This window comes from Streptomyces sp. NPDC003720 (genome assembly GCF_042875075.1).
In the GTDB taxonomy this organism is placed as follows: domain Bacteria; phylum Actinomycetota; class Actinomycetes; order Streptomycetales; family Streptomycetaceae; genus Streptomyces.
On sequence record NZ_JBIANZ010000020.1, the window covers coordinates 1 to 50,887 of the forward strand.

The following is a 50,887-nucleotide window of genomic DNA, read 5'->3' on the forward strand; positions in this document are numbered from 1 at the left end:
CATCCGGCCGGCACTCCCCCAGCCTTCGGCCGGGGGACCCCCAGAGCACGCACCGGACGCCGCGACGCCCGCCCTGCGGGCGAACGACGCGACTTTGCGGACACGACCTAGCGCAGCCGGGCCACGCGCCACACGGCGAGGACGGCCACCAGGGCCACCAGGAGCACGTAGGCGAGGACGACCCGCCAGTCGGGGCGGCGCCCGGAGCCGCGCGCCGGCAGCCCCGGCCAGGTGTGGCCCACCCGGCGGGCGGCCATCATGCCCCAGCCCGCGGCGCAGGAGCAGATCAGCAGGCCCAGCATGGCGATGACCGCGCCGCTGTCGCCGAAGTCGAAGGCGAGCGGGAAGGCGAACATCAGGGAGCCGCCGGCGGCCAGGGCCACGATCGGCGCGAGCTGCCAGATGCGCAGCCGCCGCTGCGGACGCAGCTCGACCTCGACCTCCGGGCCGCTCGCGTACATCTCCTCGGGCGCGGGGCCGTCGGCGGTCACGCCGCCCTCGGTGTCGTCCGGGCCGTCGTCGGCGAGATGCCCCGCGTCGTCGGTCAGCCGGTCCTCGCCCTGTTCCGGTTCGGCGGGGTCGGTCGTGATCTGCTCGGCACTTCGTGCGGTGTCGCGAGGGCCGGCCTCCATCGCCACGCGCCCTCCCAACTAGGACTCCACTTGGTCGATCGAAGCTCGATGATGGCACGGCACCGGAGGCCGCGTTGACCGGCGGCGCATCCCGATGCCATCACGTGATCAGGCTGTGACCGGTCGTTCGACCACGGCCAGAGCCAGCCGCGGGAGTTCCTCCCGGTCCGCCGCCGCACCGCTCAGCCAGTGCACCCGCGGATCGCGCCGGAACCAGGAGTCCTGACGGCGCGCGAAGCGTTTGGTGGCGCGCACGGTCTCGGCCCGCGCCTCCGCTTCGGTGCACTCCCCGGCGAGCGCGGCGAGCACCTGCTGGTAGCCCAGCGCGCGCGAGGCCGTCCGGCCTTCCCGCAGCCCCAGCGCCTCCAGCGCGCGCACCTCGTCCACCAGCCCCGCCTCCCACATCCGGTCGACGCGCAGCGCGATGCGCTCGTCGAGCTCGGGGCGGGCGACGTCCACACCGATCTGCACGGTGTCGTAGACGGAGTCGTGGCCGGGGAGGTTGGCGGTGAAGGGCTGCCCGGTGAGCTCGATCACCTCCAGGGCGCGGACGATGCGGCGGCCGTTGCCGGGCAGGATGGCGCGGGCGGCGTCGGGGTCGGCCGCGGCCAGGCGGGCGTGCAGCGCGCCGGAGCCGCGCAGCGCCAGCTCCTCCTCCAGACGGGCCCGGATCACGGGGTCGGTGCCGGGGAACTCGAGGTTGTCCACGGCTCCGCGTACGTACAGCCCGGAGCCGCCGACCAGGATCGGCCAGCGGCCCTCGGCGAGCAGCGCGTCGATCCGCGCGCGGGCGAGTTTCTGGTACTCGGCGACCGAGGCGGCGGCCGTCACCTCCCAGATGTCCAGCAGGTGGTGCGGGACACCCGCCCGCTCCTCGGGCGTCAGTTTGGCGGTGCCGATGTCCATCCCTCGGTACAGCTGCATGGAGTCGGCGTTGACGACCTCCCCGCCGAGTCGCTGGGCCAGGAACACGCCGAGATCGGACTTTCCGGCCGCTGTGGGGCCGACGACGGCGATGACGCGGGGGGCGGGGGCTGCGCTGCTCACCGCACCAGTCTCGCAAACCTCCCGGCCGCGCCTCGAACGAGTTACGTGACGGCGCGCATCCCGGTTCGTTGCACCGGGGTACCGCCCGCTCGGTCTTTGGAGGCGGTGGCCCGGGTGGCGCGGACGGACGCACCGCTTGACGCGGGATTTCACCCGCACGAGTAACGTATGGAGTGGTTATGGGCGTTTTTGCACGGCTTCTCGGCAGGTCGAAGGCGAAGCAGGAGGCGTCGGCCGCCGAAGGGCCGGCCGGCGACGCGCCGGAGGAGACCGCGGCGCCCGAGACGGTCGAGGGCGCGGAGACGGCTGGGGCGACGGCCGTGTCCGAGGAGACGCACGAGGAAGAGAGGGCCGCCGCGGACGCCCCGGAGTCCCGCGCGGCCGACGACGCCGACGCTGCCGAGGGCCCGGAGATCCCCAAGCAGCAGTCCGCGGACGAGGCCGCCGACAGCGAGGCCGGTGAGGGCGCCCGCAGGTGACCGTCCCCGTCAGGGAAGGTGGAGCATGGGTCTCTTCGAGAACATGAAGGCCAGGCTGGGTCCGGCCAGGGACAAGGTGTCGGATCTGGCGAACAGGCACGGGGACAAGGTGCAGCACGGCATCGACAAGGCCGCGCGGGCCGTGGACGAGCGGACCAAGGGCAAGTACACCGACAAGATCCACGCCGGTACGGGCAAGGCGAAGGACGCGATGGACCGCCTCGCGCACAAGGACGAGCCGCACGTCGGCGGTGCGAATCCGCCGGCCCGGCCGGAAGGGCCGCCGCCCACCTCCTGAACGGCACACGGCACACGGCTCGTCGGACGGTCGCGGGGCACCACGCCTCCCGGCCGTCCGCCGTTTCGTGCCCGTGGCCCGCGGGCGTCCTCCGCGCGGCCTACGACCAGGTGGCGACGAGGTATCCGACGCCGTAGGGCGCGTCGTCGTACAGCAGCGCGCCTTCGAGGCCCGCGCCCTCCGCGGCGCCCGCCAGGACCTGCCAGGGGGCGCGTCCGGAGGCCTTCAGCTCGTACGCGAGGCCGGGGTCCAGGGACTGGAGGGCCGCGACGTCCGCCGTGCCCAGGGCGCGTGCCACCGCGGCGTCGAACGGGGCCGCCCGCTCGTCGAGGTAGCCCGGCGCCTTCAGGGTGCGGCAGGCGCTGGCGTCCCCCATCACCAGCAGCGCTACCCGCCCGGCCCGGGCACCCAGCTCCCTGCCGGTCTCCACGCACCGCTCGGGTTCGAGCGGTTCCCCGACCCCGAGCCCCTCGATCGGGGCGTCCGCCCACCCGGTGCGCTCCAGCAGCCACGCCGCGACGGCCAGCGACGGCGGCAGCTCGCGCTCGGCGGCGGCGCCCGTGGCGGGGCCGAGCCGCACGGCCACGTCGACACCGAATCCCCGGAAGGACCCGGGAGCGCCCTGCGGGTGCCGGCCGCGCCCGTCGCGCTCGGCCGGCCCGACCACCACGAGGATGTCGGGCCGGGCGGCGGCGAGCACACCGAGCGCGTCGGCGCAGGCCGCGCGCGCGGGGTCCAGTTCCGGTGCGGCGCCCGCGGCCACCTCGGGCACGAGCAGCGGCGGGCAGGGGCAGACGGCGGCGGCGACAAGCATGACCGGCAGGGTAACGCCGTCCGGAGACGGAGCGTTACCCCAGGCCGAGCGCCACACCGAGCCCCGGACCGGTCACCGGGCCGGAGCCCTGGGCGGTGCGCACGCCGGCCGGCTTCCGTGCCGCTCAGTCGCAGCCGCAGCCGCTCGCCACGGCGGGCAGTGGCGCGGGTACGCCGACCTTCGGCAGACCGAGCAGCACGCCCGCCGGCTTGGCGGCCTCGGCGGCGTTGCGCTTCTCCCAGGCGTCGCCCGCGCGCGTGCGGCGCACGTCGAGGACGGGGCCCTCGGCGAGGAGGTGGTGCGGGGCGGCGTAGGTGATCTCGACGGTGACGACGTCACCGGGGCGCACCTCCTGCTCCGGCTTGGTGAAGTGGACCAGGCGGTTGTCCGGGGCCCGGCCGGACAGCCGGTGGGTGGCGCCGTCCTTGCGGCCCTCGCCCTCGGCCACCATCAGCTCCAGCGTGCGGCCGACCTGCTTCTTGTTCTCCTCCCAGGAGATCTCCTCCTGGAGTGCGACCAGACGCTCGTAGCGGGCCTGGACGACCTCCTTGGGGATCTGGTGCTCCATGGTCGCGGCCGGGGTGCCGGGCCGCTTGGAGTACTGGAAGGTGAACGCCTGCGCGAAGCGGGCCTCGCGCACGACGTGCAGGGTCTGCTCGAAGTCCTCCTCGGTCTCGCCGGGGAAGCCCACGATGATGTCGGTGGTGATCGCCGCGTGCGGGATGGCGGCGCGCACCTTCTCGATGATCCCGAGGTAGCGCTCCTGCCGGTACGAGCGGCGCATCGCCTTCAGGACCGTGTCCGAGCCGGACTGCAGCGGCATGTGCAACTGCGGCATGACGTTCGGCGTCTCGGCCATGGCGGCGATGACGTCGTCGGTGAAGTCGCGCGGGTGCGGGGAGGTGAACCGCACGCGCTCCAGGCCCTCGATGTTCCCGCAGGCGCGCAGCAGCTTGCTGAAGGCCTCGCGGTCGCCGATGTCCGAGCCGTAGGCGTTGACGTTCTGGCCCAGCAGCGTGATCTCGGAGACGCCCTCGCCGACCAGGGCCTCGATCTCGGCGAGGATGTCGCCGGTGCGGCGGTCCTTCTCCTTGCCGCGCAGCGCCGGGACGATGCAGAAGGTGCAGGTGTTGTTGCAACCGACGGAGATCGACACCCAGGCCGCGTACGCGCTCTCGCGCCGCGTGGGCAGCGTGGAGGGGAAGGCCTCGAGGGACTCGGCGATCTCGACCTGCGCCTCCTCCTGGACGCGGGCGCGCTCCAGCAGGACGGGCAGCTTGCCGATGTTGTGCGTACCGAAGACGACGTCCACCCAGGGCGCCTTCTTCACGATGGTGTCCTGGTCCTTCTGCGCCAGGCAGCCGCCGACCGCGATCTGCATGCCGGGCCGCGAGGCCTTCTTCGGCGCCAGCCGGCCGAGGTTGCCGTACAGCCGGTTGTCGGCGTTCTCCCGCACCGCGCACGTGTTGAACACGACGACGTCGGCGTCGCCGTCCGATCCCTCGGGGGCGCGCACGTAGCCGGCCTCCTCGAGCAGCCCGGACAACCGCTCGGAGTCGTGGACGTTCATCTGGCACCCGTAGGTGCGCACTTCATAGGTCTTCGGTCCCTGGACGTCCACTGCGAGGCTCCGGTCGCTGCTGCTGGTCATGGGTCAAGGGTAGGTGCTCGCCGAAGGGCCCCTTCACTCGTCCGCCACACGCACGACGGCCAGCGTGATGTTGTCCGGGCCGCCCGCCGCGACGGCGGCCTTCCACAGTTCGAACGCCGCCCGGCCGTCGTCGTGCTCCCGCATCACCTCGTCGAGCACGTCGTCGGGCAGCGGATCGGTCAGGCCGTCGGTGCACAGCAGGCAGCGCTCGCCGGGCGTCAGGGGCCGCTCGGTCACATGGGCGCGCACGGCGCGGTACGCGCGGCTGCCGCCCAGGCACTGGGTGACGAGGTGGCTGGCGCCCCACGCGGAATCCGGCGGGGGACGGTCGTCGACGCTGAGCAGCCGCAGTCCGTCCCGGCCGGCCGCGTACACCCGGCTGTCGCCCACGTTGAACACCAGCAGCGAGCCGGGCCGCAGCACGACGCCGGCCACGGTCGTGCCCATGGTCGCGAACTCACCCCCCGAGTCGCCGCCGGCGGCCGCCTGGACGGCGCGGTTGCAGTCGTCCACGGCGTCACGGACCGCCTGCTCGCCGTCCAGTCCGGGAGCGACGGCCGCGATCCGGCGGGCCACCAGGGCGCTGGCCACATGGCCGCCGGGATGTCCGCCGAGCCCGTCGGCCACGGCGACGACGAGAGGTGTGCCGAGCGGGAAGACCAGGGTCTGCGGGTTCTCGGTGACCGTCGCGCACAGGGTCCACGGCCCGGCGACGAGGCTGTCCTCGTTGCGTTCGCGGACCAGCCCGGGATGGCTCAGCGCACTCACCACCGCGTACGGCATGGCAGGTCACCGCCTTCGCACAGGGGACCGGTCCCCCGCCCGTACGCCGGCTCGCCGGCGGGACCGGGCGCGGCAGATCCTCGCTCCCAAGCCTAGGCGTTCCCCCCGGCCACCGACCGTCCCGGCGGGCTGGGGGGCGGTGGAGCGGCGAGCGGCGTGGCGGCCGGCTCAGGCGGCGGGTGTCAGGCCGCGCCGTCCGCTCTCCAGCCCTGGCGGCGCAGCACGGCGGACACGTCCGGCGCCCGGTAGTGCTCCCCCTTGAGGACCTTGCCGTCGGCGCGCCGGGCGACCTGGCCGTCGGGGCCCAGCTTGCTCATGTTGGCGCGGTGGATCTCGGCGATCACCTCGTCGAGGTCGATGCCGTGGACCAGCGCGGTGCCGTACGCCACGTACACCACGTCGGCCAGCTCGTGCGCGAGCCGGTCCAGCGGGCCCTCGACCGACACCTCGGCGACTTCCGCGGCCTCCTCGGCGAGCAGTTCCCCGCGATGCGCGGCCAGCGCGGGAGCCACTTCGGTGGGGGTGCTGTGCGCGTCGAGGCCGAAGGCGAGGTGGAATTCGCGGACGAGACGGGCGGGCGAAGTGCTCATGCGGCGACTGTAACGGCCGCCACCGACAGCCCGGCCGCGCCGCCGTCGCGGCCCGCGGTGACCCCGGCCCTGGTCAGCCCCGCGGGCGGCTGGCAGGATCGCCCGCATGTCCAAGGTGTTCCCCCGTGTCAGCCGGCGCCGGGCGCTGCAGAGCGCGGCCGTCGGTGCCGTGGCCCTCGGGCTGCTGCTGTGGTGGCTGCTGCCCCTGGGCGAGAAGCCGCCGAGCGGGACGATCGTCTTCAGTACGGGCACGTCCCGCGGGGTCTACGAGGAGTACGGCGAGCGGCTGCGCACCGAGATGGCGAAGGACATGCCCGGCCTGAAGGTGAAGCTGCTGAACAGCGCCGGTTCGCAGCAGAACGTCCAGCGGGTGGCGACCGGCCACGCCGACTTCACGATCGCGGCGGCCGACGCGGTGGCGACGTACGAGCAGCGGCACCCCGGCTCGGCGGGCCGGATGCGCGGAGTGGCCCGGCTGTACGACGACTACGTGCAGCTCATCGTGCCGCGTGACTCGGCGGTCGAGAGTGTCGAGGATCTGCGGCACAAGCGGGTGGCCACCGGTCTGCCCGACTCCGGGGTGCGGCTGATCGCCGACCGGGTGCTCAGGGCCGCCGGCATCGACCCGCACAAGGACGTCACTCCGGTGTCGGACGGCATAGACACCGGACCCGCCCGCCTCGCGCAGGGCAAGCTCGACGCGTTCTTCTGGTCGGGCGGGCTGCCCACGAAGGGGCTGGAGGGACTAGCGAGGAAGGGCGCCTTCAAGTTCGTGCCGATCGACGGCGATCTGGCCGCCAAGCTGCACGCGGGCGACGAGACCGGGCGGTACTACCGTGCCACCAACATCCCGGAGTCGGCGTACGCGCGCGTGCAGCACGGCTCGACGGTGGCGACGATCGCGGTCTCCAACGTGCTGATGACCCGCTCGGACATGGATCCCCGGCTGACCGAGTGGGTGACCCGCACGGTGATCAAGAGCCGGGACGACATCGGCGCCCATGTCCACTCCGCGCAACTGGTGGATCTGCGCACCGCCATCTACACCGACCCGCTGCCCCTGCACCAGGGGGCCCGGCGCTACTACCGGTCGGTCAAGCCGTAGCGGGCCGCTTCGCGCGGGGCCCGGCAGTCCGGGCGCGTGTCTAGCGTGGCTCGGCGTGCCGCGGCACCGTCACCGTGACCGTCAGTCCCCGTGGCTCGTGGTGCGCGCAGTCGAGTGAGCCGCCGCCCGCGGCGAGCAGGGCGCGGGTGATGGACAGGCCGAGTCCGGAGCCCTTGACGTTCTGGTGGCGGCCGCTGCGCCAGAAACGGTCGCCCACGCGCGTGAGTTCCTCGTCGGTGAGTCCGGGTCCGGTGTCGTCGACACGGACGGTCGTGCTGTCGCCGTTGGAGGCCACCGTGACCTCGACCGTGCCGTCCTCGGGGGTGAACTTCACGGCGTTGTCGATCACCGCGTCCAGCGCGCTGGACAGGGTGATCGGGTCGGCCCAGCCGGTCGTCGGCGGGCAGTCGCCCGTGAGCCGGACGCCCTTGGCGGCGGCGGCCGGCGCCCAGGCCGCCACCCGCTCCCCGGCCAGCGCGCCGATGTCGGTCAGCCGGAGGTCGGCCTCCGCGTGCTCGGCCAGCGCCAGGTCGAGCAGGTCGTCCAGGACCTGCGCGAGCCGCTTGCCCTCGGTGCGGACCGAGGCGATCTCCGCGTTGTCCTCGGGGAGTTCCAGGGCGAGCAGCTCGATGCGCAGCAGCAGCGCCGACAGCGGGTTGCGCAACTGGTGCGAGGCGTCGGCGACGAAGGCGCGCTGCTGTTCCAGGACGTCCTCGACGTTGTCCGCCATCTCGTTGAACGACCGGGCCAGACGTCTGAGTTCCGGCGGCCCGCCGCCGACCGCGACCCGGGACTTCAGGCGCCCGGTGGCGATGTCGTGCGTGGTCGCGTCCAGGACGCGCACCGGTCTGAGCACCCAGCCGGTCAGCCGCAGCGCGGCGCCGACGGCGAGCAGCATCGCGGCGACCTCGCCGGCCGCGATGACCAGCCACCCGCGCAGGATGTTCGAGCGCAGCTGCCCGGTCGGCGAGTCGGTGACCACGACGGCCACCACGTCCCCGTCCCGGATCACCGGTGAGGCGACGACCAGCCGGCCGTGCTGCCAGGGCCACACCTGCCGCGGGTCGTGGCTGCGTCGGCTGAGCAGCGCCTCGTCGAAGGCCTCCCGCACCTCACCCGTCCGCGGCAGCAGCCAGTCGCCGGGGGCGTTGGCCATGGCGGCGTCGTTGCTGTAGAAGACGCCCGCGCGGATGCCGTAGACGCCGTGGTAGCTGTCGAGTTCGCGGCGCAGGGTCTGCCGGCGCTCGTCCGTGGTGGACGGCCGGGACGCGGTGGGGACGTCGGTGACGAACTGGGCGAGCGCGGCGAAGCGCGCGGTGTCGTCGATCCGGTCGACCACGACCGTCTGCTGCTGGGAGGCGGCCAGGCTGACGGCGAGCGGCACGCCCAGGGCGAGGAGCACGGCCGCCATCAGGACGATGAGCAGCGGCAGCAGCCGGGTGCGCACCCGTCCCCGCTAGGCGGCCGGGGCGACGAGCCGGTAGCCGACGCCTCGTACGGTCTCGATCAGCGCGGGCATGCGCAGCTTGGCGCGCAGGGACGCGACGTGCACCTCCAGCGTGCGACCGGTCCCCTCCCAGCTGGTGCGCCACACCTCGCTGATGATCTGCTCCCGCCGGAAGACCACGCCGGGCCGTTGCGCGAGCAGCGCGAGCAGGTCGAACTCCTTGCGTGTGAGCTGGATCACCGAACCGTCCACGCTGACCTGACGGGTGGGCAGCTCGATGTGCACCGAGCCGAGCCGCAGCGCGCTCCCCGCGTCCGGCGCGGGGTCCTCGTGCACACTGCGCCGGCTGACGGCGTGGATCCGGGCGAGCAGTTCCCCGGTGTCGTACGGCTTCACCACGTAGTCGTCGGCGCCCAGGTTGAGCCCGTGGATGCGGGAGCGGACGTCGGAGCGGGCGGTGACCATGATCACCGGGGTGCTGGTGCGCTTGCGGATCTTGCCGCAGACCTCGTAGCCGTCCTGGTCGGGCAGGCCCAGGTCGAGCAGGACCACGCCGAATCCCGCGCCCTCGGGAACGAGCGCCTGGAGGGCCTCCTCGCCGCTGCGCGCGTGGGTGACGTCGAAGCCGTGCCGCGCGAGGACCGCGGACAGGGCCGCGGCGACGTGGTTGTCGTCCTCGACGAGCAGCAGTCTCATCGCCGCCCCCTCCGGTTCAGTGGTCATACGGTCGTCGTTCTCGTTCGGCTTGTATCTCACCTGCACACGCGCGTGCACGATGGAAGTCACGCCGATGGACAAGGACGGCGTCAAGAGGGTTCCGGTTGCCTGCCGCTTCCGTTATGCGCCCGATACGTGGCACATAACGCAAGTGCTACGACACGTGTCCGATTGCTATCGGATCGTGATGCTCAGATTCCCCTCAGATGTGATGACGCTGGTCACGGGGTCTCACTACTGTCCACGGAAACCGAGGAGGACGGAGCCCGAGAGCGATGACCGAAGTATCGGTGGCCAAGGAAGACGTGGCCGCGACCGACGAACTGGTCGTCCTGAAGAGCGTCAACAAGCACTTCGGCGCGTTGCATGTGCTCCAGGACATCGACCTGACGATCGCCCGCGGCGAGGTCGTCGTGGTCATCGGGCCCTCCGGGTCCGGGAAGTCGACGCTGTGCCGCACCATCAACCGGCTGGAGACCATCGACTCCGGCACCATCACGATCGACGGGAAGCCGCTGCCCCATGAGGGCAGGGAGCTGGCCCGGCTGCGCGCCGACGTCGGCATGGTCTTCCAGTCCTTCAACCTCTTCGCGCACAAGACCGTGCTCGAGAACGTGATGCTGGGCCAGATCAAGGTCCGCAAGGCGGACAAGAAGCAGGCCGAGGAGAAGGCCCGCGCGCTCCTCGACCGGGTCGGTGTGGGCACCCAGGCCGACAAGTACCCCGCACAGCTCTCCGGTGGCCAGCAGCAGCGCGTCGCGATCGCCCGGGCGCTGGCGATGGGCCCGAAGGTCATGCTCTTCGACGAGCCGACCTCGGCCCTCGACCCCGAGATGATCAACGAGGTCCTCGAGGTCATGCAGCAGCTCGCCCGCGAGGGCATGACGATGATCGTGGTCACCCACGAGATGGGCTTCGCACGGTCGGCCGCGAACCGGGTGGTCTTCATGGCGGACGGCCGCATCGTCGAGCAGGCCGCGCCCGACCAGTTCTTCAGCGCGCCGCGCAGCGACCGGGCCAAGGACTTCCTGTCGAAGATCCTGCACCACTGACCGCGCGGAGCCCGCGCGCCCTGACGTTCCGGGGTCGCCCCTCCCTCACCGGCCTCGTTCTTCCACCACGCAAAGGATGTTCACCATGAAGCTCCGCAAGGTCACCGCCGCCTCGGCCGCCGTACTCGCCCTCGCCGTGGGCGCCACCGCTTGCGGTGGCGGCAAGAAGGACGACAACGGCTCTTCCGGTGGTGGCAAGAAGATCGCGATCGGCATCAAGTTCGACCAGCCCGGCATCGGCCAGAAGACCCCCCAGGGCTACTCGGGCTTCGATGTGGACGTGGCCACCTACGTCGCGAAGAAGCTCGGTTACGGCGCGGACCAGATCGAATGGAAGGAGTCGAAGAGCGCCGACCGCGAGACCATGCTGCAGCGCGGCGACGTCGACTTCATCGCCGCCTCCTACTCGATCACTCCTGAGCGCCAGCAGAAGGTCGACTTCGCCGGCCCGTACCTGCTGGCCCACCAGGACGTGCTGATTCGCGCGGACGACAACACCATCAAGTCGCCGGCGGACCTCAACAAGAAGAGGCTGTGTTCGGTGACCGGCTCGACGTCGGCGCAGAACGTCAAGGACAAGCTGGCGCCGAAGGCGCAGCTCCAGCAGTACCCGACGTACTCGGCCTGCCTGACCGGTCTGCAGAGCAAGGCGATCGACGCCCTGACCACGGACGACTCGATCCTCGCCGGTTATGCCTCCCAGTCCCAGTTCAAGGGCAAGTTCAAGCTGGGCGGCTTCAAGATGACCAACGAGAACTACGGCATCGGCGTCAAGAAGGGCAGCGACCTCAAGGCCAAGATCAACAAGGCCCTGGAGGAGATGGTCTCCGACGGTTCGTGGCAGAAGGCCGTGGACAAGAACTTCGGTCCGGCCGACTACAAGAACGAGCAGGCTCCGAAGATCGGCGAGATCAAGAGCTGAGGCAACGCCCGCAGGGTGCGCCGCTCCTGACCGCGGCGCACCCGGGCATCCCTACACGCGGAAGCGCGGGAGATCGTGTTCGACTTTCTTGACAAGTACGACGTGCTGGGCGCCTTCTGGACGACGGTGCAGCTCACACTGCTGTCCGCCGTGGGCTCCCTGATCTGGGGCACGGTGCTGGCCGGCATGCGGGTGGGGCCGGTGCCGCTGATGCGCGGCTTCGCCACCACCTACGTGAACATCGTGCGGAACATCCCGCTCACGGTGATCATCCTGTTCGCCTCCCTCGGCCTGAGGGACACGCTGAGCATCACGCTGGGCTCGGACGTGGTCGACACGAGCAACTTCCGGCTGGCTGTGCTCGGCCTGATCGTCTATACGTCCTGCTTCGTCTGCGAGGCGATCCGCGCCGGCATCAACACGGTTCCCGTCGGCCAGGCGGAGGCGGCCCGGGCCATCGGCCTGAGCTTCACGCAGGTGCTCGGCCTGATCGTGCTGCCCCAGGCTTTCCGCGCGGCCGTCGGCCCGCTGGCCAACGTGCTGATCGCATTGACGAAGAACACGACGCTGGCAGCCGCGATCGGCGTGGCGGAGGCGGCGCTCCTGATGAAGGAGATGGTGGAGAACGAGGCACAGCTGCTGCTGATTTCCGCCGTCATCGCCTTCGGGTTCTGCTGCCTGACGCTGCCGACCGGTCTGATCCTCGGCTGGGTGGGCAAGAAGGTGGCGGTGAAGCGATGAGTTCGGTCCTGTACGACGCCCAAGGACCCCGCGCCAAGCGGCGCAACATCCTGTACACGGCGGGTTTCCTGGTCGTCCTCGCGGCCGTCGTGTGGTGGGTGTACAAGGCTCTGGACGACAAGGGCCAGCTGAACTGGGTGCTGTGGAAGCCGTTCTTCACCGGCTCGGAAGCGTACTCGACGTACATCTGGCCGGGTCTGCAGAACACACTGAAGGCGGCGGCGCTCGCGATGGTCATCGCGCTGCCACTGGGCGCCGTACTGGGCATCGCCCGCCTCTCGGACCACGTTTGGATACGTGTCCCGGTGGGGGCCGTCGTGGAGTTCTTCCGCGCGATCCCGGTGCTGGTCCTGATGATCTTCGGGCTGGCTCTGTTCGCCCAGTACACCAACATCAGTTCGGACGACCGGCCGCTCTACGCGGTCGTGACCGGTCTCGTGCTCTACAACGCGTCGGTGCTCGCGGAGATCGTGCGGGCCGGCATCCTCGCCCTGCCCAAGGGCCAGTCGGAGGCGGCCTTCGCGATCGGCCTGCGCAAGACCCAGACGATGCGGCTCATCCTGCTGCCCCAGTCGGTCACCGCGATGCTGCCCGCGATCGTCAGCCAGCTGGTCGTGATCGTGAAGGACACGGCGATCGGCGGCGCGGTCCTCACCTTCCCCGAACTGCTCTCCTCGGCCAACACGATGAGCGGTTACTACGGTGCCAACATCATCGCCTCTCTCACCGTCGTGGCCGTGATCTACGTTGTCATCAACTACTCGCTGACCTCCTTCGCGAGCTGGCTCGAGGGCCGGCTGCGGCGAGGCAAGAAGTCCACCGGTGCGGTTCTCGGGGCCCAGGACGTCGCGGACACGCCGGGTACGACGGCGGGCGGGGACGGTGTCGGCGCAGGCGCCGGCCCCGGCGGCCTCGTCTGACGGAGCATCACGTCACCCGTACGGCCCCCGGAGGCAGTGGCATGATCGCCACTGCCTCCGGTCGCTTGACGCAAACTCTGCCAATGGGTTGCATACATTCTGTGATCGTGCACCCTGCTCCAACCTCCTGTTCACACTCATCCCCGAGGGCACCGCTGCGGGCAGGGGGCGCCGCGCCGTGGACCCGGTGATCATCGTCGGAGCGGGGCCCGTCGGGCTCACGCTCGCCCTGGCGCTGGCGCGTCAGGACGTTCCCTCGGTCGTCCTGGACGAGGGCCCGGGCAAGGACGAACCGCGCCCGGCACGCACCGTCGTCCTGCGCGAGGACACGGCCGCCCTGGTGGAACGGCTGACCGGGAGCGCGCTCGGTGACCAGGGGATGAGATGGACCGGATTCCGGTCGGTGCGGCGCAAGCAGGTGACGGGCGAGATCACCTTCGACGTGGCGGACCCCGCCCCACTGCACATCGCCCAGCATCTGCTCACCGGCGCCCTGCGCGCGGCCATCGCGGACGAGCCGCTGGTCGAGGTCGCCACGGACAGCAGGCTCGACTCGATGGAGCAGGAACGCTCCGGCGTCACCGCGCACACCCGCGGTCCCAGCGGCACCTGGTGGCGCGGCAGTTATCTGGTGGGCTGCGACGGTCCCCGCTCGACGGTGCGCAAACTGCAGGACATCCGCTTCCCGGGCCGTACCGCGGTGGAGCGGCACGCGGTCGCCGCGCTGCGTACGGAACTTCCGTGGGAGGGTCGGGCGTTGCTCCATCGGACGCCGCCGTGGCGGCAGTCCGGGCCCTCGGCCTCGGAGGTTTCCGCCCGCCCCCTCCCGCACGGCGTGTGGCGCCTGGACTGGCTGCTGCCGCCGGGCAAGGACCTGGTCACGCCCGAGCTGCTGGTGGCCCGGATCCGCGAGACCCTCGCGGGCTGGACGGACGGCTCCACTCCTCCGTACGACCTGCTCGACACCGGGGTCCACACGGTCCATCACCGGCTGGCCCGGCGCTGGCGGGCCGGCCGGGTCTTCCTCGCCGGTGACGCGGCCCACCTGCTCGGCGCGCTCGGCACCCAGGGGCTCGACGAGGGACTCCGGGACGCCGACAACCTGGCCTGGAAGCTGGCCCCGGCCTGGCACCACGGGCACCACGAGGCCCTGCTCGACAGCTACCAGACCGAACGCCGCGCGGTGGTCGCCGCCCGGCTGCGCGCCGCCGACCAGGTGCTGCCGGTGCTGCGCGGGGGTGGCGGGCTGCGTCACATCGTCCCCGGCGCGGCCCGCGGCCACGATGCGCTGCTCACGGACGGTCATCTGGGGCGCGGCCCACTGGGTGCGCCGGGGGCGTACACCGACTCACCGCTCGCGCCGGGGCCTCTGGAGGGTGAGATCCCGGTCGGCACCGCGCCGGGCGCACCGGTGACGGACGTCCGCGTCACCGCGGAGGATGGTTCCTTCGTACGGCTGCGCGACCGGCTGGGCCGCGGCGCGCTGCTCGTCGTGCTGATCGCACCCGGTACCGGGGTGTGGGACCGCAAGCACTGGGTGTCCGCCGGCGTCATGCCCCGGCTCGCCGCCGCGGTGACCGCGCTTCCGCATCCGGCGGAACTGCTGGTCGCCGAGGAGTACCCGGGCGCACCGGCGCACAGCGTGCTGCTCGTGCGCCCCGACGGCCATCTGGTCACCGCACTGAGCGGGGTACGCCCGGCCGACCTGTACGCGGCAGCGCAGGCGGCCGTGGGCGGTGCGGTGAAACAGGAGTCAGGGGCGCGCTCCGGCGTGCGCTGACCAGGACTCCGTCACCGGCTGTCCGCATGGTGACGGTGAGTTGACCGGCGTCCGGCAGCGTGCTGTACTCCGGATCGTGACCGACACCTGTGTGCGCCTGTGGCGGAGGGTCCATATGGACCTCGTCCGCTATGCGGGCTGCGTGTGTCGCCCGTCCTGCTGAATTTCGCTCCCCTTTTCTCGCGGGCGCCTCGGTGCGCCCGTTTCGGCGAACCTTCCTCAGGACGGTGTACGTGTCTGTCTCCCCTGCTGCCTCCGCATCCCTCTCCACGGCCGGTTCCGCCTCCGGCTCCCCCTTGCCCCCTGCCGGTGCCGCCGGCCATGCGCCGACTCAGGCGGACCTCCTCGACTTCGCACGGCGTACGGCCGCCGACGGCGAGCTGATCGCCTCGCTGCCGCTCGACCCGGAGGGCCGCACCTGGGTGCGCCTCGAAGGTCCCGGCGGCAGCGAGGCCTGGCTGATCGGCTGGCCGCCCGGCAGCGGCACCGGCTGGCACGACCACGCCGACTCGGTCGGCGCCTTCGTCACCGCTTCGGGGGAACTCAAGGAGTTCTCGCTGGCCGCCCGGCTGCCCACCGACGGCTGGAAGACCCTGGAACTCGCCGAGGACGTGGACCGCGAACGCCGGCTGCCCGCCGGGCAGGGCCGCGCCTTCGGCCACCACCACGTCCACGAGGTCATCAACGAGTCCCCGGACCGACATGCGATCTCGGTCCACGCCTACTTTCCGCCCCTGCCGCGGATCCGTCGCTACAGTCGCACGGGCCAGGTGCTGCGCCTGGAGCAGGTCGAGCGTCCGGAGGACTGGCAGTGAGCGAGGAGACGACGGTGCGGCCGGCCGGCATCGACGAGCTGCTGGAGCGGGTCCGTGCGGGCTACCGGCGCATCGAGGCGCGAGCGGCGCACGAGGCGGCGCTCAGCGGTGACGCCCTGCTGGTCGACATCCGGTATGCGGCCCTGCGCGAGCGGGACGGTCTGATCCCCGGCGCCCTGGTCATCGAGCGCAACGAACTGGAGTGGCGGCTCGACCCCCAAGGCAGCCACCGGGTGCCCGAGGCGACCGGCCATGATCTGCGGGTCGTCGTCATCTGCAACGAGGGTTACGCCTCCAGCCTGGCGGCTGCCTCCCTGCACCAACTGGGCCTGCACCGGGCGACGGACCTGGTGGGCGGCTTCCAGGCGTGGCGGGCGGAGGGACTGCCCGTGGAGCCGACCGCAGCCTGAGCCGGCCACCACCGCCGGCGAGGCGTCGGCGGGCGGCGGCTCGTGGCCGCCGCCCGCCTACTCCTTCGCGGTGGCCACCGTCACCGCCCTGACGCGGAGCGCCACCCGCCCGGGAAGGGCACTCGCGGTGAGCGCCAGGAGCGCGGCCACCGCGACGACGGCGACATACAGCAGGGGCATGACCGTGGGGGCGGCCCGGCCCGTCATGCCGAGACTGAACGCGGTGAGCACGGCCAGGGAGATGCCGCTGCCGAGCGCGGTGGCGAGGAGCAGCACCGACAGCGCCTCGGTGCGGAGCATGCGCAGCACCTGGCGGCGGGTCGCTCCGGCGAGGCGGAGCAGGGCGAACTCCCTGACACGCTCCGCGACCGACATGGCGAGGGTGTTGACGACCGCAATGGCGGTGAACGCCAGGACCAGTCCCATGGCCAGGTAGTTGACCTCGGCGTTCGCCTGCTGCCGTTCGGCCTGGAGCGAGTCGGCGGCGGCCGGTGAAAGAATTTCCAGACCCGGGAACTTACGGAGAGTAGTCGCGAGTTCTGTCTTTGTACGGGTCGTACCGACGAGGACGGAGGAGGCGAGCGGATTGTCCATGTGGCGGGCCAGAAGGTCGTGGGCGAAGGTGAGGTCTCCGAAGCCGAGACCGCGGTCGTAGACGGCGACGATGGTGAGCGTGGCGGGGGTGCCGTCGCCGAGCGTCAGTTTCAAGCTGCTTCCCGGCCTCAAGTGATGCTGGTCCGCCGCCAGTCGGCTGACGGCGACGGTGCCGGGGGCGAGATCCGCGAGGGAGCCGGCGGTGACCCGCGGGTCCCAGGTGCGGGTGAGACCGGCCGGGGTGACGCCCTGGGCGGAGTACTTGTCGAGGCCGACGCGGACGGTGGTGCGCACCACCTCGGTGACGGTGTCGTGCCGGGCCCGAAGCAGTCGCGCGGCCTCACCCGGGACGCCGGGGCCCTTCGCCGCGACGACCCAGTCGGCGGTGACGCCCTCGCGCGCCTGGGCCCGGGCCGCGCCGCCGAGGGTCGACTGGACGAACAGGACGGTGCAGGTCATGCCGATGAGCAGGGTGAGAGGAGTGACGACGGAGGCCATCCGGGTGGCGTTGCCTCGCAGGTTGGCGGTGGCGAGCCGCCCGCCGTGGCCGGTGAGCCGCAGCGGTACGGCGAGCAGCAGCGCGGCCGCCTTGACCAGGAGGGGACCGAGCAGGGCGACGGAGGTGGACAGCACGACGACGGCGAGGAAGGTGACGGGAGTCGAGGCGGGCTCGGTGCGCAGCGCGGTGAGGACGGCGACGAGGACGATGCCACCGGCGAGGAACAGCAGACCGGCGGCGATACGCCCCCAGGCGGGCCGGTCGCGCTCGGCCTTCGCCTCGGCCAGTGCTTCCGCCGGACGGATCCGGGCGACCCTGCGGGAGGCGATCCGGGCCGCCGCCCAGGCGCCGAGCAGGGTCGCGGCGAGGCCGGCGAACGGCGGGAAGACGCTGGTGGTGTGCTGAAGCGTGTCGGGTACGGCGCCCAGGGCGACGAACCGGGAGTGCAGCAGCCCGCCCAGCGGCAGACCGAGGAGCGCCCCGGCGGTGCCCGCCGCAGCGCCGACGATCAGCGCCTCCCGGCCCAGCAGCCTGCGGACCTGTCCGGGCGTGGCGGCGATGGCTCGGAGCAGAGCGAGTTCGCGGTGGCGCTGCTGGACGGTGAGTGCGAAAGTGCCGACGACCACGAGCACCGCGACCAGCAGCGAGGTGCCGCCCATCGCGCCGCCCATGCTGATGAGCCGGGTGCGGGCGGCGGCCGCGTCCAGGAACTCGACGGGCCCGCGGGCGTCTCCGGTGCTGACCTGGGCGGTGGTGCCGTGCAGTGCCCGTGCCACGGCCTGGCGCACCGCCTCGGGGTCGGCTCCCCTGGCCGGGAGGACGCCGAAGGCGCTGACCTGCCCGGGGTGTGCGGCCAGCCGGCGGGCCTCGGCGGTGGAGAAGAACAGCGAGGTCTGGTGGCGCACGGGCGTGGCCGGACTGGCGATACCGGTGATCCGGTAGGCGCGCGGTGAGCGTGTCGACTGCACGGTGAGGCGGTCCCCGGGGCGGAGATGAGCGCGCGCGGCGAGGTCGTGGTCGACGACGAGATCGCCGGTGGTCCTGGGCGCGGTGCCAGCGGTGAGCCGGTAGGGGGTCAGCGCGGCGGATTCCCAGGCGTGCCCGTAGGCGGTGCGTCCAACGGTGCCGGCGGGTGTCAACGGCTGGGCGATGAAGGTCAGTTCGGGCACGACACGGGCGACGCCGGGGGTGCGGGCGAGGGTCGTGCCCAAGTCGGTGGACAGCCAGGCGCGTTCGGCGACGGGTTTCGCCTTGTGCTTGACCTTGGTCTTGCCCTTCTTGTGCTTCACGGTGGTGCGGTGGACGTACTGGTCGGCGGAGACCACGACCGGAGCGGCGGCATAGCGCTCGGTGCGGATCGAGCCGCGCAGGCCGGTGTCGAGGAGGGTGCCGCAGGCGGTGATCAGAGCGGCCGCGCACATGAGGGCGAGGAAGGCGCCGAGGAAGCCCGCCTTGCGGGCGCGGACGGTCTTGAGGGCGTAACGCAGCATCATCGGGGCGGGCTCTTTTCTGTTGTGCGTCCCGGTTGTCCGTGTGCCGACGGGCCCAGGCGTGAGCCGGGGTCCGGGGCGTGCGTACACCCTCACCCGCGCGGGGCATCCGGGGCACTGCGGTGACCCGGCGTCCTGGGCGGGGGTTAGCCCCACCCCGGCACGCGGCCGGCTGCGCTCGGCGGCCGGGCCCCCGCTGTCAGAAGCCCTCGCCCTCGAGGAACTCCGTTTCCTCGCCCTCTTCCTCCAGGGCCTGGCGGACGACGCGGAGGGCCATGCCCTCGGAGTAGCCCTTGCGGGCGAGCATGCCGGCCAGCCGCCGGAGCCGCTTGTCGCGGTCGAGGCCGCGGGTGGCCCGCAGCTTCCGGGCGACGAGTTCCCGTGCGGTCTCCTCCTCCTGCTCGGAGTCGAGTTGGGCGACGGCCTCGTCGATCAGCGTGGAGTCGACGCCCTTGGTGCGCAGTTCGCGGGCGAGCGCGCGGCGGGCGAGTCCCCGGCCGTGGTGCCGGGACTCCACCCAGGCTTCCGCAAACGCCCCGTCGTCGATGAGCCCGACCTCCTCGAACCGCGAGAGCACCTCTTCGGCCGCCTCCTCGGGGATGTCCCGCTTGCGCAGGGCGTCCGCGAGTTGCTTGCGGGTGCGCGGGGTCCCGGTGAGCAGGCGCAGACAGATCGCCCGCGCCCGCTCGACCGGGTCCCCCGAAGACTCCCCCCGCTCGGCCCTCGACGAGGTGGGGGCGCCTTCGTCCTCACCGGGAGACTCCCCGAAGCCTCCCCGCCGGCGGCCTCGGCCGCGCCCACGGCCGCCACGTGACCCGGTCGGCCTCCCCGGGCCGTCGGTCCCGCCCGTGCCGTCCCCGTAGGCCTCGCCGCCGGGGTGCCTGCCGCCGCTCCCGTACCCGCCGGGTCCCCCGTTGCCTTCTCGGCCGTCCCCGTACCCGTCGTCGCCGGCCGTGGCGGAGCCCGTGTCACCGCCGGTGCCCCTCCCCCGCGGGGCACCGGGGTCGGCGTACTCGTACTCGGCCCAGTCGGTTCGTCGCGTCACGGGTCAGCTCTTGGCTGCGGCGGCCTTGGGCTTGGTGGCCTTGGCGGCCGCGGGCGCCGTCTTGGCGGTGTCGTCGGCAGGGGCGGCGACCGCCGCGTCCGGACCCGGCTCGGCGGCGGGCTTCTCCGGCCGGACGCCGACGCCCAGCTTCTCCTTGATCTTCTTCTCGATCTCGTTGGCCAGGTCGGGGTTGTCCTTCAGGAAGTTGCGCGCGTTCTCCTTGCCCTGGCCGAGCTGGTCGCCCTCGTACGTGTACCAGGCGCCGGCCTTGCGGACGAAGCCGTGCTCCACGCCCATGTCGATCAGGCCGCCCTCACGGCTGATGCCCTGGCCGTAGAGGATGTCGAACTCGGCCTGCTTGAAGGGCGGCGCGACCTTGTTCTTGACGACCTTGCAGCGGGTGCGGTTGCCGACCGCCTCCGTGCCGTCCTTCAGGGTCTCGATGCGGCGGATGTCGATGCGCACCGAGGCGTAGAACTTCAGCGCCCGGCCACCGGTCGTGGTCTCCGGGGAGCCGAACATCACGCCGATCTTCTCGCGGAGCTGGTTGATGAAGATCGCGGTCGTCTTGGACTGGTTGAGCGCGCTGGTGATCTTCCGCAGCGCCTGGCTCATCAGACGGGCCTGCAGACCGACGTGGCTGTCACCCATCTCGCCCTCGATCTCCGCGCGCGGCACCAGCGCCGCCACGGAGTCGATGACGATGAGGTCGAGCGCGCCGGAGCGGACCAGCATGTCCACGATCTCCAGGGCCTGCTCGCCGTTGTCGGGCTGGGAGAGGATCAGGTTGTCGATGTCGACGCCGAGCTTCTTCGCGTACTCGGGGTCGAGGGCGTGCTCCGCGTCCACGAACGCGACCTGGCCGCCGGCCTTCTGCGCGTTGGCCACGGCGTGCAGGGTCAGCGTGGTCTTACCGGACGACTCCGGTCCGTAGATCTCCACCACACGGCCGCGCGGCAGGCCACCGACGCCAAGAGCGACGTCGAGCGCGGTCGACCCGGTCGGGATGACCTCGATGGGCTCCATCGACCGCTCGCCCATGCGCATGACAGCGCCCTTGCCGAATTGCCGTTCAATCTGTGCGAGCGCGGCGTCGAGCGCCTTCTCGCGGTCGGTTCCTGCCATGGGTTCCACCCGGTTTGCTTGAGTCGATCGCTTCACGTCAAAGACGCTAACGCCTGCCACTGACAATGCGCCCCGACGCAGGCCCGGCCTGTGGATAACCCGGGAACACACCCTATTCAAAGGGGACAAAATCCCCGTCCGGAGCCTCGCCTGAGCTCCATGAGAATGGATGTTCGATTTTGGTGTCAAGCGCACCACGCGGGGCCGCGGAGGGCGGTCGGCGGTGCCCGTCGCTACGAGGACTCCTGCGAGTCGGGCCGCCGTTCCCACAGCAGCCTGAGGCGCGTGAACGCGCCCGGGCGGCCGGGATCCCGCCGGCGGTGGCCGTGCACCCGCGGGTCGTCCGTGACGGTGTACCGCTTCACGTACGCCCCCAGGAAGGCCTGCAGCGTGGCGACCGCGGGGATGGCGATCAGCGCGCCGACCGCGCCGAGCAGCGCGGTGCCCGCGATCACCGAGCCGAAGGCTACGGCCGGGTGGATGTCGACGGTCCTGGAGGTCAGCTTGGGCTGCAGCATGTAGTTCTCGAACTGCTGGTAGACGACGACGAAGATCAGCACCCACACCGCGTACCAGGGGTCCACGGTGAACGCGATCAGCATCGGCAGCGCGCCCGCGAGGTAGGTGCCGATGGTGGGGATGAACTGCGACACCAGCCCCACCCAGACGCCGAGCACCGGCGCGTACGGCACGCCCAGCGCCTCGAGCAGGATGTAGTGCGCGATCCCGGAGATGAGCGCCATGAGGCCGCGCGAGTAGAGGTAGCCGCCCGTCTTGTCGACGGCGATCTCCCAGGCGCGCAGCACCTCGGCCTGGCGCGCGGGCGGCAGGACGGAGCAGAGGGCCCGGCGCAGCCGGGGGCCGTCGGCCGCGAAGTAGAACGAGAACAGCCCGACCGTCAGCATCTGGAAGAGGCCGCCGAGCACCTGGGCGGACACGTCGAGCACGCCGGCCGCGCTGTTCTGGGCGTACTTGCGCAGCCAGTCGGAGTGCAGCAGGCCCTCCTGGACGTCCACGCGTCTGAGCTCCATGTGGAACTTCTGGTTGATCCAGTTGATCACCGAGTCCAGATAGTCGGGGAAACCCTCGACCATCTTGATGATCTGCCCCGCCAGCATGGATCCGAGCAGCGTGACGAAGCCCGCGGCCACGATCGTCAGGCCGAGGAAGACCAGGAACGTCGCGAGCCCCCGGCGCAGGCCGTGTGCGGCCATCCAGCTCACCGCGGGCTCTATCGCGAGCGCGAGGAAGAACGCGATCAGGATGTTGATCAGCAGTCCGGTCAGCTGGTGGAAAGCCCAGCTGCCGAGCTGGAACGAGGCGATGAGCGCGAGCGCGAGCACCATGGCGCGCGGGAGCCAGCGCGGCATGCGACGGCCGGGCGGCTCGGCGACGCCGTCGTCGGCCGGACGCCTGGCGTGCGGCGGCGAAGCGGTCGGGGAGGCTGCGTGCCGGGCGGCCGGCTCATTGTCGTCAGTGGGTGCCACGCACCCAGTCTCGCCCACGCCGGCGGCAGCTCACGGCCCGCCCGGAGTCCTCGTGTCGCTCAGTGCCGCTCCCCGGGCACGTTCATGACCGAGCAGACCACGCGCCATACGTCCTTGGCGCCCCAGCCGGCGTCCAGTGCCTCGTGCACCGTGCGCCCGCCCAGCTCCGTCATCACGTGATCGCGCGCGAAGGTGTCGGCGTACCCCGGACCGAAGTGTTCCGCCATCCGCTGCCAGAAGACCGTCAACCGCATGCCTCCAGTATCCCGCCCCTGGGGGTGGGGCCCGCCGGGAGCCGCCTGCCGAGACCGCTTTCCGTCCTACGGTCTGTCGCATGGCCGAATCAGGAGCTTCCCCCCTCCCCTCAGAGCCCCCGGCGCGCTCCCCGCTCTTCCGCGCCGAACAGTTCGTCTGGCTCACCGCGCGCGTGCTGGAGCAGCGGCTCTTCGCCTACCACTTCCTGAACGGCGCCGCCGAGCCGGTGGAGGCCGCGCTGAACGCCTACCGCAACGAGGACGGCGGTTACGGTCACGCGCTGGAGCCGGATCTGCGCGGACCCGTGAGCCAGCCCCTGCACGCCGCCCGCGCCCTGGGCGTCCTGGACGCCATCGGGCGCTGCGGCGGGCAGCGGGCGGAGCGGGTGTGCCGTCATCTGACCGCGGTCTCGACCGCGGACGGCGCGCTGCCCGCGGTCGATCCCGGCCAGCGCGGCTATCCGGCGGCGCCGTTCGTCCCGGTCGTGGACGACCCGCCCAGCGAGCTGCTCGCCACCGGCCCCGTGGTGGGACTGCTGCACCGCAACGAGGTGTGGCACGCCTGGCTGTTCCGGGCCACCGACTTCTGCTGGCACGCGGTGGACTCCCTGCGGACGTCCCACCCCTACGAGGTGCACGCCGCGGTGGCCTTCCTGGACTCGGTCCCGGACCGCTCGCGCGCGGAGGCGGCTGCCGACCGGCTCGGCCGCCTGGTGCGCGAACAGCGGCTCGCGGCGCTGGACCCCGAGCGGCTCGACGCGTACCCGGTCGCGCCCGGGTACGCCCCCGGCGAGCACCACTTCCCGCACGACTTCGCGAGGAGTCCGCGGTCGCTCGCGCGCGCGTGGTTCACGGACGAGGAGATGACGCGCTCCCTCGACCACCTCGCCGGATCCCAGCAGGAGGACGGCGGCTGGCCCGTCCGCTGGCGACAGTGGGCGCCGGCCCCGACGCTCGAGGCGCGGCCCGTGGTGACGATCGACGCGCTGCGCACGCTCAGGGCGTACGGCCGCTTCGTGGGCTGAGCCGCGCTCAGCCGCCGATCGCCCGCACCCCCGCGGTCACCACCACCGCGGCGGCGACTACCAGCAGGAAGGGCGCGCGCAGCACCAGTGCCAGTGCGGCCGCGCCGAGTCCCGCCGCCCTGGCGTCCAGGACCAGGGCGTGCCCGTCGGCGAACGTCTGCTGGGCCGTGAGCGCGGCCAGCAGGGCGACGGGCAGCAGGGCGGCGAGCCGCCGGACGAGCGGCCGCTCCATGGCGCCCGCGGGCACGAGCAGTCCGGCGAGCTTGACCGCGTAGCAGCCGAGGACGGTCAGTCCGATCGCGATCCAGGTGTTCACCGGTCCTCCTCCGCCGCGTCCGGTGCGGTCCGCCGGGTGCGGCCGATGCGCCGGCCCTCGGCGAAGAGCGCGACCGGCGCCGCCAGCGCGGCCACGAGGACCGGCACGCCGGCCGGCAGGACCGGGAGCAGGCCGAGGCCCAGCAGCACCGCGAGGCCGGCGACGGCACGCTCGGTGCGCGTCTTCAGCATGGGGGCGAGCAGGGCCAGGAAGACGGCGGGCCCGGCCGCGTCCAGCCCCCAGGCGTCGGTGTCCCCGATGGCCTTCGCGCCCAGTGCGCCGAGCAGCGTGGTGAGGTTCCACAGCAGGTAGAGGCTGAGCCCGGTCACGGTGAAGCCGATCCGCGCGGCGCGCCGGGTCGGCTGGGCCAGGGTCACGGCCGTGGTCTCGTCGATCACCCACTGGGCGGCGAACGGCCGCACCGCGCGCGGGACGGCCAGCACCTGCGACAGGCGCAGCCCGTAGAAGGCGTTGCGCACGCCCAGGAAGAAGGCGCCTGCGGCGGCCGTGAACGGGCTGCCGCCCGCGGCGAGCGCGCCCACCAGGGCGAACTGCGAGGCGCCGGTGAAGACCAGGAGGCTGAGCGCGCAGGTCTGGAGGAGTCCGAGGCCGCTGCCGGCCGAGGTCACGCCGAAGGCGAACCCGGAGAGCCCGACCGCGACGCCGACGCCCAGGGCGTCCCGTACGACGGCGGAATCGGGCTTGGCGGCGGCTTCGGCGGACGTGTCCGCGAGTGCTGTCTGTTGTGCCACGCCTCGGACGGTACGTCCGGACCTCAGTGCGGGTCTTGTACGTTCTTGCGCTCGCGCTGGTAGGCGCCCGGAGGCACCCCGACGATGCGGGCGAAGTGCCGGTTCAGGTGGGGCTGGTCGGTGAAGCCGACGGCGACGGCCACCTCGGCGGGCGCGGTTCCCGCGTCGAGCAGCAGCCGCGCGCGGCGTACGCGCGCGTCGGTCAGCCAGGTGTGCGGCGGCATCCCATAGGCGTCACGGAACGCCCGCAGCAGGGCGAACGGGCTGGTCCCGAGGTCGGCGGCCAGGCGTTCCAGGGTCGGCGGCGCGGCCATCTCGTCCTCCAGCACGCCGCGCGCGCGTGCCGCGATCCGGGCGCCGGCCGTCCGGCGCGGCCGCTGCGGCAGCGAGCCGCCGTTCAGCCGCAGCAGCCTGGTCACGGCGACCCGCAGCAGGGTGTCGGCGGCCAGCGCGTTGCCCTCGTCGGCGGCGCGCAGCACCTGGTGGACCAGGCGGACGGTGTAGGGATCGTCGAGGACGGGGCTGACGAAGCCCGGGGTACCGCGGATCGTGGTGGTCTCGGCCGCGATCGCGGCCACCACCTCGGGCGAGGGGTAGACCGCGCCGTAGCGCCAGCCCTCGGGCACCCCGGCCCGGCCCGTGTGCGGGGTGTCCGGGTTGACCAGCGCGAGGGCGCCCGCGCCCACTGACACGTCGGAGCCGCGGTGCTGGAAGACCTCGACGCCGTCGGCGATGGCCGCGATCACGAAGTTCTCGTGGGTGTGCCGGACGAAGGTCTTGTGGACGTACCGGGCACGCAGCAGGTCGACACCGGGCAGCCGCTCGTACCGCCAGTGCCGTGCCCGCTCCGCCGAACCCGCCATGCCTCCATTCTCCGCCAGTCCGGCGGGCCCCGGTCCGCGGGCGGTCCACGCCGGGGCCCGCCCCTGTCGCCCGCGTCAGCCCGATTGTCAGTGGCCGGGTGCAGGATGGAGGGCATGGTCAGCTCCGCACACCGAGCCCTCGACGGCTTCTCGCCCGCGACTCGCGGCTGGTTCACGGGGGCGTTCTCCGCGCCCACCGCGGCCCAGGCGGGCGCCTGGCAGGCCATCGGCGCGGGCTCGGACGTGCTGGTGGTGGCCCCCACCGGCTCGGGCAAGACGCTGGCCGCGTTCCTCGCCGCGCTGGACCAGCTGGCCTCGACACCTCCTCCGGCCGACCCGAAGAAGCGCTGCCGGGTGCTGTACGTGTCCCCGCTGAAGGCCCTCGCGGTCGACGTCGAGCGGAACCTGCGCAGCCCGCTGACCGGCATCCGCCAGGAGTCCGTGCGCCTCGGCCTGCCCGAGCCCGAGGTGAAGGTCGGCATCCGTTCCGGCGACACCCCGCCCGCCGAGCGCCGCGCCCTGTCCACGCGCCCTCCGGACATCCTGATCACGACCCCCGAGTCGCTGTTCCTGATGCTGACCTCGGCCACCCGCGACGCGCTGACGGGCATCGAGACGGTGATCCTGGACGAGGTGCATGCGGTCGCCGGCACCAAGCGCGGCGCGCACCTCGCGCTCTCCCTGGAGCGGCTGGACGAGCTGCTGCCGAAGCCCGCCCGCCGCATCGGGCTGTCGGCGACGGTGCGTCCGGTGGACGAGGTGGCCCGCTATCTCTCCCCCCGCCGCAAGGTGGAGATCGTCCAGCCGGAGTCCGGCAAGGAGTTCGACCTGTCCGTGGTCGTGCCGGTGGAGGACATGGGCGAGCTGGGCGGCTCCCCGGCGGCGGACAGCGGTGAGGGGGCCGAGCGGCCCTCGATCTGGCCGCACGTCGAGGAGCGGATCACCGATCTGGTGCAGGCGCACCGGTCCACGATCGTGTTCGCGAACTCGCGGCGCCTGGCCGAGCGGCTGTGCAAACGGCTCAACGAGATCGCCTACGAGCGCGCGACCGGCGAGTCCCTGGACGAGCACCACTCGCCGGCCGAGCTGATGGGCGGCTCGGGGGCGGCCCACGGCGCGCCCGCGGTGATCGCCCGCGCGCACCACGGCTCGGTCTCCAAGGAGCAGCGCGCCTTGGTCGAGGAGGACCTGAAGGCGGGCCGGCTGCCCGCCGTGGTCGCCACCTCCAGTCTGGAGCTGGGCATCGACATGGGCGCGGTCGACCTCGTCGTCCAGGTGGAGTCCCCGCCCTCGGTGGCCTCGGGGCTCCAGCGCGTCGGCCGCGCCGGCCACCAGGTGGGCGCCGTCTCCACCGGCGTGGTCTTCCCCAAGTACCGGGGCGACCTGGTCCAGTCCGCGGTGGTCACCGAGCGGATGCGCACCGGCGCCATCGAGTCCCTGCGCGTCCCCGCCAACCCGCTGGACGTGCTCGCCCAGCAGCTCGTCGCCATGACGGCGCTGGACACCTGGCAGTTCGACGACCTGCTGACCGTGATCCGCCGCGCGGCCCCCTTCGCCTCGCTCCCCGAGTCGGCGTTCACCGCGACACTGGACATGCTCGCGGGCCGCTACCCGTCCGACGCGTTCGCGGAGCTGCGCCCGCGCGTGGTGTGGGACCGCGTGGCCGGCACGATCACCGGCCGCCCCGGCGCCCAGCGGCTCGCGGTCACCTCCGGCGGCACCATCCCCGACCGGGGGCTCTTCGGGGTCTTCCTCGCCGGTTCCGACCCCAAGAAGGGCGGCGGCCGGGTCGGCGAGCTCGACGAGGAGATGGTGTACGAGTCCCGGGTCGGGGACGTCTTCACCCTGGGCACCAGTTCGTGGCGCATCGAGGACATCACGCGCGACCGCGTCCTGGTCTCCCCCGCGCCGGGCGTGCCGGGCCGGCTGCCCTTCTGGAAGGGCGACCAGCTGGGCCGTCCGCTCGAACTGGGCCGCGCGGTGGGCGCGTTCCTGCGCGAGGTGGGCTCGCTGCCGAAGGAGGACGCCCGGCGGCGCCTGTTCGACGCGGGCCTGGACGCCTGGGCGGTGGACAACGTCCTGTCCTACCTGAACGAACAGCGCGAGGCCTGCGGACACGTCCCGGACGACCGCACGATCGTGGTGGAGCGCTTCCGCGACGAGCTGGGCGACTGGCGGGTCGTCGTCCACTCCCCCTTCGGCGCCCAGGTGCACGCCCCGTGGGCCCTCGCCCTGGGCGCCCGCCTGTCCGAGCGGTACGGCATGGACGCGCAGGTCATGCACGCCGACGACGGCATCGTGCTGCGCCTGCCGGACGCCGACTTGATGGGCCTGGACCTGCTCGACCAGGAGCCGGTGAAGGCCGGCGCCGAGTACGACAGCGAGCAGGCCCCGATCGGCGCCGCGGACGTCGCCTTCGACAAGGGCGAGGTCGACCAGGTCGTCACCGACCAGGTCGGCAGCTCCGCGCTGTTCGCCTCCCGGTTCCGCGAATGCGCCGCCCGCGCGCTGCTCCTGCCGCGGCGCAACCCGGGCAAGCGCACCCCGTTGTGGCAACAGCGCCAGCGGGCAGCCCAGCTGCTTCAGGTGGCGAGCGAGTTCGGCTCGTTCCCGATCGTCCTCGAGGCGATCCGCGAGTGCCTCCAGGACGTCTTCGACGTCCCCGGGCTCGTCGAGCTGATGGGCGACATCGAGTCCCGCAAGGTCCGCCTGGTCGAGGTCACCACCCCCGAGCCGTCCCCGTTCGCCCGCTCCCTCCTCTTCGGCTACGTCGCCCAGTTCCTCTACGAGGGCGACTCGCCGCTCGCCGAGCGCCGTGCGGCCGCGCTCTCCCTGGACTCCCGGCTGCTGGCCGAGCTGCTGGGGCAGGCCGAGCTGCGCGAACTGCTCGACGCCGACGTGCTGACCGAGCTGGAGCGCGAGCTGCAGTGGCTGACGGAGGACCGACGGGTCAAGGACCTCGAGGGGGTCGCCGACCTCCTGCGGCTGCTCGGCCCGCTGACCGACGCCGAACTGGCCGAGCGGGGCGCCGAGGCCCAGTGGGCGCGGGACCTGGCCGCCGCCCGCCGGGCCATCCGGGTGCGCATCGCGGGCACCGACCACTGGGCGGCCGTGGAGGACGCGGGCCGGCTGCGCGACGCCCTCGGCACGGCACTGCCCGTGGGCGTCCCCGAGGCCTTCACCGAACCGGTCAAGGACCCGCTCGGCGACCTCCTCGCGCGGTACGCGCGCACCCACGGCCCGTTCACGTCGGCCACGGCGGCTGCCCGCTTCGGTCTGGGCGTCGCGGTCACCGAGGGCGCCCTGCAGCGGCTGGCCGCGGCCGGCCGCGTCGTCCAGGGCGAGTTCCACCCGGCGGGCATCGGCCAGGAGTGGTGCGACGCGGCCGTACTGCGCCGGCTGCGCCGCCGTTCCCTGGCGGCCCTGCGTCATGAGCTGGAGCCCGTGCCGCCCGCCGCGCTCGCCCAGTTCCTGCCCCAGTGGCAGCACATCGGCAAGGGGCACGAGCTGCGCGGCATCGACGGACTGGTGCGTGCCATCGAGCAGTTGCAGGGCGCCTCCGTGCCCGCCTCCGCACTGGAGAAACTGGTCCTGCCCTCACGCGTCGCCGGTTACACGCCCTCGATGCTCGACGAACTCACCGCGGCCGGCGAGGTCGTGTGGGCCGGGGCGGGCGCCCTGCCCGGCAAGGACGGCTGGGTCTCCCTGTACATGGCGGACGCGGCACCACTGCTGCTGCCGCAGCCGCACCCCCTCGAGCTGACGGCGCTGCACCAGTCGGTGCTCGACACCCTGTCCGGGGGCTACGGCCTGTTCTTCCGTCAGATCGCCGACCAGGTGCGCGCCACCACGCACCCTGAGGCCGGCGACCCCCAACTGGCGGACGCCCTGTGGGACCTGGCCTGGTCGGGACGGCTCACCAACGACACGCTCACCCCGATGCGCGCCCTGCTGGGCTCCGGCCGTACCGCCGGCTCCACCGCCCACCGCGCCAAGCGCACCGTCCCGCGCGGCCGTTACGGCTCCCTGACCGCCGCGGCGCGCGCCACCTCGCGCACCGGCCCGCCGACGGTGGCCGGCCGCTGGTCCCTCCTGCCCGCGGCCGAGCCGGACGCCACGGTGCGCGCGCACGCGCTGGCCCGCACCCTGCTCGACCGGCACGGCGTGGTCACCCGCGGAGCGGTGGCCGCCGAGGGCGTCGAGGGCGGCTTCTCCGCGGTGTACCGCGTGCTGTCCGCCTTCGAGGACAGCGGACAGGCCAGACGGGGTTACGTGGTCGAGGGGTTGGGCGCGGCCCAGTTCGCGATGGACGGAGCGGTCGACCGTCTCCGCGCGGTCTCCAACGCCCGCGACCGGGGCCAGGGCCTGCCCAACGGCTTCGGCGGCGGCCACGGGACCGGGCCCTTCGCCGCGGACGGCCAGACCCTCCCGGACCGGAACGCCTCCGGTCACACCACTCCCGGCGGCTTCGAGCAGGCCGACGGCGGACTGGCCCATCCCGGCCTCGACGGCGACTTCACCTGGCCGCCGGACGAAGCGGTACGGCCGGGCGACGGCGGCTTCACCTGGCCGCCGGAGAACACCGTCCCGGCCCGGGACGAGTACGTCTCCCCGCGCGACCGCTCACCGGCGGACCCCTTCGCCGCCCCCGGCTACGGCGGCCCGAGAGGCGGTGGTTCCGCTCACGGCCCGTACGGGAACCGCGACTTCGGCGACCGCCGAGGCCGGGCGTCCTCCTCGCCCGACCCGCGTGCCGCGGTCCTCGCCGCGGCCGACCCCGCCAGTGCCTACGGCGCCGCCCTCCCCTGGCCCGAGCCGCCAGCCGGGGCGGGACACAAGCCGGGCCGCAAGGCCGGTTCGCTCGTGGTGCTGGTGGAGGGCGAGCTGACGCTGTACATGGAACGCGGCGGCAAGACCCTGCTGGCCTGGCCCGCCGACCCGGAGGCGGACGCGGACGCCGGCGACGATCCGCGCCTGCGCACCGCCGCCGAGGCCCTGGCCTCGGCCGCCCGGGCGGGCTCCCTCGGCACGGTCACGGTCGAGCGGATCAACGGCGCCCAGGCGCTGACCTCGCCGCTGGGCGCCCTGCTGGAAGGAGCCGGCTTCATAGCGACCCCGCGTGGCCTGCGCCTGCGTGCCTGACACACCGCGGCCGCCACGCGCCGCGCGCACCCCACCGCACATCACCCGTCCGTGGCACCCTTGACGCATGCCCGAAGGTGACACGGTGTGGCAGGCCGCGAAACGGCTGCACGAGGCCCTCGCGGGCAAAGTGCTGACCCGCAGTGACTTCCGGGTGCCGCAGTACGCGACGGTCGATCTCACCGGCCGTGCGGTGCTGAGCACGATCGCGCGCGGCAAGCACCTGCTCACCCGCTTCGAGGGCGGCCTGACCCTGCACACGCACCTGCGCATGGAGGGCGCCTGGAAGGTGTTCGGCACCGGCGAGCGCTGGCGCGGCGGCCCCGCCCACCAGATCCGGGTGATCCTCGGCACCCCGGACCGCTCGGCCGTGGGGTACCGCCTTCCGGTGCTGGAGCTCCTGCGCACCGGCGAGGAGGAGCAGGCCGTCGGCCACCTCGGCCCCGACCTGCTCGGACCGGACTGGGATCCCGCGCTCGCCCTCACCAACCTGCTCGCCGACCCCGGCCGTCCGCTCGGTGAGGCCCTGCTCGACCAGCGCAATCTGGCCGGCATCGGCAACGTCTACAAGTGCGAGCTCTGCTTCCTGGTGGGCGCGACCCCCTGGCTGCCGGTCGGCGCCCTGCCGGCGGACCGTGCCACAAGGCTGATCGCGCTCGCCAAGAAGCTGCTGGAGAGCAACCGCGACCGCCCTGTCCGGCAGACCACCGGCCTGCACCGGCAGGACCTCTTCGTGTACGGCCGCGCCCCACGCCCGTGCCTGCGCTGCCGCACCTCGATCCGGGTCGCCGACCAGGCCGACGGCTACCAGGAACGCCCCACCTACTGGTGCCCGCACTGCCAGACGGGCCCGGCGCCGGCACGGGGCACGGCACAGGCCTGGCGTGAGCGCTATCCCCGCCGATCCCCGTCCGCCTGACGTCTCCGTCCGGCCGGCGTCTTCGCCCGGCCGGCGTCTCCGTCCGCCTGGCCGACGCCGCGTCAGGGCCGCCCGTCGCCGAGGCCGGCCTGCGCGCTCTCCGGTTCGGCGTCGTCGCGCCGGTCAGGATCCGCACCGGCGGCACCGGGGTCCGGCACCGCCGTGACGACCTGCCCGGCCCGCCAGGCGCTCCTCCACCGTCCCGCGGCCACGGCGCCCGCCGCCCGCGTCCTCGGCACACAGTGCACCGGCAGCACGCTGAGCCCCCAGCCACCGATCGCGACGGCCCCTTCGAGCACACCCGCGCCCTGTCCGAGGGCGATCCGGAACACGGCCCACCACCACACGGCGCCCAGCCCGAGAGCGGTTCCCCAGCGCAGCACCCGTCTCACCATGGCCGTCACCTCCAGCCGGACGCCGGAACACCGCCCGACCCGCGCGGGAGGCGCACCGAGGGCTCACCGACGCAAGGACACCGGGCACTCGATCCGGCGGCGCGAGGTGACCGTCCCGGGGCGGATCCTCACGCGTTCTCCGCCTGGAACATCCAGTGGTGCTTCTCCAGGTCGGCGGTGATCCCGATGAAGATGTCCTGGGACACCGGATCGGGCTCGCCGGTCGACGCCACCCGTCCCCGCATCCGTGTGATCACCGCGCCGAGCGCGTCGACCATCGCCCGGATCGCGTCGGCGTCCTTGATCCAGCCGGCCGGCGTGGTCCCGATGCCGCTGCCGGACGCCACCGTGGACGCGCGGCCGTCCGGTGGTACGCCGAGGGCGGAGGCCCGCTCGGCCACCGTGTCGGAGTGGGTGCGCGCCGAGGCGACGACCTCGTCCAGCTGGAGATGGATGGACCGGAAGCGGGGTCCGACGACGTTCCAGTGGATCTGCTTGGCGACCAGCGAGAGGTCGACCAGGTCCACCAGGGCGCCCTGCAAGGCCTCGGACACGGTCTTCAGTGCCTCGTCGGGCAGCGGGCTCTTCACGACGTACATCCGCTTCCTCCGGTGGGTTCGGCGCCGGTCAGGTCACCTCCACGATGACCGGCGCGCCGGGTACCGGCAAACGGACCAGCCGCGGGCGCGGATCGCACGCGCATGACGAAAGCCCCGGCCGGGCTCCCCAGGGTCTGCCTGGGAGCCCGGCCGGGGCTTCACGCGTATCGGGTGGTCAGGCCGCGCACGCGGAGGTCACGCGGCGACCACGTCCACCGCTTCGGCGGGCGCCTTGATGGTCACCCGTTCCGGTGGCACACCGGTCACCGACACGGAACCCAGCATCGGACGGACCGGCGTGGGCACGGGCTCGGTGGCCGCGGCGGACTGGGCCAGCTCGGCGAGCGCCAGTTCGTCGCTCACTTCCCGCATGAGTTCCGACATCCGTACGTCCAGCGCGTCGCAGATGGCGGAGAGCAGCTCGGAGGAAGCCTCCTTCTGCCCCCGCTCCACCTCGGAGAGATAGCCGAGTGAGACTCGGGCGGACGAGGAGACTTCGCGCAGAGTACGGCCCTGGCGTTGGCGCTGCCGACGCAGCACGTCACCCAGCAGGCGACGGAGCAGAATCATCGGTGGCTCCCTCCTCGGACCGCGTAGCCGCATCCTTCTCGCCCCACCGTACCGCCTTGCGCCGCGGCCGTGCGGGGAGCGATGTCGTGTTCACTCAGGGCTGCAAACATCAAAACCCCCCGTTCCGTTCCGTATCCTGTGCCCGCTCATTCCCGGTCTGTTCGCCTGCAAGCTCGTTCAGAAGCAGTGCGAGTACGCTCCGTACACTCTCCATACGAATTTCCGCACGGTCGCCGTTCAACCGCAGCGCCTCCACTTTTCCGCCACCGGCAGAACCCCGGTGGGCGGTCAGCGGCCCGTCGACGGCGACGAACACCGTCCCGACGGGTTGGCCGTCCTGCGGGTCGGGTCCGGCCACTCCGGTCGTCGCGAGACCCCAGTCCGCGCCGAGGGCCCGGCGCACACCGGCCGCCATCTCCGCCGCCACCTGCGGATCCACCGCGCCGCGCTCCGCCAGCAGGGTGGCGTCGACGCCCAGCAGCCGCCGCTTCAGTTCGGTGGCGTAGGCGGTGACCGAGCCGCGGAAGACGTTGGACGCGCCGGGGACGGCCGTGATCTCCGCCGCCACCAGTCCACCGGTGAGCGACTCCGCGACGGCGAGGCTCTCGCCCCTCACGGTCAGTAGTCGCACCAGTTCGGTGGCAGGTGAACTCACGCTTCCTTCTCCTCCAACGCCGCCGCGCGTTCGGCGATTCCCCGCCGGCGCAGCACAATGGCCTGTCTCACGTAGTCGAGCCCGGTCACCACGGTGAGCACGACCGCCGCGGCCATCACCCAGAACCTCATGCTGGCCAGCCAACCCGTCAGGGCCAGGACGTACATCCCGACGGCGACGCCCTGCGTGAGCGTCTTGAGCTTGCCGCCCCGGCTCGCGGGGATCACCCCGTAGCGGATGACGAGGAAACGCAGCAGCGTGATCCCGAGTTCCCGGCCGAGGATCACGATGGTGACCCACCACGGCAGATCGCCGAGGGACGACAGACAGATGAGCGCCGCACCCATGATCGCCTTGTCGGCGATGGGGTCGGCGATCTTCCCGAAGTCGGTGACCAGGTTGTAGGTGCGCGCCAGATGCCCGTCGAACAGGTCGGTGATCATGGCGACGGCGAAGGCGGCCCAGGCGAGGGAGCGCCACGCCGGGTCGTAGCCGCCGTCCGCCAGCATCAGCGCCACGAAGCCGGGCACGAGGAGCAGCCGGAGCATCGTCAGCAGATTGGCGACGTTCCACACGCTCGCCTGGTTGACGGCCGCCGCCGTCAGTTTCCCGCCGCGCGCGGGACGCGCACCGCCGTCCGGGCCGGGGGCCGGGGTGGAAGAACGGGCGACGGAGCCGGAGACCTCGGAAGCAGCGCCGTCGGCGGCGGTCGCACCCCGGGCGCCCTGCGCACCGGTGGAACCGCCCGCGGCGGAAGCCGGGACTCCGGTCATCTGCCCGCCTCCTCACTGCCCGACGGCGAGCCCGCCAGCGGCTCGGCGACCAGGTCGACGCCTTCCGTGCCGACCACCTTCGCCTCGACCATACGTCCCACGCTCAGACCCTCGCCGCTCGTGAGCAGCACCTGGCCGTCCGTCTCCGGCGCCTGGTGCGCGGCCCGGCCGTACACGCCGTCCTCGCCGTCGACCGACTCCACGAGGACGTGCACGGTCTCTCCGAGGCGCTCCTCGGCGCGCTGGGAGACGAGTTCCTCGGCGAGCCGGGAGACCCGGGCCAGGCGCTCGGCGACGACGTCCTCGTCGAGCTTGCCGTCGTACGTGGCGGCCTCCGTGCCCTCCTCGTCGGAGTAGCCGAAGACGCCGATGGCGTCCAGCCGGGCGCCGTTCAGGAAGCGCTCCAGCTCGGCGAGGTCGGCCTCGGTCTCGCCGGGGAAGCCGACGATGAAGTTGGAGCGCACGCCGGCCTGCGGGGCCTTGCCGCGGATGGTGTCCAGCAGCTCCAGGAAGCGGTCGGTGTCGCCGAAGCGGCGCATGGCACGCAGCACGCCGGGCGCGGAGTGCTGGAAGGAGAGGTCGAAGTAGGGGGCGACCTTCGGGGTGGAGGTGAGGACGTCGATGAGGCCCGGGCGCATCTCGGCCGGCTGCAGGTAGCTGACGCGCACCCGCTCGAGGCCGTCGACCTCCGCCAGCTCGGGCAGCAGGGACTCCAGCAGGCGGATGTCGCCCAGGTCCTTGCCGTAGGAGGTGTTGTTCTCGGAGACCAGCATGATCTCCTTCACCCCCTGCTCGGCCAGCCAGCGGGTCTCGTTCAGCACGTCGCTCGGGCGGCGGGAGATGAAGGAGCCGCGGAAGGAGGGGATGGCGCAGAAGGAGCAGCGCCGGTCGCAGCCGGAGGCGAGCTTGACCGAGGCGACCGGAGAGCCGTCCAGACGGCGGCGCAGGGGCGCGCGCGGACCGGAGGCGGGCGCGACGCCCTCCGGGAGGTCGGTCGGGCCGTGACCGGGCAGCGCCACGGCAGCGGCGGAGTCCTGCCGCTCGGCGGGGCTGATCGGCAGCAGCTTGCGGCGGTCGCGCGGGGTGTGCGCCGCGTGGATGCCGCCGGAGAGGATGGTCTGCAGGCGGTCGGAGATGTCGGCGTAGTCGTCGAAGCCGAGCACGCCGTCGGCCTCGGGCAGCGCCGCGGCCAGCTCGTTGCCGTACCGCTCGGCCATGCAGCCCACCGCCACCACGGCCTGGGTTCTGCCATGGTCCTTGAGGTCGTTGGCCTCCAGAAGGGCGTCGACGGAGTCCTTCTTGGCGGCCTCGACGAAACCACAGGTGTTGACCACGGCGACATCGGCGTCCGCGGCGTCCTCGACGAGCTGCCAGCCGTCCGCCTCCAAACGGCCTGCGAGCTCCTCCGAGTCCACCTCGTTACGGGCGCAGCCAAGAGTGACGAGTGCGACGGTACGGCGTTCAGGCATGGGCTCAAGACTACTTTGTCTGGCTGACACCCCACGTCGACGGGGTTGGCCGATCTTGGCCAACCCCGTCACATCCGTGTCCCGCCCCCGCTCATCCGGCCTCGGGGTCGCCCTTCGTGTACGTCAGACGCTCCACGGCGCCCGGCCGGAAGTCGTCCTGGATCTTCTTGCCGTTCACGTACAGCTCGATCGCGCCGGCGTCGCCGAGGATCAGATTGATCTTGGCGCTGTCCTGGAAGGTCTTGGACTCGCCCTTGTTGAGCAGCCCGTCGAAGAGCATGTGGCCGTTGTGGTCCTTGGCCGAGATCCAGCTGCGCCCGTTCGGCGCGCTGACCCGGACGGTGACCTTGTCCTGGGGCGCGGCGGCGATCGCGCTGTCGGACGGCTCGGACGACGGCGCGGCGGGCTTGTCCTTCTTGGTCGTGGGCGCGGACGACTTGCTGGGCTTGGCCGAGGCCCCCTCGGCGACCTGCGACTTGGCGTCGTTGCCGCTGTCGCCGCCCTTGAAGGCGGTGAACCCGACGAAACCGACGACGGCGACGATCGCGGCGACCATGGCCGCGGTCCAGTTGGGCCCCCGGCGCTCGGGACGGATGCGTTCCGCCTCGAACATCGGCGCGGCCGGGGTGGGCGCGGGCCGTCCGCCGTGCTCGGCGTCGTACTGGGCGATCAGCGGGGCGGGGTCGAGACGCACGGCCCTGGCCAGCGTGCGGATGTGCCCGCGCGCGTAGACGTCACCGCCGCAGGGGGCGTAGTCGTCCGCCTCGATGGCGTGCACGATGGCGATACGGACACGGGTGGCGCTGCTGACGTCGTCGACCGTGAGGCCGGCCGCGATGCGCGCCTGCCGCAGGGCACGGCCGACGGAGGGACGGGCTTCCTCGGACACGTCGTGGAACGGACGCTCGTCTTCAGGGGAGTTGCCGATGGACACGGGGGCGCCTTTCGAGCGTGTGAGCCACCTGTGCTGGAGGTTCAGTCTAGGCGGGTACGAAAGGGTGGGGCGACCGGGCGGGAGGTGTTTGTACGCCATCGGTATGGCCCGACAACCCGATGGTGGGACAGACACATACCCCAGGACGGGATCCGTACCGGTCCTTTCGCTCAACTTGACGTACGACGAGGGGAAACGGTTGCCCGCCGCTCCCTAACGGGTGGATCACGGCGCTGCCGCCACCCGGCGTAACACCGACACGCCGGGCGGCCCGCCGTCCTAACCGTCCGACTCCCCACGGATCAGCGCGAGTACGCCGTCCAGCTCGTCGGGTTTCACGAGAACGTCACGCGCCTTCGAACCCTCGCTCGGTCCCACGATGTTGCGGGACTCCATCAGGTCCATGAGCCGTCCCGCCTTGGCGAAGCCGACCCGGAGCTTGCGCTGCAGCATGGACGTCGACCCGAACTGGGTGGAGACGACCAGCTCGGCGGCCTGGCACAGCAGGTCGAGGTCGTCGCCGATGTCCTCGTCGATCTCCTTCTTCTGCTTGGTGCCCACGGTGACGTCGTCGCGGAAGACGGGCGCCATCTGGTCCTTGCAGTGCTGCACGACGAGCGCGACCTCGGCCTCGGTCACGAACGCGCCCTGCATACGCGTCGGCTTGTTCGCGCCCATCGGCAGGAAGAGGCCGTCGCCCTTGCCGATCAGCTTCTCGGCGCCGGGCTGGTCGAGGATGACCCGGGAGTCGGCGAGCGAGGAGGTGGCGAACGCCAGCCGGGAGGGCACGTTCGCCTTGATGAGGCCGGTGACCACGTCGACCGACGGGCGCTGGGTGGCGAGCACCAGGTGGATGCCGGCCGCGCGCGCGAGCTGGGTGATGCGCACGATGGCGTCCTCGACGTCCCGCGGGGCGACCATCATCAGGTCGGCCAGCTCGTCCACGATCACCAGCAGGTACGGGTACGGCTGGAGCTCGCGCTCGCTGCCCTCCGGCGGCTTGACCTTGCCCTCGCGGACGGCGCGGTTGAAGTCGTCGATGTGCCGGTAGCCGTAGGCGGCGAGGTCGTCGTAGCGCAGGTCCATCTCGCGCACCACCCACTGCAGGGCCTCGGCGGCCCGCTTGGGGTTGGTGATGATCGGCGTGATCAGGTGCGGGATGCCCTCGTAGGCCGTCAGTTCCACGCGCTTGGGGTCGACGAGGATCATCCGGACGTCCTCCGGGGTCGCCCGCATCATGATCGAGGTGATCAGGCAGTTGATGCAGGACGACTTGCCGGAGCCGGTGGCGCCCGCCACCAGCATGTGCGGCATCTTCGCCAGCGAGTGCATCACGTACCCGCCCTCGACGTCCTTGCCGAAGGCGACCAGCATCGGGTCGTCGTCCTCGGCGGACTCCGCCAGGCGCAGCACGTCGCCGAGGTTGACCATCTCCCGGTCGGTGTTCGGGATCTCGATGCCGACCGCCGACTTGCCGGGGATGGGGCTGATGATCCGCACGTCGGGGCTGGCGACGGCGTACGCGATGTTCTTCGTCAGCGCGGTGATCCGCTCGACCTTCACGGCGGGACCGAGCTCGACCTCGTAGCGGGTGACCGTCGGACCGCGGGTGAAGCCGGTGACGGCCGCGTCGACCTTGAACTCGGTGAAGACCTGGGTGAGCGAGGCGACGACCGCGTCGTTGGCCGCGCTGCGCGCCTTGCCGGGGCCGCCCCGGGTGAGCAGGTCCAGCGACGGGAGCGCGTAGGTGATGTCGCCGGAGAGCTGGAGCTGCTCAGCGCGCGCGGGCAGGTCGCGGGGCTCCTCGGGGGCCTTCTTGGTCAGGTCGGGGACGCCGCCGGAGGACAGCCTCTCCTGCTTCGGTCGGGCGGACGGGACCGGCGTCGGGGCGGGCGCCGGATCCGGCGTGGGCACCGGGGTGGTGTCCTCGCGCTCGCCCACGCTGACGCCCTGGGTGAGGTCGGCGACGACCGGGGACGGCGGCATGCCGTGCATGACGGCGCCGTCGAGCGCGGCCGCGGCGGCCGACGCGACGTCCACGGCGTCCATCCGGCGGCGCGGATCGGGCTGCGGCACCGCGGAGCGCCGCGGACGGCCGCGGCGCTGCGAGAGCGCGTCCTCCTCGGCTCCCTCGGGGTCGTACGCCCGCGGGGCGCTCCGGCGTCCGCGGGGGCGCGCGGGCAGCGCCTCACGCCACTGTTCGTCGTAGAGCTCGTCGTCCCCGGCGACCTCGAACTCCTGCGGGTCGGACAGCAGGCCCAGGCGCACGCCCAGCGCGCGCAGGCGCTGCGGAATGGCGTTGACCGGTGTCGCGGTCACCACGAGCAGCCCGAAGACCGTCAGCAGCACCAGCAGCGGTACGGCGAGCACCGCGGTCATGGTGTACGTCAGCGGGGTCGCCGCCGCCCAGCCGATGAGGCCGCCGGCGTCCCTTATGGCCTCCATGCCGGAGCTGCGGGCGGGCGCGCCGCACGCGATGTGCACCTGCCCGAGGATGCCGATGACCAGGGCGGACAGGCCGATCACGATCCGGCCGTTGGCCTCCGGCTGCTCCGGGTGCCGCATGAAGCGGACGGCGATCACCGCGAGCAGTATCGGCACCAGCAGATCGAGCCGCCCGAAGGCGCCGGTGACCAGGATCTCCACCAGGTCCCCGACGGGGCCGCGCAGGTCGGCCCAGGTACCGGCGGCGACGATCAGCGCGAGAGCGAAGAGCAGCAGCGCGACCCCGTCCTTGCGGTGGGCCGGGTCGAGGTTCTTCGCGCCCTGTCCTATGCCGCGGAAGACGGCGCCGACGGCGTGCGCGAGGCCGAGCCAGAGGGCGCGCACAAGTCGATACACGCCCCCCGTGGGGCTCGGAGCCGGCCTGGGCGGCGCGGCCTTCTTGACCGGAGGCCTTCTGGCGGGCGCCTTCTTGGCGGCGGCCTTACGTGCCGCAGCCTTCGCTGGAGCGGCCGCCTTCTTGGCGGGCGGCTTCTTGGCTGCGGAGGGACGTGAGGCCATGGGTGTGAGATTACCGGGGGAGACGACAGCGGACACGTGTGCCCACTGCTTCACCCGTTCGTGTCGCCCCTTCCGAGGCGCGGAACTGACGCACGCTCATGGGCAACTGCCTTCCCGGCGGTGGTCAGTTCTGCGTCGGCACCGACTGGCTGCCGCTGCCCGCGCCCGGCTCCAGGGCGTCCAGCGCCCGCCGCAGCCCCGTCAGTTTCCGCTCCAGATGGGCGGCCGTGGCCACCGCGGCGGCGTCCGCCGACTCGTCGTCAAGCTGCTTCGACAGCGCCTCGGCCTGCTCCTCGACGGCCGCCAGACGCGCCGAGAGTTCGGCGAGCAGCCCCGCGGACTCCTTGCCGCCGACCGCGCTCTTGCCGCCGCCCTCCAACTGCAGCCGCAGCAGCGCCGCCTGCTCGCGCAGCTGGCAGTTCTTCATGTACAGCTCGACGAACACCGAGACCTTCGCCCGCAGCACCCATGGATCGAACGGCTTGGAGATGTAGTCCACCGCGCCGGCCGCGTAGCCGCGGAAGGTGTGGTGCGGGCCGTGGTTGATCGCGGTGAGGAAGATGATCGGGATGTCCCGGGTCCGCTCGCGCCGCTTGATGTGCGCGGCGGTCTCGAATCCGTCCATGCCCGGCATCTGGACATCCAGCAGGATGACCGCGAAATCGTCCGTGAGCAGTGCCTTGAGCGCTTCCTCCCCGGACGATGCCCGCACCAGCGTCTGATCGAGCGCAGAGAGGATGGCCTCCAGCGCCAGCAGATTCTCCGGCCGGTCATCGACCAGGAGGATCTTGGCCTTCTGCACCATGGCCCGCCCTCCTCGCCCCGGCGGTACACCGGGCGCCGCCCCAGGGGACGACTCCCTTTCGCCGCCCGTCCTTGTGCCGGTCATCGTAGCCGCACCCTGCCCGTCGCCACACCCTGTCACCGCGATGTCACTGTGCACACAACGGAAACGCCGTGAGCGACCTGAAGGTTCCCGGAATCCGGGATTCCCACACGGCCCGGCGCCCCGCACTCCGACAACTCCCCGTGCACACCCAAGGTTCCCGCTCCGTTCACATGCACTCCCGAGGATCCGTCACCGACGCCCCATGTACTGCCGCATGACCTCCAGCAGATGGTCCGGATCGACCGGCTTCGTCACGTAGTCGGAGGCGCCCGACTCGATCGCCTTCTCCCGGTCGCCCTTCATCGCCTTCGCGGTCAGCGCGATGATCGGCAGCCCGGCGAACTGCGGCATCCTGCGGATCGCCGTGGTCGTCGCGTACCCGTCCATCTCCGGCATCATGATGTCCATCAGCACCACCGCCACGTCGTCGTGCTGCTCCAGCACCTCGATGCCCTCACGGCCGTTCTCCGCGTACAGCACCGACAGCCCGTGCTGCTCCAGCACGCTGGTGAGCGCGAACACGTTGCGGATGTCGTCGTCGACGATCAGCACCTTCTCGCCACCGAACCGTACCGCGCGGGCCGGCAGCGGCGTGGTCTCCTGCTCGGCGACCGTGGTCCACTGCTCCGGCCGGTTCTCCGGCGGCGGCAGGCTCCGGCGGCGGCGCCTGAAGAGCGCGGCCGCCCCGTTCTGCGTCTCCCGGTACGACTTCACCTCCGCCGGCGTCTCGATCTCCGCCGCCGACAGGTCACCGTCCGGCCGGCCCTCGGAGGCGAGCAGTTCTCCGGCCTCCAGCGCCTGCACGGACTGCTGGTAGCCCTGCGGCGGCAACTCGCTCGGGTGCACTGGCAGGTACAGCGTGAACGTCGAACCGCGACCCGGCTCGCTCTGTGCGTAGATCTCACCGCCGAGCAGCTGCGCGATCTCCCGCGAGATCGACAGACCGAGACCCGTGCCGCCGTACTTGCGGCTGGTCGTGCCGTCCGCCTGCTTGAACGCCTCGAAGATCACCCGCATCTTGCTGGCCGCGATGCCGATCCCGGTGTCGGTCACCGAGAACGCGATCAGGCCGGCGTCCGGGTCGGTCAGCGAACCGGCCTCCAGCATCTGCTCCCGGATGATCTGCGGGACGTCGGCGCCGGCCGGCCGGATCACCAGTTCCACCGAACCGGAGTCGGTGAACTTCACCGCGTTGGACAGCAGGTTGCGCAGCACCTGCAGCAGCCGCTGCTCGTCGGTGTGCAGGGTGGCCGGCAGCTCCGGGGAGACCCGCACGGACAGGTCCAGGCCCTTCTCCGCGGTCAGCGGCCGGAAGGTCGCCTCCACGTAGTCCACGAGCTGGACGAGCGCGATGCGCGTCGGGGAGACGTCCATCTTGCCCGCCTCGACCTTCGACAGGTCCAGGATGTCGTTGATCAGCTGCAGCAGGTCGGAACCGGCGCCGTGGATCGTCTCCGCGAACTCGACCTGCTTCGGGGAGAGGTTGCCCTCGGCGTTGTCGGCGAGCAGCTTGGCCAGAATCAGCAGGGAGTTGAGCGGCGTACGCAGCTCGTGCGACATGTTGGCGAGGAACTCGCTCTTGTAGCGCATCGACACCGCGAGCTGCTCGGCACGCTCCTCCAGGACCTGCCGCGCCTCCTCGATCTCGGTGTTCTTCACCTCGATGTCCCGGTTCTGCCGGGCGAGCAGCTCGGCCTTCTCCTCCAGTTCGGCGTTGGACGCCTGCAGCGCCTTCTGCCGGTTCTCCAGCTCGGCCGACCGCTCCCGCAGCTGCTCGGTCAGCTCCTGCGACTGCTTCAGCAGCAGCTCGGTCTTGGTGTTCACCGAGATGGTGTTGACGCTGGTCGCGATCATCTCGGCGATCTGGTTGAGGAAGTCCTTCTGGATCTGCGTGAACGGCGTGAACGACGCCAGCTCGATCACGCCGAGCACCTTGCCCTCGAACAGCACCGGCAGCACGATGACCTGCGCCGGCGGGGCCTCGCCGAGCCCCGAGGAGATCTTCAGATAGCCGCTGGGCGCGTTCTCCACCAGGATCGTGCGTTTCTCCTGGGCGGCCGTGCCGATCAGCCCCTCACCCGGCCGGAACGACGCCGGCATGGAGCCCATCGAGTAGCCGTACGAGCCGAGCATCCGCAGCTCGTAGTTGTCCTCGGCGTCGGCGCCGAGGTCCTGGCCCTCCATGAGCGGCATCGTCAGGAAGAACACGCCGTGCTGCGCGGACACCACCGGCGTCAGCTCGCTCATGATCAGCGAGGCCACGTCCGCCAGGTCCCGGCGGCCCTGCATCAGGGCGGAGATACGGGCCAGATTGCCCTTCAGCCAGTCCTGCTCCTTGTTGGCGATCGTGGTGTCGCGCAGGTTGGCGATCATCTTGTTGATGTAGTCCTGCAGCTCCTGGATCTCGCCGGAGGCGTCGACGTCGATCTTCAGGTTCAGGTCGCCGCGGGTCACCGCGGTCGCCACGCGCGCGATGGCGCGCACCTGCCGGGTCAAATTCCCGGCCATCTCGTTCACCGACTCCGTCAGGTCCCGCCAGGTGCCGTCGACGTCACGCACGCGTGCCTGACCGCCGAGCTGCCCCTCCGTACCCACCTCGCGGGCGACCCGGGTGACCTCCTCGGCGAAGCTGGAGAGCTGGTCGACCATCGTGTTGATCGTCGTCTTCAGCTCGAGGATCTCGCCGCGGGCGTCGATGTCGATCTTCTTGGTCAGGTCGCCCTTGGCGATGGCCGTGGTGACCATGGCGATGTTCCGCACCTGGCCGGTCAGGTTCGACGCCATCTGGTTCACGGACTCGGTGAGGTCCTTCCAGGTGCCGGCCACACCGGGCACGTGCGCCTGGCCGCCCAGGATGCCGTCCGTGCCCACCTCACGGGCCACCTTGGTGACCTGGTCGGCGAACGAACTCAGCGTCCGCACCATGGTGTTGAAGGTGTCGGCGAGCTGCGCGACCTCACCGCTCGCCTCGATGGTCACCTGCCGCGTCAGGTCACCGTTGGCGACCGCGGCCGCCACCTGGGAGATGTTCCGCACCTGCATGGTCAGGTTGTTGGCCATCAGGTTGACGTTGTTGCTCAGGTCCTTCCAGATGCCCGTGACACCCGGAACGTGCGCCTGACCGCCCAGGATGCCCTCGGTGCCCACCTCGCGGGCCACCCGGGTCACCTGCTCGGCGAAGCTGGAGAGCTGGTCCACCATCGTGTTGACCGTCGTGACGAGTTCGAGGATCTCGCCCTTCGCGTCGACGGTGATCTTCTTCGACAGATCGCCCTTGGCGACGGCCGTCGTGACCTCGGCGATGTTGCGCACCTGGATCGTCAGGTTGTTCGCCATGAAGTTCACGGACTGCGTGAGGTCCTTCCAGGTGCCCGAGACACCCTGGACCTCCGCCTGACCGCCCAGCATGCCCTCGGTGCCCACCTCACGGGCCACACGCGTGACCTCCTGGGCGAACGACGACAGCTGGTCCACCATCGTGTTCAGGGTGTTCTTCAGCTCCAGGATCTCCCCGCGCGCGTCCACGGTGATCTTCTGGGAGAGGTCACCGCGCGCCACCGCCGTGGCCACCTGGGCGATGTTGCGCACCTGGGCGGTGAGGTTGCCGGCCATGCCGTTCACGGAGTCCGTCAGGTCCCGCCACACCCCGGCCACGCCCGGCACCTGCGCCTGACCGCCGAGGCGGCCCTCGGTGCCCACGTCCCGGGCCACCCGGGTCACCTGGTCGGCGAAGGCGGAGAGCTGGTCGACCATCGTGTTGATGGTGTTCTTCAGCTCCAGGATCTCCCCGCGCGCGTCGACGTCGATCTTCTGCGAGAGGTCACCGCGCGCCACGGCCGTCGTCACCTGCGCGATGTTGCGCACCTGACCCGTCAGATTGGACGCCATCGAGTTGACGGAGTCGGTGAGCTCCTTCCAGGTGCCCGACACCCCGTCCACCCGGGCCTGGCCGCCGAGCCGGCCCTCGGTGCCCACGTCCCGGGCCATCCGCGTCACCTGGTCGGCGAAGCTCGACAGCTGGTCCACCATCGTGTTCACGGTGTTCTTCAGCTGGAGCATCTCACCGGAGACGTCCACCGTGACCTTCTGCGACAGGTCGCCGTTGGCCACCGCCGTCGTCACCTGGGCGATGTTGCGCACCTGGCCGGTCAGGTTGCGGAACGCCGTGTTGACGGAGTCCGTCAGGTCCTTCCAGGTGCCGGCCGCGCCCGGCACCTGCGCCTGACCGCCCAGCTCGCCCTCGACGCCGACCTCCCGGGCGACCCGGGTCACCTCGGCGCCGAACGCGGAGAGCTGGTCCACCATCGTGTTGACGGTGTTCTTCAGCTCCAGCATCTCGCCGGCCACGTCCACCGTGACCTTCTGCGACAGGTCGCCGCTGGCCACCGCCGTCGTCACCGCGGCGATGTCCCGCACCTGCGTCGTCAGATTGCGGAACACCGTGTTGACGGAGTCCGTCAGGTCCTTCCAGGTACCGGCGACACCCGGCACCGTCGCCTGCCCGCCCAGCCGGCCCTCGGCGCCGACCTCGTTGGCCACGCGCGTGACCTCGTCCGCGAAGATCCGCAGCGTCTCGGTCATCTGGTTGATCGTCTCGGCGAGCTGCGCGACCTCGCCCCGCGCCGGGACCGTCACCTTCTGCGACAGATCACCGTTGGCCACGGCCGTGGTCACCTGGGCGATCCCGCGCACCTGGGCCGTCAGATTGCCGGCCATCAGGTTCACCGAATCGGTGAGTTCCTTCCACGTACCGTCCACACCCGGCACGTGCGCCTGACCACCGAGGATGCCGTCGGTGCCGACCTCCCGCGCGACCCGCGTCACCTCCGAGGAGAACGCGGAGAGCTGGTCCACCATCGTGTTGACGGTGTTCTTCAGTTCCAGCATCTCGCCGGCCACGTGAACGGTGACCTTCCGCGACAGATCGCCCTTGGCGACCGCGGTCGTCACCAGGGCGATGTCCCGCACCTGGGCCGTCAGCCGGGACGCCATCGTGTTGACGGAGTCCGTGAGGTCCTTCCAGGAACCGGACAGCCCGCGGACCCGGGCCTGGCCGCCGAGCTTGCCCTCGGTGCCGACCTCGCTGGCCACGCGCGTGACCTCGTCGGTGAACGTCGAGAGCTGGTCGACCAGGTTGTTGACGGTGCGGCCGACCTTCAGGAACTCGCCCCGCAAGGGATGCCCGGTGCCGTCCGGCGCCTGAGTACGCAGATCCATCCGCGGCGACAGGTCGCCCTCCGCGACCCCGGTCAGGACCCGGCTGACCTCCGAGACGGGCCACACCAGATCGTCGACCAGCGCGTTGGAGTTGTCGACGGCGGTCGCCCACGATCCCTCGCAGGCCCCCGTCTCCAGCCGTTCCGTGAGTTTCCCCTCACGCCCCACCATGCGCCGCACCCGCGACAGCTCACCGGTCAGGTGCAGGTTGCGGTCGGCCACCTCGTTGAAGACGGCGGCGATCTCCGACATCACGCCGTCCCCGGACACCGTGAGCCTCTTGCGGAAGTTCCCGTCCCGCATGGCGGCCAGGGCCGCCAGCAACCGGTTCAGGGCAGCCGTGTCCACGGCGGTGGTGCCGCCGCCCCTGCCCAGGGACTGTCCGCCCTTCGCGCGCGCCTTCGTGCCCCGCGTCGCTGCGCCAGACTCCACTGTGTCCCTCCCGAAGGGGTAGACCGTTACCGCTGTGCTCGGTCACATCGGCCCGGTGTGCCGTCCCCGGCATACCGGCTTGCTTCCGCGTACCCGTTACCGCTCGGTATTTCCGCCGTATGAGTTCCGGACACACCAAGGGCTGCTGCCCACCGTGCGGGGAACACATTCGAACCGACCGGACCCTCATCGGAAGCCTGCCCAGTGTTTCACCCCGGCCCAACCAGGCCATAACAGTTCGGCAGCTTCGCACATCGTCCGCACACACCCTGGGGGGTTAAACAACGGCGACCGGCATCCGCTCGGACGGCGAAGGTAAGTAACCTTGCATGCGGCTGTCCAGCCGCACCGGTCCGTCCGGCCTGGGCGGTGGCACCAGAACGAGCGGGCATCGGAGGGGCGGCCGCAGAACATGACCACCGGACTGATCCCCGGGGAGCAATCCCCGGAGCCACGGCCGACGGGCGAGCTGATGCCGCAGCAGCGGCGCGAGCCGGCCGGCCCCGCAGCCCTGTCCGCCGACAACAGGCCGAGGAGTTTCGTGATCACCGCCCGCGCGGCCGCCAGCTTCGAGCCCGTCGGACGATCGGTGGCGACCGCCCGGTCCTTCGTCCGCGACACCCTCCAGGGCTGGGGTTTCGCCGACATCATCGACGACGCGGTGGTCCTCACCAGCGAACTCGTGACCAACGCGGTGGTGCACGCCGGCACGCACGCCGAGGTGCTGTGCCTGCGCACCGAGGACGGCGTACGCATCGAGGTCTCGGACCGCTACCCCGAGCGCGAGCTGCCCGTGCAGAGCGCCCACGCCGCGATGGGCAGCCCCGACCGCGAGGGCGGCCGCGGCCTGCAGCTGTGCGCGGCCCTGGCGGCCCGCTGGGGCGTGGACTACACCCCCACCCACAAGAGCGTCTGGTTCCAGCTCGACCTGCCCGAACGACCGGTCGGCACCCGCGCCGCCGGCCCCTCGCTCCCCGCCGACCTGCTCCCGCTGGCCGACGGCAGAATCCGCGTCGCGGTCCTCCAGGTCGACCGGAAGGGCTCCATCAGCGCCTGGAACGAGGACGCGGAGGAGCTGTTCGGCCACCTGGCGAGCGAGGTCGTCGGCAAGCCCCTCACCGACCTCGCGGCCTGGCCGCACACCCCGGGCACCGGCACCGGCATCGCCGAGGCCCTGCGGCTCTCCCGCTGGGAGGGCAGCTACGGCATCCGCCGCGCCGACGGCCGGGTGGCCCCGGTGTACGCCTCCCACCTCCGGGTCCGCGACACCGGCGGCGAGCCGTCCACCGTGTGTCTCCTGGTCCGCGATCACGAGCGCGCCGTCCTGCAGACGCCGCTGCGCGGCCCCGCAACCGACCAGACGTCGGCCTCCGACGGGCAGAGCACCGACCCGTTCGAGGTCTTCATCGGCTCCCCCGCCCCCGACGACCTGGACGGCCTGCTGCAGCGCACCGTCGAGCGGGCGCGCGACATGCTCGACGGCGACTCCGCGTTCCTGCTGCTCGCCACCGACGACGAGACCGAGCTCGAGGTACGCGCCTCCACCGGCCTGCCCTCCGCCCGCCAGCGCTTCGCCCGCGTGCCCGTCGAGGCCGGCCCCGGCCGCTACGGCTCCGCGCGCATGCCCGCCGTCCACGACGACCTCACCGCCGTCCCCGGAGCGGTGCCGCTGCTGTCCGGCACCGGCATGCGTTCGGTGGTCACGGTCCCGCTGAAGGTCGAGGGCCGGCTCACCGGCTCCCTCGGTGTCGCCGCCGAGGCGCCCGGCCGGTACTCGAACGAGGAGGCGCTGCGCCTGCAGTTCGCCGCCGACCGCATCGCCCTGGCCGTCGAGTCGGCCCGGCTGGGCGAGCTGGAGCGGCTGCGCCGCGGCTCCCTGAGCTTCCTGGTGGAGGCCTCCGACCTGCTGGCCGGCACCCTGGACCGCGACCAGACCCTGGCCCTGATGGCGCAGATGACGGTGCCGACCCTCGCGACCTGGTGCGCGGTCTACACGATCGCCGACCAGGCCTCGGAGCCGTACCTGTCGTACGTGCTGCACGAGGACGAGGACCTCATCGACGGCATCAAGTCGCTGCTGTCGAAGGTCCCGGCGCCCGACCCGGTGCCGACGCCCGGCGCCCGGATCTGGTCCGCGCCCGGCGAGGTCGCCCACCAGGCGGCCCTACGCAGCTCCATGCGCAGCCTCGGACTGGCCGGCGGCCCCACGCACCAGGTCGCCTCCGGCATCGGCCCGACCCTGGCCACGGCCTCCGCGGTCGGCGGCGAGACGGTCGTCCTGCCACTCGTCGCCCGCAACCGCGTCATCGGCATGCTGACCCTCGGCAAGCCGACCGACGAGCACTTCCGCCAGGAAATCCTGGAACTGGCCGAGGACTTGTCCCGCCGAGCCGCGCTCGCCCTGGACAACGCCCGCCTGTACTCGGAGCGCACGGCCATCAGCCAGTCCCTCCAGCGCAGCCTGCTCCCGCCCGGCCTGCCGCACATCGACGGCGTCGAGGTCGAGGTCATCTACCGCGCGGCCGGCGAGGGCAACGAGGTCGGCGGCGACTTCTACGACCTCTTCCCCATCGGCAACGGCGCCTACGGCTTCGCCATCGGCGACGTCTGCGGCACGGGCCCCAACGCGGCCGCGGTCACCGGTCTCGCCCGGCACGCGCTGCGCCTGCTGGCCCGGGAGGGCCTCTCCGGCCCCGCGGTGCTGGAGAGGCTGAACTCGGCCATCCTCGACGAGGGCGACCGCAGCCGCTTCCTGACGCTGCTCTACGGCGAGATGCGGCCGCAGGAGGACGGCAGCGCCGAGCTGAAGGTGGTCTGCGCCGGTCATCCGCTCCCGCTGCGCCTGCGGCAGGACGGCACGGTGGTCCCGTTCGCCGAACCCCAGCCGCTGCTGGGCGTCATCGAGGACCTGGAGCTGTACGAGGAGACGGTCACCCTCGACCCGGGTGACGTCCTGCTCTGCGTCACGGACGGCGTCACCGAACGCCGTGAGGGCACCCGCATGCTGGGCGACGACGGCCTCGCCGACGTCCTCACCACGTGCACGGGCCTCACGGCGGGCGCGGTGGCCGCGCGCATCATGCGTGCGGTGGAACGCTTCGCCTCGGACGCCCCGTCCGACGACATGGCCATTCTGGCGATGCGCGTCCCGGAGCCCCACCAGGAGGCATGAAAAAGGCCCCGCCCGAATGGGCGGGGCCTTTCTGTCGGAGCCCCCAAACGGAATCGAACCGTTGACCTTCTCCTTACCATGGAGACGCTCTACCGACTGAGCTATAGGGGCCTGTCGCTTTCGAGGTTTCCCTCGCGGCAACAAGAAAACCATACCCTGAACAGGCCCGAGTTCCCAAACTCGTTCGGCTTGCGGTCAGAAGGCGGGCTGGAGCAGTCCGCCGAGTGCGTTGCAGGCGGAGACGGTCCGCTGCATCTCCCGCTTGGTGAGCGAGGCGTCCACCGGCAGGGCGAGGGTCTCGTCCGCGGCCCGCTCGGTCTCCGGCAGCGTGACACAGCGCCTGAACTCCGGCAGCCGGTGCACGGGCGTCTTCACGGGGACGCGGCACTGGATTCCCTTGTTCCGCAGGGCGCGGGCGAAGGCGTCGCGGTCCGGCCGGCCGTTGCCCGGCACCCGCACCACGTACTGCTGGTAGGTGTGCCCGGGACCCCCGTCCGGTGTCCGCACACCCTTCAACTTGGCGTCCAGGTAGGCGGCCCGCTCCCGGCGCTGCGCCATCTCGTCGTACGGCGCCTCGGACTCCCCCTGCTCCAGCACCAGCAGCCCGTGCCGCTGCCCGAGCTCGTGCAACCGCGCGACGTCCGCGCGCCGTCCGAAGCGGTGCACGACAACTATGCTCGCCGTGCGCGGAGTTATGGCCGCTTCCACGGCCGACGCGTCGAGGCAGTAGCCGACCGGATCTATGTCCGCGAACACCGGGAGCGCACCCGCCAGGGTGACGGCCTCGGCCACTTCGACGTTCCCGAAGGCCGGTACGACGACCTCGTCACCGGCTCCGACGCCGGCCGCCCTGAGCATTGCAGCAGTACCCATGGCTCCGATGCTGGGCGTGGAACGTGAACTCGAAGTTACGCACAACAGAAAAGGGTTGGACCCCGAACCGAAGTTCGGGGTCCAACCTTTTCAAAATTTGTTCGGCGGCGTCCTACTCTCCCACAGGGTCCCCCCTGCAGTACCATCGGCGCTGTGAGGCTTAGCTTCCGGGTTCGGAATGTAACCGGGCGT

The 50,887-nt window shown here is 71.9% G+C and carries 42 protein-coding genes, 1 tRNA gene and 1 rRNA gene; 15 read left to right on the top strand and 29 right to left on the bottom strand.

Annotated features, from left to right (window positions below; translation table 11 throughout):
• Positions 1 to 107 precede the first annotated feature (107 nt).
• Positions 108 to 632: a hypothetical protein gene (locus ACFYU0_RS34960; RefSeq protein WP_351669716.1), complete on the bottom strand. Its 525-nt coding sequence runs from the start codon at positions 630 to 632 to the stop codon at positions 108 to 110.
• Positions 633 to 740: 108 nt separating this feature from the next.
• Positions 741 to 1,679, bottom strand: a complete 939-nt coding sequence (gene miaA / locus ACFYU0_RS34965; protein ID WP_351669633.1) for a tRNA (adenosine(37)-N6)-dimethylallyltransferase MiaA — start codon at positions 1,677 to 1,679, stop codon at positions 741 to 743.
• 179 nt (positions 1,680 to 1,858) lie between these two features.
• Here miaA and ACFYU0_RS34970 point away from each other — a divergent pair, with 179 nt between their 5' ends.
• On the top strand, positions 1,859 to 2,158 hold the full coding sequence (locus ACFYU0_RS34970; protein ID WP_389306433.1) for a hypothetical protein: 300 nt from the start codon (positions 1,859 to 1,861) through the stop codon (positions 2,156 to 2,158).
• Positions 2,159 to 2,183: 25 nt separating this feature from the next.
• Positions 2,184 to 2,456, top strand: a complete 273-nt coding sequence (locus ACFYU0_RS34975) for an antitoxin (RefSeq protein WP_351669637.1) — start codon at positions 2,184 to 2,186, stop codon at positions 2,454 to 2,456.
• A 100-nt stretch (positions 2,457 to 2,556) separates the two neighbouring features.
• On the opposite strand, the gene ACFYU0_RS34980 is transcribed toward ACFYU0_RS34975, so the two are convergent.
• The 4 genes from ACFYU0_RS34980 to ACFYU0_RS34995 all read right to left on the bottom strand — a co-directional run bounded on the left by ACFYU0_RS34980 (position 2,557) and on the right by ACFYU0_RS34995 (position 6,294).
• Complete coding sequence (locus ACFYU0_RS34980) at positions 2,557 to 3,270, bottom strand: class III extradiol dioxygenase subunit B-like domain-containing protein (protein WP_389306435.1); 714 nt, start codon at positions 3,268 to 3,270, stop codon at positions 2,557 to 2,559.
• A gap of 124 nt (positions 3,271 to 3,394) precedes the next feature.
• A complete protein-coding gene (gene miaB, locus ACFYU0_RS34985) occupies positions 3,395 to 4,921 on the bottom strand; it encodes a tRNA (N6-isopentenyl adenosine(37)-C2)-methylthiotransferase MiaB (protein WP_351669641.1) in 1,527 nt (508 codons plus the stop codon).
• Positions 4,922 to 4,954: 33 nt separating this feature from the next.
• Positions 4,955 to 5,704 carry a PP2C family protein-serine/threonine phosphatase gene (locus tag ACFYU0_RS34990; protein ID WP_389306438.1) on the bottom strand — a complete coding sequence of 250 codons (750 nt, stop codon included), beginning with the start codon at positions 5,702 to 5,704 and terminating at the stop codon, positions 4,955 to 4,957.
• Between the two features lie 182 nt (positions 5,705 to 5,886).
• Positions 5,887 to 6,294, bottom strand: a complete 408-nt coding sequence (locus ACFYU0_RS34995; protein WP_389306440.1) for a MazG nucleotide pyrophosphohydrolase domain-containing protein — start codon at positions 6,292 to 6,294, stop codon at positions 5,887 to 5,889.
• A gap of 106 nt (positions 6,295 to 6,400) precedes the next feature.
• Between ACFYU0_RS34995 and ACFYU0_RS35000 the strand changes: the two genes are divergently transcribed.
• Positions 6,401 to 7,399 (top strand): TAXI family TRAP transporter solute-binding subunit, encoded by a 999-nt coding sequence (locus ACFYU0_RS35000; RefSeq protein WP_389306442.1) that lies wholly within the window; start codon positions 6,401 to 6,403, stop codon positions 7,397 to 7,399.
• 40 nt (positions 7,400 to 7,439) lie between these two features.
• Here ACFYU0_RS35000 and ACFYU0_RS35005 read toward each other — a convergent pair whose 3' ends face one another.
• Together ACFYU0_RS35005 and ACFYU0_RS35010 are read right to left on the bottom strand one after the other, a co-directional pair.
• Positions 7,440 to 8,846: a HAMP domain-containing sensor histidine kinase gene (locus tag ACFYU0_RS35005; RefSeq protein ID WP_351669649.1), complete on the bottom strand. Its 1,407-nt coding sequence runs from the start codon at positions 8,844 to 8,846 to the stop codon at positions 7,440 to 7,442.
• A gap of 9 nt (positions 8,847 to 8,855) precedes the next feature.
• Positions 8,856 to 9,542, bottom strand: coding sequence for a response regulator transcription factor (locus ACFYU0_RS35010; protein ID WP_351669719.1), 687 nt, complete (start codon positions 9,540 to 9,542; stop codon positions 8,856 to 8,858).
• Positions 9,543 to 9,838: 296 nt separating this feature from the next.
• Here ACFYU0_RS35010 and ACFYU0_RS35015 point away from each other — a divergent pair, with 296 nt between their 5' ends.
• From ACFYU0_RS35015 to ACFYU0_RS35050, 8 genes are all read left to right on the top strand, one after another.
• On the top strand, positions 9,839 to 10,615 hold the full coding sequence (locus ACFYU0_RS35015; protein WP_389306445.1) for an amino acid ABC transporter ATP-binding protein: 777 nt from the start codon (positions 9,839 to 9,841) through the stop codon (positions 10,613 to 10,615).
• Between the two features lie 85 nt (positions 10,616 to 10,700).
• Positions 10,701 to 11,537, top strand: a complete 837-nt coding sequence (locus tag ACFYU0_RS35020) for a glutamate ABC transporter substrate-binding protein (protein ID WP_389306447.1) — start codon at positions 10,701 to 10,703, stop codon at positions 11,535 to 11,537.
• Positions 11,538 to 11,612: 75 nt separating this feature from the next.
• Complete coding sequence (locus ACFYU0_RS35025; RefSeq protein WP_389306449.1) at positions 11,613 to 12,278, top strand: amino acid ABC transporter permease; 666 nt, start codon at positions 11,613 to 11,615, stop codon at positions 12,276 to 12,278.
• Positions 12,275 to 13,198 (top strand): amino acid ABC transporter permease, encoded by a 924-nt coding sequence (locus ACFYU0_RS35030; protein ID WP_389306451.1) that lies wholly within the window; start codon positions 12,275 to 12,277, stop codon positions 13,196 to 13,198. Before ACFYU0_RS35025 ends, ACFYU0_RS35030 begins: the two co-directional genes overlap by 4 nt.
• Positions 13,199 to 13,376: 178 nt before the next feature.
• The gene (locus ACFYU0_RS35035) at positions 13,377 to 14,978 is read left to right on the top strand and encodes an FAD-dependent monooxygenase (protein ID WP_389306453.1); all 1,602 of its coding nucleotides are present in this window, start codon (positions 13,377 to 13,379) and stop codon (positions 14,976 to 14,978) included.
• A gap of 91 nt (positions 14,979 to 15,069) precedes the next feature.
• Entirely contained in the window at positions 15,070 to 15,141 is a 72-nt protein-coding gene (locus ACFYU0_RS35040; protein ID WP_309544753.1) for a putative leader peptide, read from the top strand.
• Between the two features lie 70 nt (positions 15,142 to 15,211).
• Positions 15,212 to 15,793: a cysteine dioxygenase gene (locus ACFYU0_RS35045; RefSeq protein ID WP_389306455.1), complete on the top strand. Its 582-nt coding sequence runs from the start codon at positions 15,212 to 15,214 to the stop codon at positions 15,791 to 15,793.
• Positions 15,790 to 16,203 (top strand): rhodanese-like domain-containing protein, encoded by a 414-nt coding sequence (locus ACFYU0_RS35050; RefSeq protein ID WP_351669661.1) that lies wholly within the window; start codon positions 15,790 to 15,792, stop codon positions 16,201 to 16,203. The genes ACFYU0_RS35045 and ACFYU0_RS35050 overlap by 4 nt, the downstream gene beginning before the upstream one ends.
• Before the next feature lie 57 nt (positions 16,204 to 16,260).
• Here the strand turns inward: ACFYU0_RS35050 and ACFYU0_RS35055 are convergent, their stop codons facing one another.
• The 5 genes from ACFYU0_RS35055 to ACFYU0_RS35075 all read right to left on the bottom strand — a co-directional run bounded on the left by ACFYU0_RS35055 (position 16,261) and on the right by ACFYU0_RS35075 (position 22,697).
• Positions 16,261 to 18,789, bottom strand: coding sequence for an ABC transporter permease (locus tag ACFYU0_RS35055; protein WP_389306457.1), 2,529 nt, complete (start codon positions 18,787 to 18,789; stop codon positions 16,261 to 16,263).
• A gap of 196 nt (positions 18,790 to 18,985) precedes the next feature.
• Positions 18,986 to 19,831 carry a recombination regulator RecX gene (gene recX / locus ACFYU0_RS35060; protein ID WP_351669665.1) on the bottom strand — a complete coding sequence of 282 codons (846 nt, stop codon included), beginning with the start codon at positions 19,829 to 19,831 and terminating at the stop codon, positions 18,986 to 18,988.
• Between the two features lie 3 nt (positions 19,832 to 19,834).
• Complete coding sequence (recA, locus tag ACFYU0_RS35065) at positions 19,835 to 20,956, bottom strand: recombinase RecA (protein ID WP_351669667.1); 1,122 nt, start codon at positions 20,954 to 20,956, stop codon at positions 19,835 to 19,837.
• Between the two features lie 233 nt (positions 20,957 to 21,189).
• On the bottom strand, positions 21,190 to 22,443 hold the full coding sequence (locus ACFYU0_RS35070; protein WP_351669669.1) for an AI-2E family transporter: 1,254 nt from the start codon (positions 22,441 to 22,443) through the stop codon (positions 21,190 to 21,192).
• A gap of 59 nt (positions 22,444 to 22,502) precedes the next feature.
• Positions 22,503 to 22,697, bottom strand: a complete 195-nt coding sequence (locus tag ACFYU0_RS35075; RefSeq protein WP_389306461.1) for a DUF3046 domain-containing protein — start codon at positions 22,695 to 22,697, stop codon at positions 22,503 to 22,505.
• 80 nt (positions 22,698 to 22,777) lie between these two features.
• On the opposite strand from ACFYU0_RS35075, the gene ACFYU0_RS35080 reads away from it, so the two are divergent.
• Complete coding sequence (locus tag ACFYU0_RS35080) at positions 22,778 to 23,722, top strand: hypothetical protein (protein WP_351669673.1); 945 nt, start codon at positions 22,778 to 22,780, stop codon at positions 23,720 to 23,722.
• 7 nt (positions 23,723 to 23,729) lie between these two features.
• On the opposite strand, the gene ACFYU0_RS35085 is transcribed toward ACFYU0_RS35080, so the two are convergent.
• From ACFYU0_RS35085 to ACFYU0_RS35095, 3 genes are read right to left on the bottom strand one after another with little or no spacing between them, the layout of a single operon-like run.
• Positions 23,730 to 24,038: an AzlD domain-containing protein gene (locus ACFYU0_RS35085; protein WP_351669675.1), complete on the bottom strand. Its 309-nt coding sequence runs from the start codon at positions 24,036 to 24,038 to the stop codon at positions 23,730 to 23,732.
• Positions 24,035 to 24,790 carry an AzlC family ABC transporter permease gene (locus ACFYU0_RS35090; protein WP_389306463.1) on the bottom strand — a complete coding sequence of 252 codons (756 nt, stop codon included), beginning with the start codon at positions 24,788 to 24,790 and terminating at the stop codon, positions 24,035 to 24,037. Before ACFYU0_RS35090 ends, ACFYU0_RS35085 begins: the two co-directional genes overlap by 4 nt.
• Before the next feature lie 23 nt (positions 24,791 to 24,813).
• Positions 24,814 to 25,653: an AraC family transcriptional regulator gene (locus tag ACFYU0_RS35095; RefSeq protein WP_389306465.1), complete on the bottom strand. Its 840-nt coding sequence runs from the start codon at positions 25,651 to 25,653 to the stop codon at positions 24,814 to 24,816.
• Between the two features lie 114 nt (positions 25,654 to 25,767).
• On the opposite strand from ACFYU0_RS35095, the gene ACFYU0_RS35100 reads away from it, so the two are divergent.
• Both ACFYU0_RS35100 and ACFYU0_RS35105 read left to right on the top strand, forming a co-directional pair.
• Entirely contained in the window at positions 25,768 to 30,795 is a 5,028-nt protein-coding gene (locus ACFYU0_RS35100) for an ATP-dependent helicase (protein ID WP_389306467.1), read from the top strand.
• 67 nt (positions 30,796 to 30,862) lie between these two features.
• A complete protein-coding gene (locus ACFYU0_RS35105; RefSeq protein WP_389306469.1) occupies positions 30,863 to 31,714 on the top strand; it encodes an Fpg/Nei family DNA glycosylase in 852 nt (283 codons plus the stop codon).
• A 62-nt stretch (positions 31,715 to 31,776) separates the two neighbouring features.
• Here ACFYU0_RS35105 and ACFYU0_RS35110 read toward each other — a convergent pair whose 3' ends face one another.
• The 10 genes from ACFYU0_RS35110 to ACFYU0_RS35155 form a co-directional block, all read right to left on the bottom strand.
• Positions 31,777 to 32,109, bottom strand: coding sequence for a hypothetical protein (locus ACFYU0_RS35110; protein ID WP_389306471.1), 333 nt, complete (start codon positions 32,107 to 32,109; stop codon positions 31,777 to 31,779).
• A gap of 128 nt (positions 32,110 to 32,237) precedes the next feature.
• Positions 32,238 to 32,708 carry a DNA starvation/stationary phase protection protein gene (locus ACFYU0_RS35115; protein ID WP_351669685.1) on the bottom strand — a complete coding sequence of 157 codons (471 nt, stop codon included), beginning with the start codon at positions 32,706 to 32,708 and terminating at the stop codon, positions 32,238 to 32,240.
• Between the two features lie 195 nt (positions 32,709 to 32,903).
• Complete coding sequence (locus ACFYU0_RS35120; RefSeq protein WP_030178264.1) at positions 32,904 to 33,278, bottom strand: helix-turn-helix domain-containing protein; 375 nt, start codon at positions 33,276 to 33,278, stop codon at positions 32,904 to 32,906.
• A 109-nt stretch (positions 33,279 to 33,387) separates the two neighbouring features.
• Positions 33,388 to 33,933 (bottom strand): CinA family protein, encoded by a 546-nt coding sequence (locus tag ACFYU0_RS35125; protein WP_389306474.1) that lies wholly within the window; start codon positions 33,931 to 33,933, stop codon positions 33,388 to 33,390.
• Positions 33,930 to 34,706 (bottom strand): CDP-diacylglycerol--glycerol-3-phosphate 3-phosphatidyltransferase, encoded by a 777-nt coding sequence (gene pgsA / locus ACFYU0_RS35130; protein ID WP_351669690.1) that lies wholly within the window; start codon positions 34,704 to 34,706, stop codon positions 33,930 to 33,932. Before pgsA ends, ACFYU0_RS35125 begins: the two co-directional genes overlap by 4 nt.
• Positions 34,703 to 36,175, bottom strand: a complete 1,473-nt coding sequence (gene rimO / locus ACFYU0_RS35135; RefSeq protein WP_351669693.1) for a 30S ribosomal protein S12 methylthiotransferase RimO — start codon at positions 36,173 to 36,175, stop codon at positions 34,703 to 34,705. The genes pgsA and rimO overlap by 4 nt, the downstream gene beginning before the upstream one ends.
• Positions 36,176 to 36,266: 91 nt before the next feature.
• The gene (locus ACFYU0_RS35140) at positions 36,267 to 37,109 is read right to left on the bottom strand and encodes a RodZ domain-containing protein (protein ID WP_351669696.1); all 843 of its coding nucleotides are present in this window, start codon (positions 37,107 to 37,109) and stop codon (positions 36,267 to 36,269) included.
• Between the two features lie 279 nt (positions 37,110 to 37,388).
• Positions 37,389 to 40,112 (bottom strand): DNA translocase FtsK, encoded by a 2,724-nt coding sequence (locus ACFYU0_RS35145; protein ID WP_389306477.1) that lies wholly within the window; start codon positions 40,110 to 40,112, stop codon positions 37,389 to 37,391.
• A gap of 124 nt (positions 40,113 to 40,236) precedes the next feature.
• Positions 40,237 to 40,917 carry a response regulator gene (locus ACFYU0_RS35150; protein WP_351669702.1) on the bottom strand — a complete coding sequence of 227 codons (681 nt, stop codon included), beginning with the start codon at positions 40,915 to 40,917 and terminating at the stop codon, positions 40,237 to 40,239.
• A gap of 273 nt (positions 40,918 to 41,190) precedes the next feature.
• Entirely contained in the window at positions 41,191 to 46,650 is a 5,460-nt protein-coding gene (locus ACFYU0_RS35155) for a HAMP domain-containing protein (protein WP_351669705.1), read from the bottom strand.
• Between the two features lie 412 nt (positions 46,651 to 47,062).
• On the opposite strand from ACFYU0_RS35155, the gene ACFYU0_RS35160 reads away from it, so the two are divergent.
• The gene (locus tag ACFYU0_RS35160; protein ID WP_351669707.1) at positions 47,063 to 49,822 is read left to right on the top strand and encodes a SpoIIE family protein phosphatase; all 2,760 of its coding nucleotides are present in this window, start codon (positions 47,063 to 47,065) and stop codon (positions 49,820 to 49,822) included.
• Positions 49,823 to 49,860: 38 nt separating this feature from the next.
• Here ACFYU0_RS35160 and ACFYU0_RS35165 read toward each other — a convergent pair.
• The 3 genes from ACFYU0_RS35165 to rrf form a co-directional block, all read right to left on the bottom strand.
• Positions 49,861 to 49,933, bottom strand: a tRNA-Thr gene (locus ACFYU0_RS35165).
• An 84-nt stretch (positions 49,934 to 50,017) separates the two neighbouring features.
• A complete protein-coding gene (locus ACFYU0_RS35170; RefSeq protein ID WP_389306480.1) occupies positions 50,018 to 50,680 on the bottom strand; it encodes a DegT/DnrJ/EryC1/StrS family aminotransferase in 663 nt (220 codons plus the stop codon).
• A 114-nt stretch (positions 50,681 to 50,794) separates the two neighbouring features.
• Positions 50,795 to 50,887 (bottom strand): 5S ribosomal RNA (gene rrf / locus ACFYU0_RS35175); the annotation flags it as partial.

Excerpts from the sequence above, each read along its gene's own strand:
- ACFYU0_RS34960 (WP_351669716.1), bottom strand. The coding sequence starts at position 632 with ATGGAGGCCGGCCCTCGCGACACCGCACGAAGTGCCGAGCAGATCACG.
- ACFYU0_RS34970 (WP_389306433.1), top strand. The coding sequence starts at position 1,859 with ATGGGCGTTTTTGCACGGCTTCTCGGCAGGTCGAAGGCGAAGCAGGAG.
- ACFYU0_RS34975 (WP_351669637.1), top strand. The coding sequence starts at position 2,184 with ATGGGTCTCTTCGAGAACATGAAGGCCAGGCTGGGTCCGGCCAGGGAC.
- ACFYU0_RS34980 (WP_389306435.1), bottom strand. The coding sequence starts at position 3,270 with ATGCTTGTCGCCGCCGCCGTCTGCCCCTGCCCGCCGCTGCTCGTGCCC.
- miaB (WP_351669641.1), bottom strand. The coding sequence starts at position 4,921 with ATGACCAGCAGCAGCGACCGGAGCCTCGCAGTGGACGTCCAGGGACCG.
- ACFYU0_RS34990 (WP_389306438.1), bottom strand. The coding sequence starts at position 5,704 with ATGCCGTACGCGGTGGTGAGTGCGCTGAGCCATCCCGGGCTGGTCCGC.
- ACFYU0_RS34995 (WP_389306440.1), bottom strand. The coding sequence starts at position 6,294 with ATGAGCACTTCGCCCGCCCGTCTCGTCCGCGAATTCCACCTCGCCTTC.
- ACFYU0_RS35000 (WP_389306442.1), top strand. The coding sequence starts at position 6,401 with ATGTCCAAGGTGTTCCCCCGTGTCAGCCGGCGCCGGGCGCTGCAGAGC.
- ACFYU0_RS35010 (WP_351669719.1), bottom strand. The coding sequence starts at position 9,542 with ATGAGACTGCTGCTCGTCGAGGACGACAACCACGTCGCCGCGGCCCTG.
- ACFYU0_RS35015 (WP_389306445.1), top strand. The coding sequence starts at position 9,839 with ATGACCGAAGTATCGGTGGCCAAGGAAGACGTGGCCGCGACCGACGAA.
- ACFYU0_RS35020 (WP_389306447.1), top strand. The coding sequence starts at position 10,701 with ATGAAGCTCCGCAAGGTCACCGCCGCCTCGGCCGCCGTACTCGCCCTC.
- ACFYU0_RS35030 (WP_389306451.1), top strand. The coding sequence starts at position 12,275 with ATGAGTTCGGTCCTGTACGACGCCCAAGGACCCCGCGCCAAGCGGCGC.
- ACFYU0_RS35055 (WP_389306457.1), bottom strand. The coding sequence starts at position 18,789 with ATGATGCTGCGTTACGCCCTCAAGACCGTCCGCGCCCGCAAGGCGGGC.
- recA (WP_351669667.1), bottom strand. The coding sequence starts at position 20,956 with ATGGCAGGAACCGACCGCGAGAAGGCGCTCGACGCCGCGCTCGCACAG.
- ACFYU0_RS35075 (WP_389306461.1), bottom strand. The coding sequence starts at position 22,697 with ATGCGGTTGACGGTCTTCTGGCAGCGGATGGCGGAACACTTCGGTCCG.
- ACFYU0_RS35080 (WP_351669673.1), top strand. The coding sequence starts at position 22,778 with ATGGCCGAATCAGGAGCTTCCCCCCTCCCCTCAGAGCCCCCGGCGCGC.
- ACFYU0_RS35095 (WP_389306465.1), bottom strand. The coding sequence starts at position 25,653 with ATGGCGGGTTCGGCGGAGCGGGCACGGCACTGGCGGTACGAGCGGCTG.
- ACFYU0_RS35100 (WP_389306467.1), top strand. The coding sequence starts at position 25,768 with ATGGTCAGCTCCGCACACCGAGCCCTCGACGGCTTCTCGCCCGCGACT.
- ACFYU0_RS35105 (WP_389306469.1), top strand. The coding sequence starts at position 30,863 with ATGCCCGAAGGTGACACGGTGTGGCAGGCCGCGAAACGGCTGCACGAG.
- ACFYU0_RS35110 (WP_389306471.1), bottom strand. The coding sequence starts at position 32,109 with ATGGTGAGACGGGTGCTGCGCTGGGGAACCGCTCTCGGGCTGGGCGCC.
- ACFYU0_RS35115 (WP_351669685.1), bottom strand. The coding sequence starts at position 32,708 with ATGTACGTCGTGAAGAGCCCGCTGCCCGACGAGGCACTGAAGACCGTG.
- ACFYU0_RS35120 (WP_030178264.1), bottom strand. The coding sequence starts at position 33,278 with ATGATTCTGCTCCGTCGCCTGCTGGGTGACGTGCTGCGTCGGCAGCGC.
- pgsA (WP_351669690.1), bottom strand. The coding sequence starts at position 34,706 with ATGACCGGAGTCCCGGCTTCCGCCGCGGGCGGTTCCACCGGTGCGCAG.
- rimO (WP_351669693.1), bottom strand. The coding sequence starts at position 36,175 with ATGCCTGAACGCCGTACCGTCGCACTCGTCACTCTTGGCTGCGCCCGT.
- ACFYU0_RS35145 (WP_389306477.1), bottom strand. The coding sequence starts at position 40,112 with ATGGCCTCACGTCCCTCCGCAGCCAAGAAGCCGCCCGCCAAGAAGGCG.
- ACFYU0_RS35150 (WP_351669702.1), bottom strand. The coding sequence starts at position 40,917 with ATGGTGCAGAAGGCCAAGATCCTCCTGGTCGATGACCGGCCGGAGAAT.
- ACFYU0_RS35160 (WP_351669707.1), top strand. The coding sequence starts at position 47,063 with ATGACCACCGGACTGATCCCCGGGGAGCAATCCCCGGAGCCACGGCCG.
- ACFYU0_RS35170 (WP_389306480.1), bottom strand. The coding sequence starts at position 50,680 with ATGCTCAGGGCGGCCGGCGTCGGAGCCGGTGACGAGGTCGTCGTACCG.